This window comes from Streptomyces sp. L500, from assembly GCF_054551825.1.
The window spans coordinates 115343-170562 of the sequence record NZ_JBTOLC010000012.1; the positions used below are offsets into that span (position 1 = coordinate 115343).

Below are 55220 nucleotides of genomic sequence, written 5' to 3' on the forward strand. Positions count from 1 at the left end.
GGCGACGAGATCACGCTGCGCGTGCGGCTGTCCGGTGAGACGATCGAGGACGTCTCCTACGAGGGCCAGGGCTGCTCCATCAGCCAGGCGAGCGCCTCGGTGCTCAACGAGCTGCTGGTCGGCAAGGACCTCGATACGGCCCGCCGGATCCAGGAGACCTTCCTGGAGCTGATGCAGTCCAAGGGCCGGCTCGAGCCGGACGACGCCATGGAGGAGGTGCTGGAGGACGCGGTCGCGTTCGCCGGCGTCTCCAAGTACCCCGCACGCGTCAAGTGCGCTCTGCTGAGCTGGATGGCGTGGAAGGACGCGACCGCCCAGGCGCTGGGCGAAGGACCCGAGAACACGGCGAGGAAGACCGCATGAGCGACAACGCAGACGCGACGACCGAGGAAGCGACCGGCGAGGTGACCACCAAGCCGGCCACCGAGGAGGAGGTCCGCGAGGCCCTCTACGACGTGGTCGACCCCGAGCTGGGCATCGACGTCGTCAACCTCGGCCTGATCTACGGCATCCACATCGACGACGCCAACATCGCCACCCTCGACATGACGCTGACGTCCGCGGCCTGCCCGCTGACCGACGTCATCGAGGACCAGGCGAAGTCCGCGACCGACGGCATCGTCAACGAGCTCCGGATCAACTGGGTCTGGATGCCGCCGTGGGGCCCCGACAAGATCACCGATGAGGGCCGCGAGCAGCTCCGCGCGCTGGGCTTCAACGTCTGACGCCTGAGCGGCGCGCTTCAAAACAGCGGCAGCCCGCCTCCTGACCCCGTCAGGAGGCGGGCTGCTGCTGTGTCGCGCAGTGGATGCCGCCCCCGCCCTCCGCGAGCGTGGGGATCTCCACGGTGCGTACGTCGCGCCCCGGGTGGAGGGAGCCGATGATCGCGGCCGCCTCCTCGTCGGCGCGGCGGTCGCCGAAGCGCGGGACGATCACGGCGCCGTTCGCCACGTAATAATTGACGTAGGAGCCCAGGAAGTCCTCGCCCCGCTCGCCCAGGGCGGCGGGGTCGGGCTCCGGGAGCTCGATGATCTCCAGGGCGCGGCCCCGGGCGTCGGTGGCCGACTCCAGGGCCGCGCGGGCCTGTTCGTACACCCGGGCCCACACCGCGGGAGTGTCCACGGGCGGGCGGCTGAGGAGCACGGTGGCGGGCCCGGCGAAGCGGGCGAGGGCGTCGACGTGGCAGTCGGTGACGTCCTCGCCGCGCACGCCCGGAAGCCAGATCACCTTCCGGGCGCCGAGCAGCCCGGCGAGATCCCGCTCGACGGCGTCGCGGGTCCGGCCCGGGTTGCGGTTGTCGTTGACCAGCGAGCTCTCGGTGACGAGCAGCGTGCCGTCGCCGTCGGTCTCCAGGGAGCCGCCCTCGGCGACGAGAGGGGCCTCGATCCGTGGGACGCCGAGCAGCTCCAGCAGGCGCCGGGCCACCAGGCCGTCCCGCGCGTGCTCCTGCTTGCCGCCCCAGCCGTTGAAGCCGAAGTCGACGCCGTGGAGCGTCCCGTCCTCGCCGGTGACGAACACCGGCCCGGAGTCGCGCAGCCAGAGGTCGTCCACGGGCAGCTCCACGACCTCCACCGCGCCGCCGCACGCCCGCCGGGCGCTCGCCGCGTCCTTCGGCGAGGCGAGCAGCACGACCGGCTCGTGGTCGGCGATCGTCCGGGCGATCGCGGCGACGTCCTCGCGGACGGCGGCCGTCCACCTGCCCCAGACCGGGCCGGCCGGGGGCCAGCCCATGAACGTCACCGCGTGCGGCCGTGTCTCGGACGGCAAGTGATGCATCGTCGGGTTTCCCTGGCATCGGCGGCATGGATCCCTGACGATTGTCCGTCAGAGACCGCCCGTGTACAGCAGCCGGTTGGGCGTGCCCGGCTTGATGTCCGTCACCACGTCCTTCGTGGACTGCGCGATGAGCCAGTTGACGACCGTCGCCGAGCTCGCGGCGGGGTTCTGCGCCTTGTACAGGGCCGCGACGCCCGTGACGAACGGGGTGGCCTGCGAGGTGCCGCTCTTGGTGGTGGTGCCGCCGCCCACCCGCAGCGAGAGGATCTCGTCGCCCGGGGCGAGGATCCGCGCGCACGGCCCGTAGCTGGTGAAGTCCGTCATCTGGTCCATGCGGTTCGTCGCGCCCACGGCCAGGGCCTGGAGGGCGGCGGCAGGGGAGTGGTTGCAGGCGCTGTCGTTGGAGTTGCCGGCCGCGACCAGCGGCGGCGTCCCCTTGGCCGCCACGCTGTTGGCGGCGTTGTCCATGGCTTGCGACATCGGGCCGACGAGCGAGGCGTTGAGGACCGAGGCGGGCGGCGCGCTCGTGGACACGTACTCGAAGCCGGAGACGATGGCCGAGGTCGTGCCCCGCCCGGCGCAGTCCAGCACCCGCACGCTGACCAGCGACGCCCGGCGCGCCACCCCGTACGTCGCGCTGCCCACCACCCCCGCCACGTGGGTGCCGTGGCCGCTGCCGGTGGCGCAGTCCCGGGCGTCGCCGCCCGCGGTCACCTCGTCGACGCCCTTGCGGGCCCGGCCGCCGAAGTCGGGGTGGGAGTAGTCGATGCCGGTGTCCATGATGTAGGCCGTGACGCCCTCGCCGGTGCCGTTGACGGTGAACCGGCCGTCCAGGGGCAGGGTGCGCTGGTCCACGCGGTCCAGTCCCCAGGAGTCCGTCGCCGCCCGGGGGCGTATGGACGGGGGACCCTCGGCCGCCTGGGCGTAGACCGCGTCCTCCTCCACGGCCTCGACCTCCGGGGAGCTGCGCACGGCCTCCAACTGCTGCGGGGTGAGCCGGGCGGCGAAGCCGGTCAGGGTGTGGGTGTAGATGCGGTCCGGGACGACGCCCAGCACGCTCGTCAGCGTGCGCGGGCTGGCGCCCTTGCGCAGGGTGACGATGTAGTGCCCGGGCACCGGCTCGCCGGCCGTCCTGCGCAGCGGCGCCAGGCGGGCCGGGTGCGCCCGGTGCGCCGAGTGCGCCGAGCGGCCGGGGCCGGGGCGGTGGTCGGCCGCCGCGACCGGGGCGGCGGCGGTGAGCGGGAGGGCCAGGACCAGGGCCGTGGTCAGGCAGCGCCGGAGCTGTCTCATGCGGCATCCGTTCACGACGGGACAGTGGACAGTGGAGCGGGCGGGAGCGCCCACTCCACTGGATATGCCGGTTCATCCGGGCGGGCGACGCGAGCGCGGCCGACCGGCTGGCGGGGCTGCGCCATCCGCGTGACCGGTGTGTGGCGGGCCGGTAAGGGGTGCGGGTGGGGCGGCCGGTTCGCCTTGGGCGGGCCCGTCCGGTTAGGTTTCCGGACATGACCGATGCTGTTGTTTCCCGTACCACCGGCGCCGTCGCCGCCGGCCTCGCCACCGTCGCCGCGGACGGTACCGTCCTCGACACCTGGTTCCCGGCCCCCGAGCTCACCGACGCCCCCGGCCCGGCCGGCACCGAGCGGCTGACCACCGAGCGGGCCGCGGAGCTGCTCGGCGAGGGCGTCCTCAAGGCGGTGGGCCCGGACCCGCGCCGCGGGGTCGAGGTCGTCGCCGTCCGCACGGTCATCGCCTCGCTCGACGACAAGCCGGCCGACGCGCACGACGCCTACCTGCGGCTGCACCTGCTCTCCCACCGTCTGGTCAAGCCGCACGGGCAGAACCTCGACGGCGTCTTCGGCCTGCTCGCGAACGTCGCCTGGACCTCGCTGGGCCCGGTCCCCGTCGACCAGGTCGAGGCCGCGCGCCTTGCCGCCCGCGCCGAGGGCCTCCACCTCCAGGTGACGAGCGTCGACAAGTTCCCGCGCATGACCGACTACGTCGTCCCCTCCGGCGTCCGCATCGCCGACGCCGACCGGGTCCGCCTGGGCGCCCACCTGGGCTCCGGCACCACCGTCATGCACGAGGGCTTCGTCAACTTCAACGCCGGCACGCTCGGCACCTCCATGGTCGAGGGCCGGATCAGCGCGGGCGTCGTCGTCGGCGACGGCACCGACATCGGCGGCGGCGCCTCCACCATGGGCACCCTGTCCGGCGGCGGCAAGCAGATCATCTCCATCGGCGAGCGCTGCCTGCTGGGCGCCGAGTCGGGCATCGGCATCGCGCTGGGCGACGAGTGCGTCGTCGAGGCGGGCCTCTACGTCACCGCCGGCACCCGGGTCACCATGCCGGACGGCGAGATCGTCAAGGCCCTGACCCTGTCGGGCGCCGACAACATCCTCTTCCGCCGCAACTCCACCACGGGCGCCGTCGAGGCCCGCCCGTACAAGAGCACGTGGGGCGGGCTCAACGAGATCCTGCACAGCAACGACTGACGTGAGCGGGGGCGGGGTTCACCACCCCGCCCCTTGCTGGGCGTAGTTACCGCCCGTCCGCGCCGGTCGCCTCCTCGTACGCCTCCAGCAGCGCCTCGGTGCGTTCCTGCGTCGCCGCGCGCAGCGGCGCCCGCACCGGCCCGGCCGGGAGGCCCAGCGCTCCCAGCAGGGCCTTCGCCGTGACCGTGCCGGGCAGTCCCGCGCCCATCATCTGCTCCACCAAGGGCAGGACGCGCTGGTGGAGCCGGGTCGCCTCGGCGTTCTCGCCGCGGTCGAACGCGTCCAGCACGGCGGCCAGCGCCGGGCCCGCGACATTGGCCACGGTGCTGACATAGCCCGTTCCTCCCACCGCCCGCAGCGGAAGGCTGAGCTCCTCGCAGCCGGAGTAGTAGGCGAGGCCCGTCGCCGCGATCACCTTCGAGCTGCCGAGCAGGTCGTACGCGCAGTCCTTGACCCCGGCGATGCGCGGGTGCTCGGCCAGTCGCAGCATGGTGTCGGGCTCGATGCGGGTGCCCGTGCGGCCCGGGATGTCGTAGAGCATCACCGGGACGCCCACCGCGTCGGCCACCGTGCGGAAGTGCTCCGCGATGTCCTCCTGCGGCGGCCTGCTGTAGTACGGGGTGACCACCAGGACGCCGTGGGCGCCGGCCCGTTCGGCGGCCCGGGCCAGTTCGACGGTGTGCCGGGTGTCGGCCGACCCCACCCCGGCCGTGATCCGGGCGCGGTCGCCCACGGCCTCGGCGACGGCCGTGACGAGAGCGGTCTTCTCCGCGTCGGTGGTGGTCGGCGACTCGCCGGTGGTGCCGCTGAGGACGAGGCCGTCGCAGCCGCCCTCCGTGACGAGGTGGCCGGCGAGCCGCTGCGCGCCGTCGAGGTCGAGTGCGCCGTCGGCGGTGAACGGGGTCACCATCGCACAGACCGTACGGCCGAAGGGCTCGGTGGTGGTTGACATGGCGTAAACGCTCCGGGTTTCAGGTGCCTCCCCGGATTCTGGGCCCTTCGACCGTACAGGTCTATTTAAATGTTCTGAGCGAATCGCTCAAGCGATGCTACGGCTTCCAGCGCAGCACCTGCGGGTCGTGGTCGCTCGCCTGGTCGGCGAACTCGGCGTTGATGTGGACGATGTCGTAGTCCACGCGGCTCACATGGCGGCTGGTGAGGATGTGGTCCAGCACCTGGGAGTTGCCCTGGAAGACGTAGCCGTACCGTTCCTTCGCGGGGAGCTTGGTGACCTGGTCGGTCAGGGCGCCGCCGGCGGTGAGGGCCTTGAGGGCGGGGGAGAACTGGTAGTCGTTGAGGTCGCCCGCGACGATCACGTTGGCGTTCCGGTCGGCGGCGAGGAGCTGCTTGACGAAGCCGTTGACGAGCTTCGCCTGCGCCAGCCGCTGGGTCTCGGACGTCCGGGCCGGGGGCTGGAAGCGGCTGTCGAGGCCCTGGTCGCCGCCCTTGGAGTTGAAGTGGTTGGCGACGACGAAGACGTCCTTGCCCCGGAAGGAGAACTGGCCGGCCAGCGGCTTGCGGCTGTTGGTCCAGGCGGCGTCGTCCGGCTGGATCCGGCCGGGGGAGGCGGAGAGGCCGGCCTTGCCGCCTTCACGGACCACCCGCACGGCGGTGGTGGAGTCACCGCCGGGGACGTCCTTGAACGAGACCCGGGCGGGGTTGAAGAGGAAGGCGGTGCGGATGTTGCCGCCCGGCTGGCCGCCGTCCTTGCCGTCGACGGGGTCGATCTGCCGCCACAGGTACTTGGGGCCGCCCGCGGCGGCGATGGCGTCGGTGAGCTTCGTCAGCGTCTGCGTGGCGTCCACGACGCCGCCGTTGGTCGTGCCGTCGTTGTCCTGGACCTCCTCCAGGGCGACGATGTCGGGCGAGGCGAGGTTGGTCACCAGGGCGCCGGCGAGGCGGTCGAACTTCGCCTGCGGGGTCTTGGGGGAGAGGTTCTCCACGTTGTAGGTGGCGACGGCCAGCTCGTCGTTCCGCTGCTTGCGCGTGGTCTCGCGCTGGAGCTTGTGGTCGGCGAGCGCGCCGAGTTCGGTGGCCTGGATGGTGTAGCCGCCGTGGTTGTCGTAGTCGAGCGGGCCCGCCGTTTTCCCGGAGAGCTCGTCACCGACGTTCGCGACCGGGAAGGGGTGCTGGGCGTAGGGGAGGAGGGAGGCGATCTTCACCCGGCCGGCGTTGGGGTCGGCGTAGGAGCCGTAGAGGGTGCCGCCGCGCGCGGTGCGGTCGTGCCGGGGCACCGCGGTGACCCACAGGTCCTTGTACTCGCTGGTGGCGCCGACGACGGGGGCGTCGACGACCTCGACCCGCATGCCCTCCAGGGACTCCAGGCGGTCCAGCGCGTAGCGGCGGGGCTTCAGCGGCAGCGACTCGATGGAGCCGCCGTGTGTGTCGGGCGCGTAGCGGGACGGCAGCGAGGCCGCGTTCAGCCGGACGGCGGCGGGCAGGGCGTTGCCGGAGGACTTCACGGTCACGGTGGGCTTGGTCAGCTGGGTGACCGACTGGCCGCCCGCCGCCTCGCCGCCGGGGTAGTACTCGGTGACGGTGCCCGAGACGAGCACGGAGTCGCCGACGGCGACGGCCGGGGCGGTCGCCCCGGTGAAGACGAAGATCGCCTCGCTGGTGGCCTCGTCGCGGTCCGGGTTCGGGTCCTGGACCCAGAAGCCGCGGGCGGAGCCGAAGTTCTTCACGGCCGTGACGACACCCGGCACGTCCGTGACCTGCTTGCCGGCGAACGGCGAGATACGCGTGGTGCCCTGGATGTCATGGATGCGGACACCGGCGTCGGCGGCGCTCGCGGACTGGGCCGGGGCGATCAGCCCGGCCGCGAGCGCGCCGGCTATGAGGGAGCCGACGGTCGCGGCACGGCGGCGGTGGGACAGCACAAAGTCCTCCGGTGGGAGCGATGAGGGGGCGACCTGCTTGCCGATCGGATGAGATCACATACCGTCATCCGAGCAACGAGTGATCTACGCGCGTCAATGTCCGCTGATTTCCAGCCAGTTGTCAAGGGTTCGCGGGCAACCCGTGGACGAACCGCCGGTAACGCTCCACGCGACGCGCGAGCCGGCGCGGAAAACCCGTCTAAGGTGGGGCACTGCGCGCCCGGGACCGCGGCGCGGCCGTCACGACGAGGAGATGCCCCCCTGATGTCAGGAGACCGCCCGACCATGCCGCCGGTGCGGCTCCCCTCCGACGCGGAGCTCGCACGCGACGCGCTGTCCGCGCCGCTGTTCGCCCGCGCCGCGAAGCTCGCCCGCTGGGCCGGCGAGGGCACCCCGGTCGGCGCGGGCGGCGAGCTCCTCGCCGGGCAGCTGAAGACGGCGACCGGGCTGCTCGGCCTGGAGGACGACGAGGACGGCCCCGCCTACGCGGCCGAGGCCTGGCAGTTGGCCCTCGACACGGGCCTGGTCGAATTCACCGAGTCCCCCGACGAGTCCGCCGACGCCTCCCCGGACGAACCCCAGGGCACGGCCGTCGCCGGCGAGGAGCTGGCCACGCTCACCTCCGGCAGCCCCCAGGACATCCTCGACCTGTGGCTCGGCGGCCTGGAGACCGTCCTGGCCGACGCCGCCGCGCCCGACCTGGGCGACCTCGTCGAGCAGCTCTCCGAGGGCGGCGACGGCGACCTCGACCTCGACGCGATCGACTGGAACCCCGAGGAGGAGGCCGACTTCCTCGACGGCGTCCTCGGCAACCTCTACCTGCTGACCGCGCTCGACGAGGGCTCGCCCGACCGCCCCGTCCCGCTGCCCGCGCTCGCCGCCTCCATGATCGTCCCGGACGACATGGACGAGCCCACGGACGACGTCCTCGAAGAGGTCTCCGACGCGATGATGCGCCTGGACGACCAGTTCCGGATCCTCGCGCCGACCGGCCTGGTGCGCTACCAGCCGGTGGACGAGTCCCTGATCGAGGTCGTCGACGGCGAGGGCCACATCCGGGAGTCCGTCGACGGCGTGACCTCCGACCTGCCCGAGGAGGAGGACGTCAGCCGCTACGGCATGGTGGCCCTCACCCCCCTCGGCCTCTTCGCCGTACGGTCCCGCATGCTCGACGCCGGCATCGACGCCCCGGCCGTCGGCGACCTCGCCGACTCCCCCGCCGAGGACCTCCTCGCGGCGCTCCCCGGCCACCCCGGCTTCGCCGTCCGCGCCGAGGCCGAGCTGTGGCTCGCCCGCCGCACGCCGCTCGACGCGGCCCGCGAGCTGCTCGCCGCCGCGCGCGGCGCGGACGACGAGGCGCCGGCGCGCCGGCTCGTCTGCCAGCAGACGCTCTCGCTCGTCGGCGCCGACGCCGAGCCCGCGCTCCGCGAGGTCCTCGACGACCTGCAGCTCGGCGGCCTCGCCCGCGTCTGGCTCGCCGAGCACGGCGCGACGGACGTCCCGCCGCCCGGCGAGGACATGATCTTCTGGCTCACCGTCGATACGATCGCCGCCCGGCTCGACACGGAGGCCGACGACCCGGAGGAGCTCCGCGAGCTCGTCGAGAGCCTGGTGAGCGGGCACGGCGGCTTCTTCGACGCGGTCTGGCGGGTGGAGCACCCGGCGACGGCGGACGTTCTTGAGGCGATGGGGCGCCTGCACCCGGACAAGGCGACGGCGAAGGCCGCCCGCAAGGCGGCCTTCAAGGCCCGCTCGCGGGGCTGACCCTTCCCATGCCGGGGGCGCCTGTCGTTTCCGGGTAGCCCCCGGTGGGTTTTTCCGCGCCTTCGGCGCGGGTTCTACCCCACCCCGCCCCCGACCCACGGGAATCCCGCGCACCCCCCAGCGTTGACCTGTACGTGACGTACAAGCTCTCCGTACTCGACCGTTCCCGCACCCGCCAGGGCGACGAGCCAAGCGCGGCGCTGCGCGACACCGTGGCGTTCGCCCAGCAGGTCGAGAACCTCGGCTACCACCGCTTCTGGGTGTCGGAACACCACAGCGTCCCCGGCGTCGCCGGCTCCGCCCCCACCGTCCTCGCAGCCGTCGTCGCCGCCGCGACCTCCCGCATCCGCGTCGGCACCGGCGGCGTGATGCTGCCCAACCACCGCCCCCTCGTGGTCGCCGAGCAGTTCGGCGTCCTCGCTTCCCTCTTCCCCGGCCGGATCGACATGGGCCTCGGCCGCTCGGTCGGCTTCACGGACGGCATCCGGCGAGCCCTGGGCGTGGAGAAGGACGCGATGGGCGACTTCGAGGACCGGCTGGCGGAACTGGCGGGCTGGTTCACGGGGGAGCCCGCCCCGTACCCCGGGGTGCACGCCCTGCCCGCCGAGGGACTCCGGCCCCCGCTGTTCGTCCTCGCCAACGAAGCGGGAGCCGACGTGGCGGCCCGAGCCGGCGCGGCACTGGTCATCGGCGGCCTCAAGGGCGAAGGAGCGATGGCGGCCGCCATCGAGCGCTACCGGACGGGCTTCGTCCCCTCCGTATGGCGGGAGAAGCCCTACGTGATGGTTGCGGGGAACGTGGCCGTCGCGGAAACGAGGGACGCGGCCCGCCGGCTGCTCGTCCCCGAGGCGTGGGCCCTGGCCCACTCACGGACACACGGCGTGTTCCCGCCCCTCCGCTCCGCCGAGGAGATCGAGGGGAAACTGGTCCCCTCGATGTCACAGCGGGAGCGCGGCTTCTACGAAGCCGCGCTGCGCGGCCACATCCACGGCACCGAGGGCGACGTGACGGCCGCCCTCGGCTCCCTCGTGGCCCGCACCGGGGCCGACGAGGTGCTGGTCACGACCAGTACGTACGACAGGGCCGCGCTCCTGGACTCCTACCGGCGGCTGGCCGGGGCGGTGGGAGCCACGGCGCCGGCGGTCGCGGCGACTGGGGCTACAGCGCCTGCGCCGCCGGCTTCACCAGATCCCGCACCGTCTTGGCCTTGACGAAGTCGCCCAGGGCCGTCATCTCCCACTCGCCCGAGTACTGGCGGATGAACTTGCACATCAGGACGCCCGTCTGGGCCTCGGCGCCGGTCAGGTCGAAGCGGACCAGCTCCTCGCCGGTCTGGGCGTCCATCAGGCGGCAGTACGCCTTGGCCACCTCGGTGAACTTCTGGCCGTTGAAGGAGCTGACGGTGAAGACGAGGCCCGTCACCTCGGGCGGCAGGCCGCCCATGTGGACGGTGATGGTCTCGTCGTCGCCGGAGCCCTCGCCGGTGAGGTTGTCGCCGGAGTGCTGGATGACGCCGTTGAGGATCTGGAGCCGGCCGAAGTAGCAGGCGTCGATCATGTTGCGGTCGGGGCCGTAGGCGATGACCGAGGCGTCGAGGTCGATGGCCCGGCCGTTCCAGGCGGGCTCCCAGCCGAGGCCCATCTTGACCGAACGGGTCAGCGGCTGACCGCCCTTGACCAGGGAGACGGTCTCGTTCTTCCGGAGGCTCACCCGGCCCTTGTCCAGGTTGATCTTCCCGGGGACGACGGGCGGGGCGGCCGGAACCGGCGGCACGACGGGGGCCGCCGCGACGGGGGCGACCGGGGCCGGGGCGGCGGGCGCCGACGCCGCCGGCTCGTCCACGCTCACGCCGAAGTCCGTGGCGATGCCCGCCAGACCGTTGGCGTACCCCTGACCCACCGCACGGAGCTTCCACGCGCCGTTGCGCCGGTAGATCTCCACGACCACCAGTGCCGTCTCCGTGTCCAGCCGGGGCGGGGTGAACGTGGCGATCACCGCGCTGTCGTCGGCGCCGCGCACGGTCGCCGTCGGCTCGGTGCCGGCGAAGGTGGCGCCCTGGGCGTCCGGGCTCGCGGTGACCACGATCTTGTCGATGCCGGCGGGGACGGCCGCCGTGTCGACGATGATCGCGTCGGGCGTGGCGCCGGAGGCGGCACGGTGCGTCACACCGGGGGCGCTGGGCTGGTTGTAGAAGACGAAGTCGTCGTCGGAGCGCACCTTGCCGTCGGCGGTGAGCAGCAGGCCCGAAACGTCGAGCCGCACGGGGGCGGTGACGTCCACCGTCACACGGGTGACGGAGAGCGGGATGTTCGAGCCGGGTGTCATAGCGGTCATGTACGAGGTAACGAGCCATGACCCTTTGCGGTTCCATGACCCGGGGGTCGAATCGGGCCGGGAATATTCGAACGCGGTCGGAGGCTGTGCAACCCGTCAATCGACTTTGATCATGGGGGAGCACATGTCGGACAACGGCAACGCGCACATCGCACAGGGGACTGTCGCCGAGGGCTTCGAGCCCGTGCGCGAGGCGTTCGAGGCCACGCTGGCGCAGGAGCGCGCCGGGCACTCGGCGCAGCTGGCGGCGTATGTGGACGGCAGGCGGGTCGTGGACCTGTGGGGCGGGCCGGAGATCACGGGGGAGTCGCTCACCGGCGTGTTCTCGTCCAGCAAGGGCGCGGCGCACCTCGTCGTGGCCCTGCTCGTCCAGGACGGCACGCTGGACCTGGACGAGGAAGTGCGCCACTACTGGCCCGAGTTCGGCTCGGCGGGCAAGGAGCACGTCACGCTGCGCGACCTGCTGGCCCACCGCGCGGGTGTCGTGGGGGTCGAGGGCGGGTTCCCCCTCAAGGAGCTGGCCGACGACCGGCTCATCGCCGAGCGGCTGGCGGGCCTGCGCCCGTTCTGGCGTCCGGGCACGGCCTTCGGCTACCACGCGCTGGTGATCGGCGCCCTGACCGGCGAGGTCGTCCGCCGGGCCACGGGGCGGACGCTCCAGGAGGTGTACGAGGACCGGATCCGCGCCCCGTACGGCCTGGACTTCTACCTGGGCCTGCCCGAGGAGCAGGAGCACCGCTGGCTCTCCACCCAGCCGATGGATCCCACCCCCGAGCAGAAGCGGGAGTTGGCGCAGGGCGCCGTCGGACCCGACAGCCTCCAGGGCATAGCCTTCAACGCCGGTGACCCGCAGTTCGCGAACGGCATCCAGTCCCTGCCCAACTTCCGCGAGGTGCGGGCCGGGGGGCAGGCGTCCGCCGGTGGTGTGGCCTCCGCGCGGGGGCTGGCCGGGATGTACGCGGCGGCGATCAGCGGGGTGGACGGGAAGGCGCCGCTGCTGACGGCGGAGACGGCCGCCCGTTTCGCGGAGATCCACTCCTTCGGGCCCGACGTGGCCCTGGGCGGCATGACCCACGCGTTCGGTCTGGGCTTCGCGGCGACGAGCGTGGACTATCCCTTCCTGGGTGCGCGTTCCTTCGGGCACGGCGGTGCGGCGGGCTCGCAGGCCTTTGCCGACCCGAGTGTGGGTCTGGCCTTCGGCTACAACCGCCGTCGCTTCGCGTACCCGGGGGGTGCGGCGCCGGAGGCGGGGGTGCTGGCGAAGGTCGTTCGCGACTGCGTCGTCCGCGGCTGACGGGTTGCGGTGTAGGCCGGTCGTGGGTGGTGGGTCGGGGGCGGGGTGGGGTGGACGGGCCCTTACGGGGCTGAGCTCTTCGCGGCCCCTGGTATCAGTCGGGGCACCCGGCCCTTGCCTCCAGCGGCGAAGAGCTCCTTACGCCCCTACCAGGGCCCGTCCACCCCACCCCGCCCCCTCATGTCACCCCATGCCCGTGGCTGAGCGATCCGTGCCGGGTAATCGGGCGGGCGGGTGGGCGAAACCCGCGCCGCCAGGCGCGGGCACCACCCACCGGGGGCACCCGGAAAGTCGGCGGAACCCCGCGCGGGAGGCGCCCGTCAGCCGGGGCTGACGAAGCCGCATTCGTACGCGGCGATGACCGCCTGCGTACGGTCCCGCACCCCGAGCTTGGCGAGGATCCCCGCCACATGCGTCTTGACCGTGGCGGCCCCGAGCACCATCCGCGCGGCGATCTCCGCGTTCGACAGTCCGGTCGCCAGCAACCGCAGCACCTCCGCCTCGCGTTCGGACAACTGTTCCCGCAGCGCCGCCGCCCTGGCGTCGCTCCGGGGCGCCGCGTGGGCGGCGGCCAGGGCGCGTACGGCGGCGGGGAAGAGCAGCGAGTCGCTGTGGGCCACCAGCTTCACGGCCTGGACGAGTTCGTCGGCGCCCGCGCGCTTGAGGAGGAAGCCGGACGCCCCGGCGCGCAGCGCGTCGTACACGTAGGCGTCGTTCTCGAAGGTGGTGACGACGATGACGCGCGGCGGGTCGTCCGTCCCGGCCAGGATCCGCTCGGTGGCGCGGATGCCGTCGACCTCGGGCATCCGGACGTCCATCAGTACGACGTCGGGCCGGAGCGCGCGCACCACCGACACCGCTTCGGCCCCCGTGCCCGCCTCGCCGACGACCTCCACGCCCGGCTCGGCGCCCAGGATCGCCCGCAGGGCGGTGCGGACGAGGTGTTCGTCGTCCGCGAGGACCACGCGTATCGGCTCGGTCGTGGTCACCGCGCCTCACCCCGCAGCGGCAGCCGGGCCGAAAGGCGCCATACGCCGTCGTGTTCGCCGGCCTCGCTGGTGCCGCGCAGCAGCCGGGCGCGCTCGGCGATGCCGGTGAGGCCGCGGCCGCCGCCGGGGCGGGGGACGCCGGCCCGGGTGCCGGGTTTCACGGGGTTCTCCAACAGAATCTCCAAGGTGTCGTCGTGCACGGCGACGCTCAGCCGCACGGGCACGTCGCCCGCGTGCCGCAGGGCGTTGCCGAGACCTTCCTGCACGATCCGGTAGGCCTCGCGGGAGGGCACCGGGGGGATCTTCTCCAGGCCGCCGGGCGGCAGGGCGCACTCGACCCTGCCGCCCGCCGCGCGGGTACGTTCCAGCAGGCCGCCGACGTCGGCCAGGGTGGGCGCCGGGGCGGTGGGGGAGGAGCCGTCCTCGCGCAGCAGCCCCAGCACCGCGTCGAGTTCGCCGACCGCCTCGCGCGCGGCCTCCTCGATCGCGGCCAGGGCCTGCCAGGCGAACTCGGGGTCGTGGTCCAGGACCCGGCGCGCGGCGCTCGCCTGGAGGCTCACCGCGCTCAGCGCGTGCCCGACCGAGTCGTGGAGTTCGCGCGCCAGCCGGTTGCGCAGGGCCAGTCGGTGGGCGTGCTCCTCGGCCGCCGCGAGCCGGTCCGCCGCCGTGGCGCCCAGCAGGACGGGCGCCCAGCGCGCCAGCAGCGAGCCCGCCGCCCAGGACGTGCCGACGACCAGCGCCAGCAGCGCGCACCCGGCCACGGGCGCGAGCAGCACGCCGGGGCCGGTGAAGACGCGCAGCCAGGCGACCTCGGCGAGCTTGCCCGGCCCGTCCAGGAAGGGCAGGACGATCAGGTACAGCGCCGCCGGCGGCGTGGCCAGCGACATCCCGCTCACGACGGCTCCCGCCGCCAGGTGCAGCGCGCACCACGCGGCCGTCCGGCCCCGGGCGGCCCACGACCGGCCCGGCTCCAGGGCCAGCTCCTCCCGGGGCACCCCGCACAGCACCCGGGCCGCCTCGCCCTCGAAGGGCCTGACGAGCGGATGCAGAGCCGTGACGGCCACCGGGCCGAGCGCGAGGAAGAGCACGCCGAACTGCCGGACGAGGGAGGAGGAGAAGAGGATGTTGCCGTCCGGCCGGAACAGCGACACCAGCGTGTTCGTCAGCAGATAGAACGGCATCGACAGGGCGCCGCCCAGCAGCAGGTGCACCCACCGTAACCGGGCGCGTCGGCCCAGCACCGCGCTCATCGGGCGCCGGAGCGCGGCCCTCACCATCACGCGCACAGGGTAGATCACTTGGGGGACGGGGGGTTCGGTGCGCCCCTACCTCGTACAGTGCCTGCATGGACGACGGCGCGGTGCTGCACATCAAGGGACGGATACTCGTCGGACCGGACCCGCTGGACGGGGTGCGCGACGAGCTGTGGGTGGTGGGCGGGCGGATCACCTTCGACCGGCCGGCCGGGGCACGGGACGTCACCACCGTCGCGGGGTGGGTGCTCCCCGGCCTGGTGGACGCCCACTGCCACGTGGGGCTCGACGCGCACGGCGCGGTCGACGAGGCGACGACCGAGAAGCAGGCGCTGACCGAGCGTCACGCGGGCGCGCTGCTGCTGCGCGACGCCGGGTCGCCGTCCGACACCCGCTGGATCGACGAGCGCGAGGACCTGCCGCGCATCATCCGCGCGGGCCGGCACATCGCCCGCACCCGCCGTTACATCCGCAACTACGCGCATGAGATCGAGCCCGAGGACCTGGTGGCCTATGTGGCGCGGGAGGCGCGGCGCGGGGACGGCTGGGTGAAGCTGGTGGGCGACTGGATCGACCGGGAGACGGGCGACCTGGGCGCCTGCTGGCCGCGCGGCGCGGTCGAGGCCGCCATCGCCGAGGCCCACCGGCTGGGCGCCCGGGTCACGGCCCACTGCTTCGCCGAGGAGACCCTCGCCCCGCTCGTGGAGGCGGGGATCGACTGCATCGAGCACGCCACGGGGCTGACCGAGGAGACGATCCCGCTCTTCGCCGAGCGGGGCGTGGCCATCGTCCCGACGCTGGTCAACATCGCCACCTTCCCCCGGCTCGCGGACGGCGGCGAGGGCAAGTTCCCGCGCTGGGCGGACCACATGCGCCGGCTGCACGCGCGCCGCTACGCGACGGTGGGCGCCGCTTATGACGCGGGAATCCCCGTCTACGTCGGCACCGACGCGGGAGGTTCGCTGCCGCACGGCCTGGTCGGCCAGGAGGTCGAGGAACTGGTCAAGGCGGGCATCCCGACGGCGGCCGCGCTGTCGGCGGCCACGTGGGGAGCACGGGCGTGGCTGGGGCGGCCGGGCCTGGAGGAGGGCGCCCCGGCGGACCTCGTCGTCTACGACGCCGACCCGCGCGCGGATGTACGGGTGCTCGGCGCGCCGAGCAGGGTGGTGCTGCGGGGGCGCGTGGTGGCTTGAGCCGGTGGGCTCAGTGTGCCGTGCGGGTACTCCTGCGGCCGTTGGCTCGAATACGAGCACGAAACCCACCCTTTGGAGTGAACTGGCGGTAGAGCGCCGCCCGTTCACCCTCCCGGCCCCGAACATTGCGGAGTCAAGCCGTCAGCGCGCGATGTCCCCCATTGGCGCGCCGGCGGCTCCTTTCTCCCGTGGGGGTTCCACACACGTGTTCAGCACCACCAGCTCTTCCTTCGGCATGCCCGCGCACCGGTTCGCCGCCCTGGCCGCGACGGTCACCGCGACCGCGCTCGCCCTGGGCGCCGCGTCCGTGCCCGCGAGCGCCACCGACACCGGATCCGGCTCCGGGACCGGGACCGGCCGGGCCGACGCGACCGTCCTGCGGACCGGGCTCGACGTCTCCCTGCTCGGCAAGGCCGCGCACGTCCCCGTCGAGGCCGCCCTCAATGACGTCCACGCGCCCGCCGACGCCTCGAAGGCCGCGCTCACCGTCACCCTCGACGGCATCGAGGGCGGCAAGGCCGTCGACATCCTGCGCGCCGAGGCCGCCACCTCCCGCGCCACGGCCGACCGCCGGGCCGCCAAGGGCTACGCCAACCTCGTCCACGCCAAGGTGCACCTGCCCGGCCTGCCCCTGCGCTCGCTCATCGAGCTCCAGCAGGTCACCTCCGAGGCCGTCTGCGAGGCGGGCGCGAAGCCGAAGGCCACCGCCAACCTGTTGGGCTCGGTCTCCGTGCTCGGCAAGAAGGTCACCCTCACGCCGAACGGCCCGACCAAGGTGACCGTGCCGGGGGTGGGCGACGTGCGGCTGGACCTGTCGAAGACCGTCACCACCTCCCGCACCGCCGCCGCCACCGCGCTCGACCTGGACGTCTCCGTCGACCCGCTGGCGCTGGGCGTGGCCAAGGTGGTGGGCAAGGTGACGCTGGTACGGGCCTCCTGCGAGTCCCCGGCGGACCGGCCCTCGGACCCGGTGAAGCCCGGCACCGGCGTCGGCACGGAGGCGAAGCAGGCATCCGCCGAACGGACCGCCGAACCGGCCGGCCACGACCTCGCCGAGACCGGCGGCGGCTCCGCCACCCCCTACATCGCCGCCGCGGCCGGGCTGCTGGTCGTCGGAGGAGGGGGCGCCCTCATCGCCGCACGGCGCCGCAAGGAGAGCCGCCGGGAGGAGGGCCAGGGCTGAGCGGGCGGCCGCGGGACGGCTCCGGGACGGCCGGATGCCCCGGGGTGCTCAGCGCGTCGGCCGTGCCTCGGTCAGGTCGTTGGCGGTGGGCCCGCCACCGTCCGTGCCGGCCGCGGGGCCGGACGTGCCGTGGTCCGCGCGCGGGGCGGGCGGTCCGTCCGTCGTGGCGGCGGACCGGCCGCGCAGGTCGTCCAGGGCGGTCCGCAGGGCCGTGGCGAAGCGGTCCGACGTCGCGCGGTCCCGGACCGCGAGGCGGAGGTAGTCCGGGCCCAGCCCCGGGAACGTGTCGCCCCGGCGCACCGCGAAGCCGAGGCCGCGCAGCCGCGACCGCACCGCCGCCGCCCCCGGCAGCCGGACCAGGACGAACGGTCCCGCCGCCGGGCCCTGCACGGTCAGCTCCGGGAACTCCGCGAGCCGGGCCAGCAGATGGGCCCGGTCGGCGGCGGTCACGTGCGCCGCGAGCGCGGCCTCGGCCATCGCGCGCGGCGCGCTGCACGCCTCCGCCGCCACCAGCGCCGGTGACGAAACCGGCCACAGCGGCTGGGCCCGTTCCAGCGCGGCCACGGTGTCGGGCGCGGCGAGCACGTAGCCGACGCGCAGCCCCGCCAGGCCCCAGGTCTTGGTGAGGCTGCGCAGCACGACGAGCCCCGGCAGGTCGGTGCGGGAGGCCAGCGACTCCCGTTCGACCGGCACCGCGTCCATGAACGCCTCGTCCACCACCAGGATCCGGCCCGGTCGCGCCAGCCGGGCCAGGGTGCCGGCCGGGTGGAGCACGGAGGTGGGGTTGGTGGGGTTGCCGACGACCACCAGGTCCGCGTCCCCGGGCACCGCGCGCGGGTCGAGCCGGAACCCGTCCTCCGGGGTCAGCACGACGCGCTCCACCGCGTGCCCGGCGTCCCGCAGGGCCGCCTCCGGCTCGGTGAACTGCGGGTGCACCACCACGGCCCGGCGCACCGGCAGGGCCCGCGCCAGCAGGACGAACGCCTCCGCCGCCCCCGCCGTCAGCAGCACCCGCTCCTCCGGCAGCCCGTGCCGCGCCGCGACGGCCCGCCGGGCGGCACGCCCGTCCGGGTACGCCGCGAGCGTGCCCAGCGACTCCGCTATCCGCTCCCGCAGCCACTCCGGGGGCGTCCCGGTCCGCACGTTGACGGCGAGGTCGGTCAACTCGGCGCCCATGCCGCGTACTTCCACGTCCCCGTGGTGCCGGAGGTCGGGCTCGGGGGTCGGCGCGTGAGCGGTGCGCGCGGATTGGGATATGTGCATGAAATCAGACGGTACAGGCGATCGCGCACGTCGCTCGCGCGGACTTCCGCTTCCCCACGAGAAGGACGGCCCCCGGCCCGGCCGACAGGAGCGCGGCCGCCTCCGCGACGCTCGCCACGCCCACCGCCGCGCGGGCCGCGTCGGAGGGGTGGGGCACGGGCTGGGCGGCGAGGGCGCCGGGGCCGTACGCGGTCAGGGGCACCCCCAGGCGGCGGGCCGCCGCACGCAGCCCGGGCTCGTCCGCCTTGACGTCGATGGTCGCGAGGGCGGCGATCGCGGCGCCGACGGCGCCCGCCTCCTCGATGCTCCGTTCGACGAGTGACACCACTTCGTCGCGGGACACGCCCCGGCAGCCGCCGACGCCGATGTGGAGCGCGCCCCTCATCGCCGGGCGCGCGCGACGAGGCGGGACGCCGTGCCGGGGGCGCCCGCCCAATGGGTGTGGAGGTAGGAGGCGTGCACGCCGCCCTGGACGAAGCCCTCCACCTGACGGCGGGGGTGGGTGAACCCCCACGCGGGGGTGGCGCCCGCCGCCGGCTCGATCACCGTGCGGTGGAACTCGTGGCCCCGGACGCGGGTGCCCGCGGCGGCGAGCGGGTTGTCGGCGATCGCGACGGCGTCGCGGTAGCCGAGCGTGAGCCGCTCCGACATCCGGGCGTCGGCGTCGAGGACGCCGCACATGGGCTTGTCGTCGAGGGTGCGGGCCAGGTAGAGCAGGCCCGCGCACTCGGCGGCGATCGGGGCCCCCGAGCGGGCCAGCTCCGCCACGGCCGTGCGCAGGGGCTCGTTGGCGGAGAGCTCCGCGGCGTACATCTCGGGGAAGCCGCCGCCGATGACGATGCCGCTGGTGCCCTCGGGGAGGGCCTCGTCGTGAAGGGGGTCGAAGGTGACGACCTCCGCGCCGGCGGCGGTGAGCAGCTCCGCGTGCTCGGCGTACGAGAACGTGAAGGCCGGGCCGCCGGCCACGGCGATCACGGGGGCATATCCAGCCCCTCCGGCGTTTGAGGAGCGGGGGTCCGGGGGCGGAGCCCCCGGGGACGGGTCCCACGGCTCCTCCGCCAGCGGCGGGGCGCTGTGGGCCAGAGCGAGGAGGGCCTTCAGGTCGCAGCCCTGCCGGACGCGCGCGGCGAACTCCGCCACCGCCTCCACCGCGTCCGCGCGCCGCTCGGCCACGGGGACCAGGCCCAGGTGGCGGGACGGCGTGTGCACCTGCCCGGCGCGCCGCACGGCGCCCAGCACCGCCACCCCCGACTCCTCCAGCGCCTCCCGCAGCAGCGCCTCGTGGCGGTCCGAGCCGACCTTGTTGAGGATGACGCCCGCGACCCGGACCTCCGGGTCCCAGGAGGCGAAGCCGTGCACCAGCGCCGCCACCGACCGCGACTGCGACGACGCGTCGACGACGAGCACCACCGGCGCCCGCAGGAGCTTCGCCACATGGGCCGTGGAGGCCAGCTCGCCCTGCCCGGCCGCGCCGTCGTACAGGCCCATGACGCCCTCGACGACCGCCACGTCGCAGCCCGCCGCCCCGTGGAGGAACAGCGGGGCCACGCGCTCCGGGCCGCACATATAGGCGTCGAGGTTGCGGCCCGGGCGGCCGGTCGCGAGGGCGTGGTAGCCCGGGTCGATGTAGTCGGGACCCACCTTGTGGGGGGAGACCGCGAGCCCCGCGTCCGCGAAGGCCCGCATCAGGCCGGTGGCCACCGTGGTCTTGCCGCTGCCGGAGGCCGGCGCGGCGATGACCAGGCGGGGGACGTGCGTACTCACCACTCGATGCCCCGCTGGCCCTTCTGACCGGCGTCCATCGGGTGCTTGACCTTGGACATGTCCGTCACCAGATCCGCGAAGTCCAGCAGCTTCTCCGGGGCGTTGCGGCCGGTGATGACGACGTGCTGGGTGCCGGGGCGGTCCCGCAGCACCTCGATCACCTCGTCCGTGTCGATCCAGCCCCAGTGCATCGGGTACGCGAACTCGTCCAGCACGTAGAGCCGGTACGTCTCCGCCGCCAGGTCGCGCTTGACCTGCTCCCAGCCCTCCCGCGCCTTCTCCTCGTTGCTCAGTTCGGAATCGCGCTGGATCCAGGACCAGCCCTCGCCCATCTTGTGCCAGTCGACCGTGCCGCCCTCGCCGGAGGCGCCCAGCACCCGCAGCGCGTTCTCCTCGCCGACCTTCCACTTCGCGGACTTCACGAACTGGAACACCCCGATCGGCCAGCCCTGGTTCCAGGCGCGCAGCGCCAGCCCGAAGGCCGCCGTCGACTTGCCCTTGCCGATGCCGGTGTGGACGAGGACCAGCGGCCGGTTGCGGCGCTGACGTGTGGTGAGCCCGTCGTCGGGTACGACGGTCGGCTGTCCCTGGGGCATTACGCGGCCCTCCGTGAGTCGGTGTTCCGTACGGTGCGTACCAGCGCGGAGACATTCTCCGCGCGCAGGTCGTCGAGGGTCACGACCGGCCCGCCGAGCGCCCGGCCCAGCTCGCCCGCCAGGCCGAGCCGCACCGGACCGGCCTCGCAGTCCACGACCACCGACGCGATGCCGGAGCCCGCGAGCAGCCCGGCCGCGCGCGCGGCGCGCGCCAGCGGTTCCACGCCGCCCGTCGCCCGTCCGTCGGTCACGACGACCAGCAGCGGACGGCGCGACGGATCGCGCATGCGCTCCACGCGCAGTACCTCGTGGGCCTGGAGCAGGCCCGCCGCCAGCGGCGTCCGGCCGCCCGTCGGCAGCTTCTCCAGCCGGGCCGCGCCCGCCTCGACGGACGACGTCGGCGGCAGCGCCACCGTCGCGCCGGTGCCCCGGAACGTCACCATCCCGATCTTGTCGCGGCGCTGGTAGGCGTCCATCAGCAGGGAGAGCACCGCGCCCTTGACCGCGCTCATCCGCTTGCGGGCCGCCATGGAGCCGGAGGCGTCCACGACGAACAGCACCAGGTTTCCCTCGCGCCCCTCGCGCACGGCTTCGCGCAGGTCGTCGCGTCGGACGACCAGCCCGGGACCGCCCCGGCCCCGCGCCCGCTGGTGCGGGGCGGCGGCCTGGACGGTCGCGGCGAGGTGCAGCTTCGACAGCGCGCCCCCGCGCGGCCGGCGCGCCCCCGTCGTCCGGCCGTGCGCCGTGAGCGCGCGCGAGCGGCGCCCGTCGGCGCCCTCGCCGAGGCCGGGGACGGTGAACCGCCGGGTCCGGAACGGCTCAGCGGCTGCGACAGCGGGGGCCTCCCCGCCGTCGTCGCTCCCGGAGGCCGACGCCTCCTGCCGGGCGCGCTCGTGCCCCGGCTCCTGACGCTGCGGCGGTACGTCGTCCGTGGTGGCGGCCGGTCCGTCGCCCGCCCCCTGCGGAGGCTGACCACCGCCGTCCGGGCCGCCACCCGGTCCGTCGTCCGGGCCCTCCGGGCCCTCGGGGCCGTCACCGTCCGGCTCAGGACCGTCCGGCTCCGGTTCCGGCTCGGGCTCCTCGTCCTCGAACCCGGCGAGGATCTCGTCCAGCCTGTCCTCGTCCAGACCGGGCGCGTCGAAGGGGTTCCGGCGGCGCCGGTGGGGCAGCGACAGCAGTGCCGCCTGTCGTACGTCCGCCGTCGTGACATCCGTTCGCCCCGCCCACGCGGCCAGCGCGGCAGAGGTGCGCGCTGTCACGATGTCCGCGCGCATCCCGTCCACCTCGAACCCGGCGCACACCGCCGCGATCCGGCGCAGCGCGCCGTCCCCGAGCCGTACGCCCGGCAGCAGCGCCCGCGCGGCCGCGATGCGCTCGCGCAGCGCGTCCTCCTCCGGCGCCCACTTGGCGGCGAAGGCCGCCGGGTCCTCGTCGAAGGCGAGACGTCGGCGCACGACCTCGACGCGCTCCTCGGTCTCGCGCGAGGCCGCGACCTCGACGGTCAGCCCGAAGCGGTCGAGGAGCTGCGGGCGCAGCTCGCCCTCCTCGGGGTTCATGGTGCCCACGAGGAGGAAGCGGGAGGCGTGGCGCACGGAGACGCCCTCGCGCTCGACGGAGGAGACACCGGTCGCCGCCGCGTCCAGCAGGCTGTCCACGAGGTGGTCGCCCAGCAGGTTGACCTCGTCGACGTAGAGCACGCCCCGGTGCGCGGCGGCCAGCAGGCCGGGCTCGAACGCCTTGACGCCCTCGCCCAGCGCCCGCTCGATGTCGAGCGAGCCGACGAGGCGGTCCTCGGACGCGCCGACGGGCAGCTCGACCATCCGCGCCGGGCGGGCCGCACCGGCATCGTCCGCGTCGCCGCCCGCGTGGGGACCGTCCGGGCAGTGGGGGTCCGGGGCCGCCGGGTCGCAGGAGAACCGGCAGCCCGTGACGGTCACGACCTCGGGCAGCAGCGCCGCCAGGGCCCGGACGGTGGTGGTCTTCGCGGTGCCCTTCTCGCCGCGCACGAGGACGCCGCCGATCGACGGCGAGATCGCGTTGAGCAGGAGGCCCAGCCGCATGTCGTCCATGCCGACGATCGCGGTGAACGGATAGGTGGACGAGGACATCAGCGGTTGCCTCCCTGGAGGGAACGGGTCAGTGGCGGCGCCCCGGGCGGTATGAACGGCAGTCCGCCCGGCACCCCGTCCTCGATCAGGCGCAGCAGCGCGTCCGTGTCCGCGTGCTCCTCGACGAGGTCGCCCAGCCGGTCGAGCTGCTCCTCCCGCAGCGCCCCGAACGACGTGTCGGGCGCGGGGACGAACGCCCGTCCGGCCGCTTCCGCGACCCGGCGCAGGAACGCCCGGCGGAAGCCGTCGCTCTCCAGCGAGCCGTGCCAGTGCGTGCCCCACACCGCGCCCACCCGGCACCCGTCGAGGAACGGCTCGTCCCCGCCCAGCACCTCGGCCACGCCGTGGTGGATCTCGTAGCCCTCCACGTGCTCGCCCAGGGCCTCGCCGACCGGCCGGGCCAGGGTCTTCTCCACCGCGAACCGCACGCGCACCGGCAGCAGGCCCAGGCCCTCGACCGTGCCCGCCTTCGACTCGACGTCGTCGTCGATCCGCTCGCCCAGCAGCTGGAAGCCGCCGCAGACGCCCAGCACCGGGCGGCCCTCCGCCGCCCGCCGCGCGAGGGCGTCGGCGAGCCCGCGTTCGCGCAGCCACGCGAGCGCCCGTACCGTGCCGCGCGTGCCGGGTACGACGACCAGGTCGGCGTCGGCGAGCTCCTCGGGGCGGTCCACGAACCGCACGACGACGCCGGGTTCGGCGGCCAGCGCGTCGACGTCCGTGAAGTTCGACATCAGCGGCACCGCGCACACGGCGACCCGCAGGACGTCCGCGCCGTGCGGCGGGGCGACCACGGACTCGCGGACCGCGCCGCGCAGGGACACCCGCAGGCCGTCCTCCTCGTCGATGCCCAGGCCGTGGGCGAACGGCAGCACGCCGAACGTCCGCCGGCCCGTCAGGTCGCGCAGCATCTCCAGCCCAGGCTCCAGCAGGCTCACGTCGCCCCGGAACTTGTTGACCACGTAGCCCGCTATCAGCTCCTGGTCCTCGGGGGAGAGCAGCGCTGTCGTACCGAAGAAGGAGGCGAAGACGCCGCCCCGGTCGATATCGCCGACGACGACCACGGGCAGGCGCGCGGCGCGGGCGATGCCCATGTTGACGATGTCGGAGCGGCGCAGGTTGATCTCGGCGGGGCTGCCGGCGCCCTCGCAGATCACGGCGTCGTGGGTGCGCCGCAGCTCGGCCAGGCACTCCGTCACCGTGCCGAACAGCTGCTCCTGGCGTCCCGCGTGGTAGCCGCGGGCGCTGAGTTCGCCCACCGGCTTGCCCATGAGGACGACCTGGCTGCTGCGGTCGCTGCCGGGCTTGAGCAGCACCGGGTTCATGAGCGCGCTCGGCTCGACGCGGGCGGCGGCGGCCTGCATCGCCTGCGCGCGCCCTATCTCCGCGCCGTCGCGCGTCACGAAGGAGTTGAGGGACATGTTCTGCGCCTTGAACGGCGCGACCTTGACGCCCTTGCGGACCAGCCAGCGGCAGATGCCGGCCGTGACCACGCTCTTGCCCGCGTCCGAGGTGGTCCCGGCCACCAGCAGGCCCCCGCCCGGCGGGCCCGTGCGCCCGCTCCTGTCGGCTGTCACCGAGACTGTCACCGATTCCTCCCCGCGTTCCTGAACAGGCTGCCCACCGTACGGGCCGTGACCGCCGTCCCCAGGGCCAGCAGCGACACCCGGCGCGAGAGCCGGACCGCGCGCTCGATGTCCGCCGTCCGCACCGGACGGTTCTCCTCGCCCAGCACCGGGCGGTGCTCGACGCGCCCCGCGTAGGCGAGGGTGCCGCCGAGCCGTACGCCCAGGGCCCCGGCGAAGGCGGCCTCGACCGGCCCGGCGTTGGGGCTGGGGTGGCGGGAGGCGTCGCGCCGGGCCACGCGCAGCGCGCCGCGCGGGTCGGGCCCGGCGAGGACCGTGAGCGCGGCGGTCAGCCGGGCGCCCGGCCAGCCGACGACGTCGTCGAGCCGGGCCGACGCCCAGCCGAACCGCCGCAGCCGGGGCGACTTGTGACCCACCATGGCGTCCAGGGTGTTGACCGCCCGGAAGCCCACGAGCCCGGGCACGCCCCCCAGGGCGCCCCAGACGAGGGCGCCCACGACGGCGTCGGAGGTGTTCTCGGCGACGGACTCCACCACGGCCCGGGCGATCTGCTGCGCGTCCAGCGCCTGCGGGTCGCGGCCGCACAGGTGCGGCAGCCGCTCCCGGGCGACCTCCACGTCCCCGGCGGCCAGCGCGCCGCCGATGGCCCGGGCCTCCCGGCCCAGGGACGTGCCGCCCAGGACGGACCAGGTGGCGGCGGCGGTCAGCGCGATCTCGGCCGCGCGGTGGCCTCGCGCGGCGCGGGCCAGCAGCCCGGCCCCGGCGGCCGCGCCACCGGCGCAGACGAGGGCGTGGAGCGTGCCGTACCCCCGGTGGTCGCGCCACAGCCGGCGTTCGACGGCCTGCGCGGCCCGGCCGAACGCGGCGACGGGATGGCCGCGGCGGGGGTCGCCGAGGAGCAGGTCGCAGGCGAACCCGAGGGCGGCGCCGTACGCGAAGGAGAAGCGATCGCGGCCGGGCATGGCGAAGCGGTGTCCTCACTCAGGGTCCGCGCCCTGGCTCGACGTGACGGCGACCAGAGTCTCCTGGCTCCCGGATCCGCGCCGCCCCCGGCCTTCCGGCTCGCGCCGTGGCCATCGGTTGGGGGGACACTCCCCGGTGACAGTGGCGGGACCGCGCCGGATTCGCACCGGCTTCCTCTGCTGTCGCCGTTTGGCTCCGGAAGTCCACCACGCGGTGGGAAGGGGCGTCAACTCGCCCTGACCTGCGCCCCCGCCGTCGCCACGGGGGAGAAGCACCGACGGCGGCGAGCGGGGCGGAGCCCCGTCACCCCACCCGTTCCGCCCGGTGCCGCACGGCCCGCAACCGCACCTCCGTCGGGAGGCGCGTCAGCCCGGCCGACACCCGCGCGTGGCGCAGGACTTCCTCGCGCAGCCGCGCCAACGCCACCCCCGGTGCCCCGCGCGCCCCCAGTGTCAGGACGATCCGTGCCCGGGGCGCCGTCCGGCGTCCCGACAGTACGACGGCCGCCCGTTCCACCCCCGGCAGCTCCTCGGCCTCCGCCTCCATCACTTCCTCCAGCGCCCGCCCCCGCACCGACGCCACCTCTCCGCCGCCGCTGTGGACCACCACCTCGCGCAGCCGGCCCCGGCGGGCCTGGGCCGAGAGCCACCACGCGGACAGCAGGACGACGACGGCCAGGACGGCGACGACCGCCGGCCACCACCATCCCCTGCCGCGCCACCTCCGCAGGTCCGCGGTGGGCAGCAGCACGTCGTCCGGGCCGGTGAACGGCCAGGCCGACGGCAGTTCGAAGCCCCAGTGGCGCGGCAGGTCCAGCGCGCCGATCAGCACGGCGGCGCCGAGCGCCACCAGCAGCGCTCCGGCGAGCCCGGTCAGCAGCCGGTTGACGATCCTCAGCATCGCGAGAACCACCCCGGGCACTGCGAGAACCACCCCACCCCGGTCACCTCTTCGCAGGGCGTCGTACGTGCACGGACAGGGACGGCTCCCGGGCGAGCCCCAACTCCCGGACGCCCTCGGCCAGTACGGTGTTCACGTCCGTCCGTACCTCGTCCAGGTCCCGGAAGTGGGAGCGGGCCCGGGCGCGGACCACGCGCCGGCCCACGTCGACGCGGACGGCCTGGACGCCGGGGACCTCCATCACCCGGTCGCGCAGCACCAGGGCCGCCGCCCCGCGCTCCAGCCCGGCGTGGACCCCGTCGTCGCCCGCGCCCTCCGCGCGGCGCATCGGCAGCACTCCGCGCAGGCCCGGGGTGAGGGCGAGGACGAGCAGCCAGCAGCCGGCGAGGACGGCCACCACCGCGCCGGCGACCACCAGTCCGTCACCGAGGTGACGGGTCGCCAGCTCATGGGCCAGGTGCCGGCGCCAGGCCATGGCGGGGCGGCCGGCGCGGACGGCGGCGACGTCGTAGAGGAAGAGCCCGGCGACGGTCAGGGTCACCGCCGCGACCAGCGTGGCGGGCAGCCTGCGCGGGGAACGGAAGCGGGGGACGCGGCCGCCCCCGACGGCCCGGGGCGCCTCCTCCTCGGCCGTCTTCTCCAGTGACACGGGACCGCTCATCGCACCCGCACCCCCGACAGCCGGCCGGTGTGCGCGGAGTGCAGCCGCTCGACCGTGATCAGCACCTCGGGCACCTCCATGCCCGTCAGTTCCCCGACGCGCTCGGCGATCCGCTCGCGCACGGCGCGGCAGCGGGCGCCGATGTCGGCGGGGTAGTCCAGCTCCACGAGGACCCGCACCCGGGCGGAGCCGTCATGGACGACGACGCTGGCGCGCGGGGGCGCGTGGTCCTCGGCGGGGGCCGTGGCGCCCAGCGCCTCCAGGGCCGCCCGGGAGGCGATCTTCGCGACGACACGGTCGGCGATCCGGGTGGCGCCGCGCTCGGCGGGCACCACCGCGCGTCCTCCCCCCACGCCCTACCTCCCGTGCCGGTCGCGGTCGCGCGGGCGCAGCAGCCGGGAGAACTCGCCCGGCTCCACATCGCCGTCCAGGAGCCGCCCGCCCACGAAGCCCACGATGCCCAGCGCCGCGACCAGCAGAAAGGCGCCGAACCCTCCGAAGTAGCCGGCGAATCCGAGAGCCATGCCGGCGATCATGCCGGCCACGGCCATGCTCATCACGCGCTCCTCACTGGAGCCTGGGCTCCGGCTCTTCCTCTTCCTCGTCCGGCAGCTTGACGTCGGTCACGGCGATGTTGACCTCGACGACCTCCAGGCCCGCCATCCGTTCCACCGCCGAGATGACGTTTTCCCGCACCGCGTGGGCGACATCCGCGATGGCGACGCCGTACACCACGACGATCTCCAGATCGAGGGCCGTCTGGACCTCGCCGACCTCCGCCTTCACCCCCCGGGCGACGGACCGTCCGCCGGGCACCCGGTCGCGGACGGCCCCGAAGGTGCGGGACAGTCCGCTGCCCAGGGCGTGGACGCCGACCACGTCGCGGGCCGCGAGCCCGGCGATCTTCTCCACGACGCCGTCGGCGATGGTGGTGCGGCCCCGCTCGGCGGGAGCGGGCAGCTCCCTGCCCGGGCCGGGGTGCCGGCTCGGGGCGGGTCCGGACTTCTGACCGGTCTGGTGGGGCTGACTCGATGTGTCGGTCATCGGCGCTCGCCTCTCTTCCCGTCACTAGCCACCATAGGCGGGGTCGCCGCGTCCCGCTCGGGTGACGGTGGGCGAGTCCGGGTCGCCGCCGGTCAGCGGGACGGGGTGCGCGAGGCGCGCGTCGTCACTCCCCGAGGCCCGCGAGGTCGCGCAGCCGGCGCGCCTGCGCCGCGCGCTCCGCGACGCGCTGCTCCTCGTACGTACGGCCGAGCGCGCCGCGCAGCAGGGCCTTGGTCTCGACGACCGCGTCGCGCGGGGCCGCCAGCAGGGCGGCGGTGAGGTCGGCGGTGGCGGCGGGGAGCTCCGCGAGGGGGACGACCACATTGGCCAGGCCGATGCGCTCGGCCTCGGCGGCGTGGACGAAGCGGCCCGTGGCGCAGATCTCCAGCGCCCGGGCGTAGCCCACCAGCGACACCAGCGGGTGAGTGCCCGTCAGATCGGGCACCAGGCCCAGGCTGGTCTCGCGCATGGCGAACTGCGCGTCCTCGGCACAGACGCGCAGGTCGCAGGCGAGGGCGAGCTGGAAGCCCGCGCCGATGGCATGGCCCTGCACGGCGGCTATGGAGACGACGTCGGCGCGCCGCCACCAGGTGAACGCCTCCTGGTACGCGGCGATCTCGGCGTCCAGCGCCTCGTCGCCGCCGCGTGCCAGATCCAGGAAGGACGGCTCGCCGTCGAAGCCCTCGGGCGTGAACGCCTGCCGGTCGAGGCCGGCGGAGAAGGACTTGCCCTCGCCCTGGAGCACCACGACCCGCACGGTGCCCGGCAGCCGCCGTCCCGCCTCGGTCAGCGCCCGCCAGAGCGCGGGCGACTGAGCGTTGCGCTTGGCGGGGTTGGTGAGGGTGACGGTGGCCACCGCGTCATCGACGGTGAGCCGTACGCCGTCCTGGTCGAGCAAGGTGTCGCTGGCAGTCATGGGGGCCTCCGTATTGCCCGCAGTCATCTTGGTTGACTGCACAGTAACCACCCGGACGGCCGGTCGGCCGACCGGGTGGGACTGTCCTGACCGCTGTTCTCACAAGGTGCGCGGCGTCAGGCCGAGGCGGCCTTCTTGCCGCGCGTCGCTCCACCGCGGCCCCGCAGGACCACGCCGGATTCGCTGAGCATCCGGTGGACGAAGCCATAGGAGCGACCGGTCTCTTCGGCCAGCGCCCTGATGCTCGCACCGGAGTCGTACTTCTTCTTCAGGTCTGCCGCGAGCTTTTCGCGCGCGGCGCCGGTCACCCGGCTGCCCTTCTTCAGAGTCTCGGCCACCCGTGCCTCCTCATGGGAGATGCGCCTCTTGTCTCTCATGATCACCCCTAGGCGGCCTCCTGGCCACCCATTCGGCAAGGTCCATAAGAAGTCCAAGGGAACGGACGTCCGTGTTTTCCGGCCGCGACAGGCCCTGGAGCAGGCAATTCCACATGATCCGGCTCGTACGGCCGTACGGGTGGCGGGACGAATCGGCAGGTCAGGGAGGGCCCCGCCACGCGCGGCGCGAACGGCGCCCGGCATCCCGCACAGCGCGTGCGCCGGAGCGACGGACCGTGACGGGGTACGAGCCGCCCTCACACAGATGGTGGATCACGCCTCGGCCGAATGATCGGGACCGCACTGATCAAGAGCGGCCCCGGCGCCGGTCAGGCGAGCGCCACCAGATCCGCGTAGTCCGGGCCCCACAGGTCCTCGACGCCGTCCGGGAGCAGGATGATCCGCTCCGGCTCCAGCGCGTCCACGGCGCCCTCGTCGTGCGTCACCAGCACCACGGCGCCCTTGTAGGTGCGCAGCGCGCCGAGGATCTCCTCGCGGCTGGCCGGGTCGAGGTTGTTGGTGGGCTCGTCGAGGAGGAGGACGTTCGCGGAGGAGACGACGAGCGTGGCCAGCGCCAGTCGCGTCTTCTCACCGCCGGAGAGCACGCCCGCCGGCTTGTCGACGTCGTCGCCGGAGAACAGGAAGGAGCCCAGCACCTTGCGGACCTCGACCAGGTCGAGGTCGGGCGCGGAGGAGCGCATGTTCTCCAGGACCGTGCGGTCCGGGTCCAGCGTCTCGTGCTCCTGGGCGTAGTAGCCCAGCTTGAGGCCGTGACCGGGGGTGACCGCGCCCGTGTCCGGCTTCTCGGCGCCCGCGAGCAGCCGCAGCAGCGTGGTCTTGCCGGCGCCGTTGAGGCCGAGGATGACGACGCGGGAGCCCTTGTCGATGGCCAGGTCGACGTCGGTGAAGATCTCCAGCGAGCCGTAGGACTTGGACAGGCCCTCGGCGGTGAGCGGGGTCTTCCCGCAGGACGCCGGCTCGGGGAAGCGGAGCTTGGCGACCTTGTCGGAGACGCGCACCGCGTCCAGGCCCGACAGCAGCCTCTCGGCGCGCTTGGCCATGTTCTGCGCGGCCACGGTCTTGGTGGCCTTCGCGCGCATCTTGTCGGCCTGCGAATTGAGCGCGGCGGCCTTCTTCTCGGCGTTCTGCCGCTCGCGCTTGCGGCGCTTCTCGTCGGCCTCGCGCTGCTGCTGGTAGAGCTTCCAGCCCATGTTGTAGACGTCGATGACCGAGCGGTTGGCGTCCAGGTAGAAGACCTTGTTGACGACCGTCTCGACGAGGTCGACGTCGTGGGAGATCACGATGAAGCCGCCGCGGTAGGACTTCAGGTAGTCCCGCAGCCAGGCGATCGAGTCGGCGTCGAGGTGGTTGGTGGGCTCGTCGAGCAGCAGGGTGTCGGCGTCCGAGAAGAGGATCCGGGCCAGCTCGACGCGGCGGCGCTGACCACCGGAGAGGGTGTGCAGCGGCTGGGTGAGGATGCGGTCCGGCAGACCGAGGCTGGCGGCGATCGTCGCGGCCTCCGCCTCGGCGGCGTAACCGCCCTTGGTCAGGAACTCCGTCTCCAGGCGCTCGTACTTCTTCATGGCCTTCTCGCGGGTGGCGCCCTTGCCGTTCGCCATCCGGTCCTCGTTCTCCCGCATCTTGCGCAGGACGAGGTCGAGGCCGCGCGCGGAGAGGATGCGGTCGCGGGCGAGCACGTCCAGATCGCCGGTGCGGGGGTCCTGCGGGAGGTAGCCGACCTCGCCGGAGCGGGCGATGGTGCCCGCGGCGGGGATGCCCTCGCCGGCGAGGCACTTGGTGAGGGTCGTCTTGCCCGCGCCGTTGCGGCCGACCAGGCCGACGCGGTCGCCCTTGGCGATGCGGAAAGAGGCGGACTCGATGAGGACGCGTGCGCCGGCGCGCAGCTCGATGCCGGAAGCGGTGATCACGGGGGTTCTACTCCTGGGCAGTGATGGACGGCGGAAGGACGGACTCGGTCGCTACGACGCCGTCTAGTGCGCGAGGAGGAATGCCATGCGGACCAGTCTAACGGGGGCGCGCAAGCCGATTCGCGGGGTCGCCCGCCACGCCGGACGAGCCGGAGAGCGCGGCGTGGGGGCGATTCGCCGATACTCGGGGTGGACAGCCCTTACCGGTGAGCGGTGGAGCCGAGAGGCGGTGGGCACGTGCAGTTCGACGACGACGCGGACCTCGACACCTCGCAGGTGCAGGACCAGCGGGGCGGTGGGATCCCGGGCGGTGGGCTGACCATCGGCGGAGGCATCGTGGGGCTGATCGCGCTGGCCCTGGGCCTCTTCTTCGGCATCGGCCCGAACGAGCTGGGGCTGAGCTCCCAGGGGCCGGGCGCCACGCCCTCGCCCAGCACCGACCAGCAGGTCTCCCGGACCTGCCGCACCGGCAAGGACGCCAACACCCGCCAGGACTGCCGCGTCGTCGCGATCGTCAACAGCGCCCAGTCCTTCTGGAGCCAGGAGCTCCCCCGCCACTCCCTGACCTACACGCCCGCCTCCACGGTCCTCTTCACCGGCCGGGTGAACACCGCCTGCGGGGCCGCCACCTCGGCGGTCGGCCCGTTCTACTGCCCCGGCGACCGCAAGGTCTACCTGGACCTGGGCTTCTTCGACGAGCTGAAGACGAAGTTCGGCGCGAGCGGCGGCCCCTTCGCCCAGGCGTACGTCGTCGCCCACGAGTACGGGCACCACATCCAGAACCTCCAGGGCACCCTCTCCCGCGCCCAGGACCGGCTCACCGGCGCGGGCAGCAACTCGGTCAAGGTCGAGCTCCAGGCCGACTGCTACGCCGGGGTCTGGGCCAAGCACGCGACGAGCACCCCGGAGAAGTCCACCGGCCGGCCGCTGATCAAGCAGCTGACCACCGCCGACATCGACGACGGGCTCTCCGCGGCGGCCGCGGTGGGGGACGACCGCATCCAGGAGAAGTTCCAGGGGCGGGTCACCCCGGAGAGCTGGACCCACGGCTCGGCCGCCCAGCGCCGGCAGTGGTTCACCACCGGCTACACCACGGGCGACATGGCCCGCTGCGACACCTTCCGCTGACCCCCCTGGAGGAGGGAACGCCATGGCACAACCGCGCACCGTGGCGCCGGCCATCAGCCCGGCGCTGCTCTACCACGACGCGAAGGCGGCGATCCGGCTGCTCACGGAGGCCTTCGGCTTCGAGCAGAGCGCGCTCTACGAGAGCGAGGACGGCACCGTCCTCCACGCCGAGCTCGTCTACGGCAACGGCATCGTGATGATCGGCTCCAAGGGCCGGGGCGGTGTCTTCGACGAGGCCATGGCGGGCGGCGGCCCCTCCGGCGTCTACGTCGTCGTCGAGGACACCGACGCCCACCACCGCCGGGCCGTCGAACACGGCGCGGAGATCGTCATGCCCCCGACGGACCAGGAGTACGGCTCCCGGGACTACATGGCCCGGGACGCCGAGGGCAACGTCTGGAGCTTCGGCACATACGCCCCGAAGGGGGCTCAAATCAGCCCGTCCGGCGTTTAGCCAACCCAGCCCCTCCGGCGTTTGAGGAGCGGGGTCCGGGGCGGAGCCCCGGGAAACGGTGAAAGGGCGGGACAGGGGCCCCTCCCTACGCACCCCCCGTGTGCACCTGGAACGCGGCCCGCCGCACGGCTTTGGCCAAGGCCGGATCCGGATGCGCGGCGGCCAGCGCGACAAGCACCTGCACCGTCCGTGGGTGCCCCACGGCCCGGACCTCCTCCAGCAACCCCGGCACCGTCCCCTGCACCGCCGAATCCAGATGCCGCACCAGCAGCCGCCCCTCCCCGTGGTCCGCGACCGCGGCCGCCGTGTCCACCCACAGCCAGGTCGCCTCCTCCCGGCTGAGCACCTCGGCGGCCTCCTCCGGGTCGTGCCCCTCGTGCTCGGCGAGCCACAGCAGGGCGTACGGGCGCAGCACCGGTTCCTCGGCCGCCGTGCGAACCGCCGGCTCGGCGGGGGCGCCCACCGCGCGCAGGGCCTCGAAGGCCTGGCCGCGCACCATCGCGTCGTCGCCCCGGGCGGCGTCCAGCAGCTCCGTGACGGCGCTGCGCACGGGCCGGGCGGCGAGCCAGGCGCGGTACTCGGCGCGGGCGGGGCCGGGGGTGAGGTCGGCGCAGCCGCGCAGCATGGCCTCGGCGGACAGCTCGATGTTCCCGGCGGGGCTCTGGGCGGCCACGCAGATCTGCTCGAGCTTGACCCACACCGCCCAGTTCCCGAGCGGCGTGAGCAGCGCCTCGGCGCGGGGGCCGGTGTCGCCGCGCATGACGAGCGCGCCGACGGAGGCGAGCCCTTCGAGGGCCCAGTCCAGCAGCCCCGGCAGGGGGTCGCCCGCGGTGGGGGCGGGCGGGACGGCGGGGCAGGCGCCCGCCGGGACGGGCGCGTCGTAGGGGATCTCGCAGCGCTCGGCGCGGATCTCGGCCACCCGCTGCTGGAGGAGGTCGAGGAGCATCGCCACGGAGACGGGCCCGGCCGACAGGTGCATGACGGACAGCAGCTGGGGCGCGGCCTCGACGACCTCGGCCGCGACGGTGGAGTCGGTGCCGGGAGGCTCGGGATGGGCCAAAGACCAGGCGTCGAAGAGCGCGACCCAGCCACGCAGCACGGCGCTGTCGTCCCGCTCCCAGGCGGTCAGCCGCCAGCCGGGGCGGGCGGTGCCGCCGTGCAGCTCCAGCAGCCCGGCGAGCCGGGCCCGGTCCCATTCGGTGCGCACCGAGGCGGGGGGCAGGTCCAGGGCGGCCGCGGCGCGCTCGGCCGCGCCGTCGGCGAGGCCGCCGCCGGCGCCCGGCCGCAGGGTCGTGCCCCGGGAGCACTCGTCGGCCGCCCAGCGGGCCAGGCGGACCGCGCCGGCCAGCCAGGCTCTCGCCTGACGGGCGAGTTCCGGCCGGGCCGGGGTGCCGGCGGGCGGGCGGGGCGCCGGACGGGCGCCCCGGTTCGCCACGGCCCGGCGGGCGGCGGTGATCGGCTGTCGGGGGACGAGTCTGAGCCGGGAGTCGCGCGGAGTACGGGACGTCACAGGAGCAGTCTTGCCGTTCACGCTCCGAAAACCCAATCGGAATCAACTATCCAGCCGTCGGCGACCCGTGGTGGGACGTCATGCGGGGGGTGCGTGAACAGGGCGAGCGCCCTGTTCACGCCCTACATCAGGGGGATCAGGAAGCGCCGCAGGGCCTCCTCGTAGCCCGTGGGATCGACGTTCCAGGAGGCCGCGTGACCCGCCCCGCGAACGGTGCGCAGCGTTATCAGTTCCGGCCGCCGGGCGGCGAGTTCACGGGAATGGAGGAGGGGCGCGACGGGGTCGTCGGTGCCGTGGACGACGAGGGCGGGGACGTCCAGCAGGGTGGGGTCGGCCGCGGTGAGCAGGCCCTCGGGGGCCAGACCGGTGCGTCCCTCGGTCGCCCGGACCGCAAGCGGAATGAGCGCGGCCGGGAGCCGGTGGGCGGCCAGGGCGCCCAGGGCGGCGGGCCAGTCGAGGAGCGGCGCGTCCAGGACGACGCCCGCGACCCGGTCGCTCAGCGCGGAGCCCGTGTCCCGCAGGGCGGCGAGCAGCGCCATCGTCGCGCCCGTGGACCAGCCGTACAGGACGACGCGGCGGGCGCCGTTGCGGAGGGCGTAGCGGATGGCGGCATCGAGATCCCGCCACTCCCGGGCGCCGAAGTGGCTGATTCCGTGCGATGGGCGGGGTGCGCCGGGGTCGCCCCGGTAGGCGAGGGCGAGGACGGGGAGGCGCTGCCGGTGGAGGAAGGGCAGCACGGTCAGGGTGTGCTCCCGGGTGGTGCCCAGGCCGTGGACGGCGAGCACCCAGGTGTCGCGGGCGCCGGGCACGAACCAGGCGGGCAGCGGGCCCAGCTCGCCGGGCACGTCCACGTCGGCGTGGTCGAGGCCGAGGGCGTCGCGCGGGTTGCCGCGGTGCGTCTGCGGGGTGAGCCAGACCCGGTCGCCGGGGGCGGGGGCGCCGTGGGTGACGCGCGCGAGGCGCCGGACCACGCAGTCGTGGGGGTGCGAGACGTCGGCGGCGACGTCCCCGACGACGGCGTGCAGCCCCCGGCCGGCCAGGCCGTAGGTGCCGGGGCGCAGCGTGGCGGGGGCGCGGGTGAGGGTGATCGTGCCGGGGGCGGCGCCGGTGCCGGGGGTGACGTCGTGGACGGTGAGCCGGTGCTCGCCCGGCGGCGGGTGGCCGGGCACGGTCCGCAGGACGGCGTCGCCGGCGTACCGCCCGGCCGCCACGGCGGCGGCCCCGGCTCCGATCAGCGTGGTGGCGGCGACGGCCGCCGCTCTCCTCAGACCCATCCCCTCCAGTCTGGTCCCGTGCGGGCCGCCGGGCGACTCGGCTCAGCCGGGCTGTCCGTAGCCCCGGTACTTGGCGGTGACTTCGTCCAGCTGGGCGGGTGTGAGGAGGGTGGGGGCGCGCCCGGGGACGGCGGAGGCGGTGAGCCAGACCCGGCACATCCACTCCAGCTGGGCGGTGCGGTCGTAGGCCGCCTCCAGGGTGGCGCCGTGGGTGAGGGTGCCGTGGTTGCGCAGCAGGCAGCCGGTGCGGCCGTCGAGGGCCCGGAGGGTGTGGGCGGCGAGCTCGTCGGTGCCGTAGAGGGCGTAGGGGGCGACGCGGACGGGCCCGCCGAGGGCGGCGGCCATGTAGTGGATCAGGGGCACCTCGTCGACGAGCGTGGAGACGGCGGTGGCGTGCGGGGCGTGGGTGTGGACGATCGCGGCGGCGTCGGTGGCGCGGTAGACGGCGAGGTGCATGGGCAGTTCGCTGGTGGGGGCGAGCTCGCCGAGCACCTGGCGGCCGTCGAGGTCGACGCCGACGGCGTCGCCGGGGCCGAGCCGGTCGTAGGGGACCCCGCTGGGCGTGACAAGCACCACGTCGCCGACCCTTGCGGAGACGTTGCCGGAGGTGCCGACGACCAGGTGGTCGGCGGTGCTCCTGCGGGCCGTGGCCACGACATCGGCCCAGGTCCGGCCGATGTCGTCGGGTGCGGCGGGGGTCCGTTCGCCGGTCTTCATGATCTTCGCCTCCGGGTGGTGTCGTCCGTGTGCCCGAGCCCGTTCACCTTCCGTTCACCCGGAGTCCCTACGGTCGCCGCGTACTGACCTTCGAATCTGATTGCCTGGGTGAATGGAAAACATCACGCTTCTCATCGGGATCGTGATCGTCACGGCCTTGGTGTTCGACTTTACGAACGGCTTCCACGACACGGCCAACGCCATGGCCACCACCATCTCGACCGGAGCGCTCAAGCCCAAGACCGCCGTGGCCATGTCGGCCGTCCTCAACCTGGTCGGGGCGTTCCTGTCCGTCGAGGTCGCGAAGACGATCTCCGGAGGCATCATCGACGAGAGCGCCGGCATCAGACCAGAGGTGATTTTCGCCGGACTGGTCGGCGCGATCGTCTGGAACCTTCTGACGTGGCTGGCGGGCCTGCCCTCCAGCTCCTCGCACGCCCTCTTCGGCGGTCTGATCGGCGCCACCGTCGCGTCGGTGGGCTTCGACGCGGTCAACGCCGACAAGGTCGTCATGAAGGTCCTCATCCCCGCGGTCGCCGCCCCGATCGTGGCGGGCATCGCCGCCTGGGCCGCCACCCGCCTGACGTTCCGCCTGGCCAAGGGCCGCGACGAGGCGGACACCGCGAAGGGCTACCGCGCGGGCCAGATCGCCTCGGCCGCCCTGGTCTCCCTCGCCCACGGCACCAACGACGCCCAGAAGACCATGGGTGTCATCACCCTGGCCCTGGTCACCGGCGGCGTCGTCGCCCCGCACTCCGACCCGCCGCTGTGGGTCGTCGTCTCCGCGGGCCTGGCCATCGCGCTCGGTACGTACCTGGGCGGCTGGCGCATCATCCAGACGCTCGGCAAGGGCCTCGCCGACATCAAGCCGGCACAGGGCTTCGCCGCCCAGACCGGTGCGGCGACCGTCATCCTCGCCTCCTCGCACATCGGCTTCGCGCTCTCCACCACCCAGGTCTGCTCCGGCTCGATCATGGGCTCCGGCCTGGGCCGCAAGGGCGGCGTGGTGCGCTGGTCGACGGCCGGCCGCATGGTCGCCGCGTGGGGCCTGACCCTCCCGGCCGCGGGCCTCGTCGCCGCCGGCGCCGCGCTCCTGGCCGACCAGGGCGACTGGGGCATCGCCGCGGTCGCCGTCCTCGGCCTCGGGGTCTCCGGCGCCATCTGGGCGGCCTCGCGCCGCAAGCCGGTCACCCACGACAACGTCAACGAGCTCAACACGCCGCAGGGCCTCCCCGAGGAGCCCGTCGGCGTGGTCACGGCCGCCCTGCAGGCCGTCGCCCCGCCGCCGGCCGGCCCCTCGGCCCCGGTCACCACCGCGGCCGCTCCGGCCGCTCCCGCCGCCGCGACGACCGGCTGACGCCGGGCAACGGAGGAAGAACCACCATGCACATCGACTGGGCAGCTCTCGGCCAGGTCTTCGGCGTCAGCCTCGTGGTCACCGTCGGCCTCGTGGGCGTCTTCACGCTCGGCATCCTCGGCACGTCCCGCAAGCCGGCGACCACCACGTCGGCCCCGACCGACACGGCCGGCACCACCGCCCTGGCCCGCACGGGCGCGTACGCGTGCTTCGCGCTGTGCGCGGCGGCGGTGGGCTACGGGATCTATCTGATCGTCGCCTGACGCCACATCGCGTGACGAGCGCACGAGCACACGAAGCGCCGATCCGGCCCCGCCGGACCGGCGCTTCGTCGTTTCCGAGCGCTAGCCGAGGGGGCAGCTCGGCTCCGGCCGCGCGCGGTTGCGGGAGCAGGTCACGAGCGCCGTGGACAGGAAGAGGGCTCCGCGCAGGTAGAACCCGAGCGATACGTCACCGCCTCGCGCCAGCCGGTCGGCGGTGGAGAGGACGAGGACGGTGAGCCGGGTGGCGTCCTGGTCATGACGGGAGGCGAACCGTGGCGCGTGCTCGGCCAACCGCTCGCCGAGCCACTCCGCGGCCTCCTTCGGCTCGTCCCATGTGCCCTGGACCAGCTTGGCCGGCTTGAGCAGCCACAGGGCCGTCTCGATGGGCGGCACATCGGTGGTCCTCCACGCGGTGACGGCTTCGCGGTACCGCTGCTGGACTTCGTCGGGGCTGGTGGGGGCCGGTGCGATGGACGGCGGCGGGCGGCGGACGCTCTCCTTGTCGAAGACGGCCTTCTCGCCGGTCCACAGGTAACCGTGAACGTGCAACTGGGTCTTCCTGTCCAGGAGCGTTGACGGGCGGCCCCCGCCTCCTCCGGAAGGCGGAGGCCGCCGGCCACGGGCCGGTCAGGCCGTGAGGCCGAAGCGGGCCGGATCGATGCCCGCCGCGTTCAGCTCGGCGGTGGTGAACCTCAGCGGCCGCGCGTCGGGCCGCTTGCTGTCACCGAGGGCGTAGGCGTCCTCGGCGATCCGGGCGAGGATCACGCACGCCTCGCCGTCGGGGTGGGTGTTGCCCCCGCACGCCTTGGCGAATTGGGCGCCGTCGATGTCGAGCCCGTACAGGTCAGTCATGACGAACCTTCCTGAGTGATGGGAGGACACAGAATCGGATCGGGTGTGTCCGTGGTCCTCGCCACATCGTGGAGCTCGTGACGCATCGAAACCAGCTTTATTCATGTCCTCGGGTAAAGATCACCGACGACAGGCCGCTGACCATCCCGCCAGTTTCTCCCTGGCTTCTTCTCCGAAGAGCGCGTATTTCTCGTAGCGGTCGAAGTCCGCCCGGTATGCGGTTACGTCACGGTGGTCCCGGAGAATCAGGGCTCCGGTGCCGGTCTCCACCGTGGCCAGCCGTCGATCGTAGATGGTGAACGTGCTCAGGGGGCCTTCCGGAATACAGCCGCTCAGCGGAATGATGCCGAGACGCACGTTCGGGATGCGGGAGACCGACGCAAGCCGGTCGAGCTGCATCGCCATCGCCATGGGCTGGAGGAGCGGCCAACGTGCGGCCTGTTCCGTGAGCAGGAACGTGAAGGACTTCGACGCGTCGTAGAGCACGTTCTGTCGTTCCAGCTTCTTGGCGACGGTCTTGGCCTGGTCGCCTGGCACGTCCGCGATGCTGGCCCTTACGTATTCCGGCGTGGCGAGCAGGCCGGTGATCATCGACAGGAGGAAGAACCGGAACTCTGTCGTAATGGATTCGAGTCGCGCCAACTCGTTCTGTTTTTTGTCCAGCCCCCTACGGCGGGACGACCAATTGTCCTGCCACTCCGTGTTGGCAGTTCGAGCCAAGGTGAGGACCCGAGTGGCGAGAGGGCCGGCGACTCCGAGAGTTTCCAGGATCAGCTCTACGTCGACAATGGTGGGCGTGAGCTTCCCGCTCTCGATGTTGCTGATCTTTGTTTGAGACATGGCGCAGCGGCGGGCGAGCCAGGTCTGCGTCCTTCCGGCTCGCCGCCGCTGGTCCCTCAGTGCTTCCGCTAGGTCCGACCTGGACTGACCCAGCCTTTCCGGCTCAAAGGTCAAGGCCCTTCACGTACTCCTCGAAGGGCACCGACTCCTCCATGGCGATCCGCTGGTATTCGATGAACGGGGCCACATCACCTTCGTGGACTTCGCGGCTGATCTGCCTGCCGTCCGGGTGGTAGTGCATGAGTACCACCTCGGAGTGGTCGAACATCCAGAAGTCCTGGACTCCTTCCAGGGGGTTCCGGCGGCCGGTTACGTCGAGGATGCGGATTTCCTCACCTGCGAGGGCGTGAGGTGCGTAGTACCGCGAGAACTCGAAGCACAGGTACTCGGAGAGCGGTCGGGTGACGATGTGGACGCGTCCTTGAGCGCGTCCCTCGCCGACTTGCCTGCGCAGCCGGTCGGTGTACTGGTTCGACACCCTGGCGGGGTCGACGCGGGCCCCACTGCGGAACGTCTGCAACTCCTGGGCCTCCTGCGGCATGAGGTACTGCGGCAGGGTTTCAAGGCGCCAGGCTTCCCGTTCGAAGTCCAGGAAACGAGCCCGCCACGCGTCACCATCCAAGAACACGGAACGCCTCCCTCAGCACGCTCTCGGGTACCTCCACGAGCCCTTCGCCGGCCGGGGGTTCGAACGCGTCGGAAGCCTCGCCCTGAACCAGGAACGATCCGGTGGCCGTCCGGTAGACATTCGGGCAGTCGTCCTCGCCGCATTCACCGTTCCCGCTGCCGGTGAGCCGCGTGAGTTCCTCACGTGCCATGGCGAACCCCCTTGTCAGCGACCCTTGTCGGGTCAGGCGACCACGACCGTAAGGGAGTCCCAGGGAGCCGTCCATGCGATCACGCGGATATTCGCGTGATCGCATAAACCCGTGTCGCGGCCACCCCCGAAGGTGTGGCCGGCCCCCTCAGAACCCGTGCCGGGCGCCGCCGTCCACCGGGAGCATCACGCCCGTCACGTACGACGCCGCCGGCGACAGCAGGAACGCGGCCGTGCGGCCGAATTCGTCCGGCTCGCCGTACCGGCCCAGCGGGATCGTCGCCGAGCGGCGGGCGCGGGCGGTTTCGGGGTCGCCGGAGAGGGCGTCGAGTTCGCGCATGCGGTCCGTGGCGATGCGGCCCGGCAGGAGACCGACGACGCGGATGCCGCGCGGGGCGACCTCGGCCGAGAGGGACTTGGCGAAGCCCGCGAGGCCCGGGCGGAGGCCGTTGGAGATCGTCAGGCCGGGGATCGGCTCGTGGACCGACGCCGAGAGGACGAAGCCGATCACGCCGCCCTCGCCGAGCGCGGCGGCCGCCGCGCGGGCCAGCCGGACCGCGCCGAGGAAGACGGATTCGAAGGCGGCCCGCCACTGGGCGTCGTCGTTGTCGGCGGCCGAGCCGGGCGGTGGGCCGCCGACGCTGATGAGCACGCCGTCCAGGCGGCCGAAGCGCTCCCGGGCGGTCGCCAGGAGCCGCTCGGCCGAGGCGGGGTCGGCGTTGTCGGCGGCCACGCCGACGGCGCCGGGGCCGAGTTCCCCGGCCGCCGCCTCGGCCGTCCTCGCGTCCCGCCCGGAGATCACCACGCGGGCCCCGTCGGCGACCAGCGCGCGGGCGGTGGCGAAGCCCAGGCCGCGGCTCGCGCCGGTCAGTACGTACACCCGGTCCTCAAGTCCAAGATCCATGGCGTCAGTCTGCCGTGCCGTGCCCCGTCAGCAGAAGGGCCGTGCCCACCAGGCCGATGTGGCTGAAGGCCTGGGGGAAGTTGCCGAGCTGCCGGCCGGCCTCGGGGTCGTACTCCTCGGCGAGCAGGCCGACGTCGTTGCGCACGGTGAGGAGCCGCTCGAAGAGCTCGCGGGCCTCCTTCGTCCGGCCGGTCAGGAACTGCGCGTCGGCCAGCCAGAACGAGCAGGCCAGGAAGGCGCCCTCGCCGCCGGGCAGGCCGTCCACGGACTCGCGCTCGACGCTGTGGCGGCGGACGAGGCCGTGGTGCAGCAGCTCGCGCCGGACCGTGTCGACCGTCGAGACGACGCGGGGGTCGTCGGGCGGCAGGAAGCCGACGCGGGGGATGAGGAGCGTGGCCGCGTCGAGCTCCCGCGAGCCGTAGTACTGCGTGAACGTGCCGCGCTCGGCGTCGTAGCCCCGCTCGCAGACCTCCCGGTGGATCTCCTCGCGCAGGACCCGCCAGCCGTCGAGGTCGCCGCGGAGCGACGGGTCCTCCTCCAGGGTGCGCACCGCGCGGTCGGCGGCGACCCAGGCCATCACCTTGGAGTGGGTGAAGTGCCGGCGCGGGCCGCGGACCTCCCACAGCCCCGAGTCGGGCTCGCGCCAGTGATCACGGAGGAACTCCAGGAAGCAGCGCTGGATGTTCCACTCGTGCGGTCGGTCGCCCAGGCCGCCGCGCCGCGCGGCGTGGAGGGAGTCGAGGACCTCGCCGTAGACGTCGAGCTGGAGCTGGCCCGCCGCCAGATTGCCGACCCGGACGGGGTAGGACCGCTCGTAGCCGGGCAGCCAGTCCAGCTCCGACTCGGGCAGCCGGCGCTCGCCCGCCAGGCCGTACATGGTCTGCAGGTCGGCGGGGTCGCCGGCGACCGCGCGCAGCAGCCAGTCGCGCCACGCCCGGGCCTCGTCCTCGTAGCCGAGCGCGAGCAGCGTCTCCAGGGTGAGGGTGGAGTCGCGCAGCCAGCAGTAGCGGTAGTCCCAGTTGCGCACGCCGCCGATCTCCTCGGGCAGCGAGGTGGTGGGGGCGGCGACGATCCCGCCGGTGGGCCCGTAGGTGAGGGCCTTGAGGGTGAGCAGGGAGCGCAGCACGGCCTCGCGGTAGGGGCCCCGCAGCGGACAGCGGTCGGCCCACGCGCGCCAGTCGGCGACGCTGCGGCGCAGGGCGTCGTGGGGGTCGACGAGCGCGGGGCGCGGCTCATGGGAGGGGTGCCAGGTCAGGACGAAGGCGACCTTCTGCCCGGCCTCGACCGTGAACTCGGAGCGGGTGCTGAAGTCCCGGCCGAAGGTGGGCACGGGGGGCTCGCTGCGCAGCCAGACGGAGTCGGGGCCGGCGACGGCGACGTGGTGGTCGTCGTCGCGGCGCATCCAGGGGACGACCGCGCCGTGGCCGAACCGCAGCCGCAGCACGCCCAGCATCTCGACGGACCCGCTGACGCCCTCGACGATCCGGACGAGGTCGGGGGCGCGGTCGCGCTGCGGCATGAAGTCGGTGACCTTGACGGTGCCGGCGTCGGTCTCCCAGACGGATTCCAGGACGAGGGAGTCGCCGGCGTAGGAGCGGTGGGCGCACTCGCCGGCGCCCACGGGCGCCAGCCGCCAGTGGCCGTGGTCCTCGCCGCCGAGCAGCGCGGCGAAGCAGGCGGCCGAGTCGAAGCGGGGCAGGCAGAGCCAGTCGACGGAGCCGTTCCGGCCGACGAGGGCGGCGGTCTGGAGATCGCCGATGAGCGCGTAGTCCTCGATGAGTGCTGACACGCGGGGCGTCCTTCCCCGACCCCGCGCGGGCTACTCCGCAGACGCGGCTGTCCGGGCGACCTCGTCGTCCTCGGCGGGGGCGGCTCCGGCGGTGGCCGCGGCGGCCGCCGCGGCGTCGGCGGCGCGGTCGCGGCGCTCGCGCCGGACCAGGATGAACCAGCCGACGGGCACGCACGCGCTGAACAGCCACCACTGGACGGCATACGCCATGTGGTTGCCGATGCTGCTGTGGTCCGGGGCGGGCACGGGCTGGGGCTGCCCGCTGTCTCCGGCGGGGGAGACGAGCTCGACGTAGCCGCCGATGACCGGGCGGTGCAGCTCCTTGGCCTGGCGCTCGCTGTTGATGAGCATGATCATGCGGGGCGGCAGGCCCTTGGTGTCCTTGATGCCGCTGCCCGGTGTCTCGTCGGCGCGCAGCCGGCCCATGACGGTGACCTTGCCGGAGGGCGCGGCGGGGACGGCCGGGAACGTCAGCTGGCCGCCGTCGGCGGGGATCCAGCCACGGTTGACGAGGAGCGCCGTGCCGTTGTCCAGCACCAGCGGAGTGATCACCATGAAGCCGGACTTGCCCGACTCGTCCGTGCGGTAACGGACGACGACCTCGCCCTTGGTGTCATAGGTGCCGGTCGCGGTGACCCTGCGCCAGACGTTCTCCTGCGGGACCTCACGGCCGGGGGCGCTCAGCGTGCCGACGGGCACGGGGGCGTACGCCAGGCTGTGGGCGACCAGGTCGTTGCGCGCGACCCGCTGCTCATGGCGGTGGAGCTGCCAGAAGCCCAGTTTGATCATCGCCGGAATGAGGGCGAGCCCCACGAGCGTGAGGATCACCCACTGCCGGGTCAGCAGGAAGCGGTACACGCGTTTGACGGTACCTGGTGGGGTTCGCCCCCCTTGCGACGGGGGCCCGGCCCCCGGCTCAGGCGCCGCCCTCCGCCGGGGTGACGTGCGACAGGAGCTGGACGAACGCCGCCTCGTCGATCACGGGCGTGCCGAACGAGCGGGCCTTGACGACCTTGGAAGTGGGGGAGCCCGGGTCGTTGGTCACCAGCACGCTCGTGAGCCGCGAGATGCTCGTGGCCACATGGAGACCCGCCTCGACGGCCCGGTCCTCCAGCAGCTCCCGGTCGATGGAGGTGTCCCCGGAGAACGCCACCCGCATCCCCTGCTTGAGCTGCCCGCCCGGCGCGTACCGGCCGGGGTTGGGATAGGGGCACGCCGGGCGCTTCCGGCTCGCCCGCCAGGTGCCGGCGCCGTTCCGGTAGGACGGCTGATAACCGACCCTCGCCGAGTACGCGGGCGCGGCCGCCGGGCCGTCGGACCACTCGGTCAGCGGCTGGCAGGCCAGCAGCGGCAGCCGCAGCCCCGCCCCCGCCGCCAGGTGGAGGCTCGGCCGGAACGCCTCGGCCAGCACCCGGGCGTCGTCCAGCGCGTGGTGGGCGCGCTGCTGTACGACGCCGTAGTGGGCGGCGAGCGACTCCAGCTTGTGGTTCGGCAGGGGGAGCTTCAGCTCCTTCGACAGCGCGATGGTGCACAGCCGCTGCCGCACCGGGGCGGTGGTGCCCGCCCGGGCGTACTCCCGGGCGATCATCGACCAGTCGAAGGCCGCGTTGTGCGCGACGAGGACCCGGCCGTCGAGCCGCTTCGCGAACTCGCCCGCGATGTCCTGGAACAGCGGCGCGTCCGCGAGCACTTCGGACGTCAGCCCGTGGATCCACACCGGACCGGGGTCGCGCAGCGGGTTGACCAGCGTGTACCACTGGTCCTCCACCTGCCCTCGGGCGTCCAGCTGGTAGACCGCGGCCGACACTATCCGGTCGTCCCGGGCGAGCCCGGTGGTCTCCACGTCGACGACCGCGTACCCGTCGGGATACGCGGCAGGCCACGGGGTGGGCGATGCGGCGGCGGTGCGGTCTTCGAGCATGGTCCAAGAGCTTACGGGCCACCGCTGACAACGCGGGATCCGGCCGGTCCCGGCGCCGGGATCAGGCCAGCTCCGCCAGCAGCCCGGCGGCCGTCACCCGCTCCGTCCCCGCGCACGCGTCGACGGCACCGGGGAAGAGCCGGTAGACCGTGCCGGTCGCGCCGACCGGGGACATCCCGTCCCCCTCGACGAACGCGAGGAAGACGCGCCGGCCGTCCGCGTCCGCCCCGCCGGCCGGCTCCCGCGACTCCGGCGCCCCCAGCGCGCGCAGCCGCGCGGCGAAGGCGGCGACGCCCTCGCCGTCCCGGCGGCGATAGCGCCACAGCTCGGCACGGGCGTCACCGCCCGCGCCCACCCCGTCCGTGTGGCGGACGACGAGCGTCTCGTCGCATCGTGCCGCCGCGTGCCAGCAGGCGACGTCCCACAGCGTCACCCGGGCCCCGCCCGTGAAGTGGGTCCACAGGTCCCGCGCGAGAGCGCCCGTCGCGTTCCCGTGGCGGCCCAGGTCGTGGACGCCGCTGTCACCCGGAAGGTGGACGTCGGTCCACAGCGCGCGCCCGTCCGCCAGGTCCACGATCATCGGCGCGCAGATCCGCGACTCCCCGGTCAGGTCGAAGCGCTGCCGCACCGCCCGGGGGTCGTACGCCGCGTCCCGCGCCCCCGCGCCGGAGACGGTCATGAATCCCGCGAAGGCGTCCGGCAGCTCGTCGAAGGGCACGTCGTTGTAGCTGAAGACCACCGGCACGGCATAGCGCGCCCCGGCCTCGGCGAGCGCCGGCAGGTCCAGGTCGACGTACTCGGTCGCGCCGTCCGGCGGCGGCGCCGACGTCAGGTCGCCGGAGTGCACGGCGGCGTCGCCCCGGTACCGCAGCCGCGTGTAGTCGCACAGCCCGACCGCCCGCCACCGCTCGTCGAAGAACGCCACCGACAGGTCGAGATCCACCCGGGTGCCCTCGGGCTCCGTCCAGTGCAGGAACAGCCGCAGCACCCCGCCCCCGGGCAGCCGCAGCTCGCTGCCGCGCGGCACCGCGACGAGCGACGCCGCCGAGGACCGCTCGGCGAACGGCGCCGCCAGGGCCGCCAGCCCCGGGTCCAGCACGGCGAGCTCGTAGCGGGACGCGGCACCGAGCCGCCGCACCACCTCGGCCTCCAGCAGCCCGGCGACCCGGGCCGCCAGCGGCGCGGGCAGCGGCGGCCGCACGTCGTCCACGCCCTGGGCGCGGCCCACCCGGCCCCGGGGGAAGAACACCCGCCGCGACGACGGCAGATGCCGCCCCCGCAGCGCGCCCAGCGCCCCGAGCAGCGGACCGGGACCCACCGAAGGCAGCCCGCGCTCCAGCGCCGCGCCCAGCTCGGGCGCGAGCTCCTCGCCCCCGTACAGACGCAGCAACTGATCCAGCCGCCGCACCAGCTCACCCGGCCGCCGCGCCAGCAGCGCCACCGCTCCGGCGGCGTCCCCGCGACGCAGCGCCTCCTCGACCCGTCCGGCCCAGGTGCGCGCGACGATCCGGACACCCCGGACGGCCACCGCCTCCGGGTGCTCCGCCGCCGTCCGCAGCAGCGCCTCGCCCAGTGCCCCCGCGCCCGACACGTCCGTGCCCCGCAGCGCCGCGAAGGCCAGGGCCGCTCGCGGGTGCCGCGCGTGGCCCTCGAACGGGTGGAGGAGCTCCGCCGCGCGCTTCCACGCCCGCGGGTGCCGGAGCAGATCCTCGACGAGCGAGGGCGTCGCGAACCCGTCGAGGACGGCGAGCAGTTCGCGCCGCAGCCCGCGCGGCACCCCGCGCAGCCGGGGAGCCGACAGCAGGTCCGCCTCGCCGCCGGACCACACCCACAGCAGGCGCAGCACGTCCGTGGCGGTCGTCAGCAGCTCCGGAAGCCGTTCCCGGACGGCCGTCACCGTCGCGGGGCCGCCGTCGCGCAGCAGCGTGCCGAACACCAGCGCCCTGGTCTCGCGCACGGGGATGTCGTCGGGCAGCCAGCCCAGGCCGCCCGGCTCGGCGTGCGCCAGGAGGACCTTGACGTCGTCGCGCTCCCGCGGGGAGAGCGGCGTGGCGCGGGCCAGCAGCCCGGCCAGCTCGGCGGCCGCGTCCGCCGTCCGCGAGGTGCCCAGCACGAGCAGCCGCAGCGGCCCCTCGGGGAACGACCGTCCGGCGCCGGTCCCGGCGGTCTCGGCGAGCCGCAGAAAAGGATCCGTACGGTCCACGCGCCGGTGGCACAGCGGGCAGCCCGTGTAGTCCGCGCCGTCCCAGCAGGAGCGGCACACCAGGTGCGCGCACGGCGAGACGGGCAGCACGGCCCCGACCGTCCCGCACAGCACGCACGGCTGCTCCGGCCGCTGGAGCAGCAGGCTGAAGACGCGGTCGACGAAGAGGGCGTCCGTGTCCTTCGGCACCGACGCCGGGAAGCCGCGGAAGAGCGGCATGTGGGTGCGGTCGGCGCCGAGCTGCGCGTCGATCGCGTGCAGCAGGCTCCGCCCGGTGTCGGCGAGGGCCCGCGCCCCGGCCCCCGCCAGCGCCGTGCGCAGCGGCTCGGTCAGCGCGTGCCCGCGGTCCAGCAACTCGCCCTCCAGCGCGGTCAGCCCGGCCGCGACGGCGGGGTCGCTCACCGCGGCGGGCGGCGACGGCTCATGGTCGACGTAGACGGTCCGGGCACGGCGGAGCAGCACGGCGTGGAGTGTGGACACGAAGAGGTTCCCCCTGGAAAAGCGCGAGCGGGGGCGGAGAGTGGGCGCGCTCGGAATCCGTTTTCAGAACGAGTGAGAAGGAAGCACACCGCGGAGCCGCCCCCGCGCCACGATTCTAGGCAGGGGCCGATCAACGCGGCCAACCCTTTTCCGACGCTTTCCCCAACGGCGGTACCCGGGGGTAACAACCCCTAGCGGCACGCCCTCCGGCGCGCTTATGGTGCGGCCATGCCGCACCTACCCGACGTGGTCCTGTGGTCCATACCCGCCTTCGTCCTGCTCACCGCACTGGAGTTGGTGAGCTACCGGCTGCATCCCGACGACCGCTCCGAGGGCTACGAGGCCAAGGACGCGGCGACCAGCATCGGCATGGGACTGGGCAGCCTCCTCTTCGACGCGCTGTGGAAGATCCCGATCGTCGCGATCTACACGGCCCTCTACGAACTCACCCCCCTGCGCGTGCCCGTGCTGTGGTGGACGCTGCCGCTGATGCTGCTCGCGCAGGACTTCTGCTACTACTGGTCCCACCGGGGCCACCACGTCGTACGGATCCTGTGGGCCTGCCACGTGGTGCACCACTCCAGCCGCAAGTTCAACCTCACCACCGCGCTGCGCCAGCCGTGGACGACGCTGACGGTGTGGCCGTTCTACGTGCCGATGGTGCTCGCCGGGGTGCACCCGGCGGCGGTGGCGTTCTGCTCGTCGGCCAACCTCGTCTACCAGTTCTGGGTGCACACCGAGCGGGTCGGCAGGCTGCCCCGGCCGTTCGAGTACGTGCTGAACACGCCCTCGCACCACCGGGTCCACCACGCCTCGCAAGGCGGCTACCTGGACCGCAACTTCGGCGGCATCCTCATCGTCTGGGACCGGATGTTCGGGTCCTTCGTGCCGGAGGGCGAGCGCCCGGTCTACGGCCTGACCAAGAACATCCACACGTACAACCCGCTGCGCGTGGCCACCCACGAGTACGTAGCCATCGGGCGCGACGTGAAGGCGGCGCGGAGCTGGCGGGAGCGGTTCGGGCGCGTCTTCCGGGGGCCCGGCTGGCAGCCGGACCGACCGGCCGAGGGGCGGACGACACCAGCGGCGGTCCCCGAGCGGGTCGCGTGAGCGGGAACCGGGACCGCGCCGCCACGGCGGCGCTGGCCGCCTTCGGCGCCACCGCGGTGATCCACCTGAGCGCCCTGCTCGCGGGCGCCACGCTCCTCGCCCACGTCACCAAACCCGCGCTGATGCCGCTGCTGGCCGCCCACGCGCTGCTGCGCGGCGGGCCGCCCCTGCTCGCGGGCGCGCTGCTCCTCGGCTGCGGGGGCGACACCCTGCTCCAGGTGGGCGGGGACACCGTCTTCCTGCTGGGCATGGGGTCCTTCGCCGCCGGGCACGTCTGCTACCTGCTGCTCTTCGCCCGGCACGGCAGCCCCGGCGGCGCCCGGACGTACCGGCTGGCGGCCCTCTACGCCGCCGCGTGGCTCACCGTGGTCGTCCTGCTGTGGCCCGGTCTGGACGGGGAACTGCGGGTCCCGGTCGCGCTCTACAGCCTGCTGCTGACGGCGATGGCGCTCGGCGCCACCCGCGCCCGGCTGCTGTCCGGGGCGGGCGGGGCGCTGTTCCTGCTGTCGGACACGCTCCTCGCGAGCGGGCTGGCGAAGTGGCCGCAGGCGCCCGCGCCCCAGTTCTGGGTCATGCTCACGTATATCGCCGCGCAGTGGCTGCTGACCCGGGGAGTGCTGCTGTGCCACGGCGGACACCGCGTGGGTACGGAAGAAGAGGCCGGCCGGTCGTCGGCCGGCCCCTCCACCCGGCGCGGGTCAGATCAGTCCCGGACCGCCGCCAGGGCGTCGACGATGCCGAAGCCGTAGAAGCCGTTCACGTGCTCGGTACCGGCGCAGGTGGCCTTCCACTTGCCGGTGCCGTCGGGGTCGTACGCGGCCGTGGGGCAGCCCGGGTTGTTCGCCTGGGCCTTCATCAGCCACTGGATCTCCTGCGGGCTGGACTTGGGGTGGGCGCTCTTCAGCAGCGCCGCCACACCGGCCACGTGGGGGCTGGCCATCGAGGTGCCCTGGAGGTACGCCCAGTCGCCGCCCGGCATCGTGGAGAGGATGCGGCCGTCCTTGGCCGGCAGCTCGGGCACCTGGAGGATGTCACCGCCGGGGGCGGCGACGTCGACGGAGTTCAGTCCGTAGCTGGAGTAGAACGACTTCTCCCCGCGCACACCGGTCGCGGAGACGGTGATGACGCCCGGCAGCTGCGAGGGGACGTCGAGGCAGACCTTGGGGTCTATCTTCCGGGGCAGCGGCTTGGAGTCGTTCGGGCTGGAGGCGTCGGCTATCTCCTTGGACGCCAGGTCGAAGTTGGAGTTGCCCGCCGCGGCGACGTTGACCACGCCCTTGTCCTGGGCGTACCGCGCGGCCCGGCCGACCGCGTCGGCTATCGCCTTCTGGTCCGCGTGGTCCGGGCAGTTGAACATCCACGGGTCCACGTAGTAGCTGTTGTTCGTCACCCCGGCGCCGTGGTCGGCGGCGAAGACGAAGGCGCAGACGACGCTCTCGGCGTAGAAGAAGGCGTTGTCGTCCGGGGTGCTCACCTTGATGGCGGAGACCTTCGCGCCGGGAGCGACGCCCGCGACGCCCACGCCGTTGCGGGCCGCGGCGATCGTGCCGGCGACGTGGGTGCCGTGGTAGTCCTTGGCCGGGTCGTGGGGGCGCCACGCGCCGGGGCTGGTGTCGGCCTTGCCGGTGACGCAGCTGGCCGACTTGTCGGCGGCGAAGTTCGGGGCGAGGTCGGGGTGGGTGTCGTCCACGCCGGTGTCGATGACCGCGACGGTCACCTTCCGGCTGCCCGGGTTGATCTTCGCGGCCTTGTCCGCGCCGATCGCGCCGAGGTCCCACTGGAGGCCCTCCAGCGGCTCCTTGCCGGCCGCCGCGTCGCGGGCCGCCGCCAGCGCGCCCTCCTTGGTGAGCTTGAGCTTCTCCGGCTTGCCGTAGTCGGTCGTGGCGGCCGACCGCAGCGGCGCGGTGCGCGTGGCGCCCGTCGAGGCCACCCCCGGCACCAGACGCAGCGTCTCCGCGAAGTGCGGGTTCTTCGAGTGGGCGACGATCACGCCAATCTTGTCGTACGAGACGACGATCGTGCCCCCGGCTCGTTCGATCGACCGCTTCACCAGCCCCGTCGTGGGCGCGCCGGGCTTGATGTTGACGACGTACGAGAGCAGCGGGCCGTCCGTGGTGACGGCGGCCTTCGCGGGAACGCCGGCCGAGGGGGCGGCCGATGCCGCGCCCGGCAGGAAGCCGAGGGAGGCGGTGAGTGCCAGACCGAGCGGGGCCGCCAGCAGGGCGCGGCGTCGTCTGAGTCGCAGATGAGCCATGGAGTTCTCCACATCATCCGGAAAACCGCCCGTGCGCACGGGTGTGCGGGGGCGGGGTGTGACGAGTGAAGCTAGCGCCGATCAGCGGGCCCGGGCAATGAATTCCTCAAGAATGCCGGTGGAGCCGAGGACTCCGGGAGTGTCAACGCGGCGCCTTTCCATGGCAGTCGGCCGTATGAAGGGCAGGGACTGTCGCATACTGCGGTGTCGCTCTACGATGCGTGATCCCAGTCACAGGCTCGGCTCGCGCCCCCGCACCCACTCGTTCAGGAGAGGCCGTGGACTCAGAAGAGGCCGTGGGTATCCCCCCGACCGCACCCGACGGGCCGGTCGAGCCGGCTCGTCCCACCATCCCCGCCCAGCCGGACAACTTCCTCGACGTGCAGTCGAGCGCCGAGTTCGGCGAACTGCGCAGTGCGCACCGCTCGTTCGCCTTTCCGCTCACAGTCGCCTTCGTCAGCTGGTACCTGCTCTACGTCCTGCTGTCCAACTACGCCGGCGGGTTCATGGACACCATCGTCGTCGGCAACATCAACATCGCCCTCGTGTTCGGGCTGGCGCAGTTCCTCACCACCTTCCTGATCGCCTGGTGGTACGCCCGCCACGCGGAAGCGAAGATCGATCCCAAGGTCGAGGCCCTCAAGGCCCGTCTGGAGGCGGGCGAATGACGCCACGCACCACCGTCCTGACCGCCGCCGCCCACCCGCTGGCGGCCGGCGGCGCGAGCGAGCACCGCACCCTGATCATCACGCTCTTCTCCGTCTTCGTCGCCGCCACCCTCGGCATCACCGTGTGGGCGGGCCGGCAGACCAGGGACGCCACCGACTTCTACGCCGGCGGCCGCTCCTTCACCGGCTTCCAGAACGGCCTGGCCATCTCCGGCGACTACATGTCCGCCGCCTCCTTCCTGGGCATCGCCGGGGCCATCTCGCTCTACGGCTACGACGGGTTCCTCTACTCCATCGGCTTCCTCGTCGCCTGGCTGGTCGCCCTGCTGCTCGTCGCCGAGCCGCTGCGCAACTCCGGCCGCTTCACCATGGCCGACGTCCTCGCCCACCGGCTCAAGCAGCGGCCCGTGCGCACCGCCGCCGGGACGTCCACCATCGTCGTGTCGATCTTCTACCTGCTCGCCCAGATGGTCGGCGCGGGCGCGCTGGTGGCCCTCCTCCTGGGCGCCACCGGCGAGGGGGCCCGGCGCTGGATCATCGTCCTGGTCGGCCTGGTGATGGTCCTCTACGTGACCATCGGCGGGATGAAGGGCACCACCTGGGTGCAGATCGTCAAGGCGGTCATGCTGATCGCGGGCACCCTGCTGATCACTTTCCTGGTGCTCAACAAGTTCCACTGGAACCTCTCCACGCTCCTCGGCCGCGCCGCCGACGCCAGCGGCAAGGGCCGGGCCTTCCTCGAACCCGGCCTCCAATACGGCAAGGACGGCACCTCCAAGCTCAACTTCGTCTCGCTCGGCCTCGCGCTCGTCCTCGGCACCGCCGGACTGCCGCACATCCTCATCCGCTTCTACACCGTGCCCACCGCCCGGGCCGCCCGTAAGTCGGTGAACTGGGCCATCGGCATCATCGGCGCGTTCTACCTGATGACCATCGCCCTGGGCTTCGGGGCCGCGGCCCTGGTCGGCCCCAAGGCGATCACCACCTCGAACGAGTCCGGCAACACCGCGGCGCCGCTGCTCGCCCAGGAGGTCGGCGGAGGAGCGGGCTCCACCGGCGGGGCGATCCTGCTGGCCGTGATCTCCGCGGTCGCCTTCGCGACCATCCTCGCCGTCGTCGCCGGGCTGACCCTGGCCTCCTCGGCCTCCTTCGCCCACGACCTGTGGGCCAACGTCATCCGCAAGGGACGCACGAGCGAGAAGGAGGAGATCCTCACCGCCAAGCTCGCCGCGGTCGTCATCGGCGCCGTCTCCATCGCCCTGGGCATCTTCGCCCACCGGCTCAACGCGGCCGCCCTGGTCGCCCTGGCCTTCGCCGTCGCCGCCTCCGCGAACCTGCCGACGATCCTCTACAGCCTGTTCTGGAAGCGCTTCACCACCCAGGGGGCCCTCTGGTCGATCTACGGCGGACTGATCTCCTCCGTCACCCTGGTGATCCTCTCCCCGGTCGTCTCCGGCAACCCCAAGGCGCTCTTCCCGGGCATGAGCTTCGACTACTTCCCGCTGGGCAACCCCGGCCTGGTCTCCATCCCCCTGGGCTTCGCCCTCGGCTGGCTGGGCTCCCTGCTCTCCAAGCCGGCTCCCGACCAGGAGAAGAAGTACGCCGAACTCGAGGTCCGCTCCCTGACGGGCTACGGGGCGCACTGACCCCGGCCCCTCCGGAAGGCGACAGCCCCTTCGGGCGGCGACGGCCCGGCCCCTCCCGCGCGCGATCGCGTACCCTGCGACCAGCGAACGAACGTTCAAATCCGGCGGGAGGGGCCGCACCGTGCTCATAGACACCTACGGCCGTACCGCCACCGACCTGCGGGTCTCCCTGACCGACCGGTGCAACCTCCGCTGCGTCTACTGCATGCCCGAAGAGGGACTGCAGTGGCTCGCCAAGCCCGGCCTGCTCACCGACGACGAGATCGTCCGCCTGGTCTCCGTGGCCGTCACCGCCCTCGGCGTCACCGAGGTCCGCTTCACCGGCGGCGAGCCCCTGCTGCGCCCCGGCCTCGTCTCCATCGTCGAACGCTGCGCCGCCCTCGCGCCCCGCCCCCGGCTGTCGCTGACCACCAACGGCATCGGCCTGGCCCGTGTCGCGCCGGCCCTGGCGGCCGCCGGGCTGGACCGGGTCAACGTCTCCCTCGACACCCTGCGCCCCGAGGTCTTCACCGCCCTGACCCGCCGCAAGCGCCACCAGGACGTCCTCGACGGCCTGGCTGCCGCGCACGCCGCCGGCCTGGCCCCCGTCAAGGTCAACGCCGTGCTGATGCCCGGCCACAACGACGACGAGGCCCCCGACCTGCTGGCCTGGGCCATCGAGCACGGCTACGAACTGCGCTTCATCGAGCAGATGCCGCTCGACGCCCAGCACGGCTGGAAGCGCGACGGCATGATCACCGCCGGGGAGATCCTGGCGAGCCTGCGCACCCGCTTCACCCTCACCCCCGAGGGGGAGGGCGTCCGGGGCTCCGCCCCCGCCGAGCGCTGGACCGTCGACGGCGGCCCCGCCCGCGTCGGCGTCATCGCCTCGGTGACCCGGCCCTTCTGCGCCGCCTGCGACCGCACCCGGCTGACCGCCGACGGACAGGTGCGCACCTGCCTGTTCGCCACCGAGGAGTCGGACCTGCGCGGGGCGCTGCGCTCGGGCGCCACGGACGAGGAGATCGCCGGGCTGTGGCGGACGGCCATGTGGGGCAAGAAGGCGGGCTCGGGCATCGACGACCCGTCGTTCCTCCAGCCCGTGCGCCCGATGTCGGCGATCGGCGGCTGAGGCCGGCGGCTTTGGTCGGCGGCCGAGGTGAGCGGCTTTGGTCGGCGGCCGAGGTCAGCGGTCGGCGGCCGACGCCTCCCACTCCGCCAGCGTCACCACGTCCTTCAGGAACCCGCGCAGGGAGAGGAAGTTGGACAGGTGCTCGCGGTGTTCGTCACAGGCCAGCCAGGTCTTGCGGCGCTCGGGGGTGTGGAGCTTGGGGTTGTTCCACGCCAGTACCCAGACGGCGTCGGCGCGACAGCCCTTGGCGGAGCAGATCACGGCGCTGTCGGGGGAGTTCGGGGAGGAATTCGGGGAGTTCACCCCTCGACTCTACGTGGCCGGACACGGCGACGCCGGGCAGCCACGGGGGGAGCCGCCCGGCGTCGGTCTGTCGCTCCGACGGGGGATGCGGAGCGCCTACGAAGTATGTCACGGGGGGCCCGGAACGGGGCACCGATCCACATGATTGATCTGAGGTTTTCTTGAGCTTGTCGCACCGCCCGGCCGGCCGTCGCCCGGAACCGGAGGGTCAGCCGTTGTCGCGCCCCTGATCGGGCCGGCCCGGCCGTCCCGCTTCCGCGACGGGTTCCGCGGGCGCGCCCGCGGACCGCTCCGGGGCCCCGCCCAGCATCGGGCGCGTCGGCGCCGGTATGAACGTACCGGGCAGCGAAGGGGCG

General features: G+C 73.7%; 55 protein-coding genes and 1 riboswitch (2 of these 56 running past the window's edge). Of the genes, 17 read left to right on the top strand and 38 right to left on the bottom strand.

Annotated features, from left to right (window positions below):
• Positions 1 to 363, top strand: partial view of a Fe-S cluster assembly sulfur transfer protein SufU gene (gene sufU / locus ACX9I7_RS14455; protein ID WP_459387549.1) — the 3' portion only. 111 nt of this gene lie to the left of the window's left edge; 363 of the gene's 474 nt are visible here — the last part of the coding sequence; the start codon falls outside the window, past its left edge; its stop codon occupies positions 361 to 363.
• Complete coding sequence (locus ACX9I7_RS14460) at positions 360 to 725, top strand: metal-sulfur cluster assembly factor (protein ID WP_358630140.1); 366 nt, start codon at positions 360 to 362, stop codon at positions 723 to 725. The genes sufU and ACX9I7_RS14460 overlap by 4 nt, the downstream gene beginning before the upstream one ends.
• A gap of 49 nt (positions 726 to 774) precedes the next feature.
• On the opposite strand, the gene ACX9I7_RS14465 is transcribed toward ACX9I7_RS14460, so the two are convergent.
• Both ACX9I7_RS14465 and ACX9I7_RS14470 read right to left on the bottom strand, forming a co-directional pair.
• Positions 775 to 1767: an agmatine deiminase family protein gene (locus ACX9I7_RS14465; protein WP_459387550.1), complete on the bottom strand. Its 993-nt coding sequence runs from the start codon at positions 1765 to 1767 to the stop codon at positions 775 to 777.
• A gap of 57 nt (positions 1768 to 1824) precedes the next feature.
• Positions 1825 to 3066, bottom strand: a complete 1242-nt coding sequence (locus ACX9I7_RS14470; protein ID WP_459387551.1) for a S8 family peptidase — start codon at positions 3064 to 3066, stop codon at positions 1825 to 1827.
• 215 nt (positions 3067 to 3281) lie between these two features.
• Between ACX9I7_RS14470 and dapD the strand changes: the two genes are divergently transcribed.
• A complete protein-coding gene (dapD, locus tag ACX9I7_RS14475; RefSeq protein ID WP_387577631.1) occupies positions 3282 to 4271 on the top strand; it encodes a 2,3,4,5-tetrahydropyridine-2,6-dicarboxylate N-succinyltransferase in 990 nt (329 codons plus the stop codon).
• Between the two features lie 46 nt (positions 4272 to 4317).
• Here the strand turns inward: dapD and dapA are convergent, their stop codons facing one another.
• Both dapA and ACX9I7_RS14485 read right to left on the bottom strand, forming a co-directional pair.
• Positions 4318 to 5223 carry a 4-hydroxy-tetrahydrodipicolinate synthase gene (gene dapA / locus ACX9I7_RS14480; protein ID WP_126913603.1) on the bottom strand — a complete coding sequence of 302 codons (906 nt, stop codon included), beginning with the start codon at positions 5221 to 5223 and terminating at the stop codon, positions 4318 to 4320.
• A gap of 97 nt (positions 5224 to 5320) precedes the next feature.
• A complete protein-coding gene (locus tag ACX9I7_RS14485; protein ID WP_459387552.1) occupies positions 5321 to 7150 on the bottom strand; it encodes an endonuclease/exonuclease/phosphatase family protein in 1830 nt (609 codons plus the stop codon).
• A gap of 264 nt (positions 7151 to 7414) precedes the next feature.
• On the opposite strand from ACX9I7_RS14485, the gene ACX9I7_RS14490 reads away from it, so the two are divergent.
• On the top strand, positions 7415 to 8914 hold the full coding sequence (locus ACX9I7_RS14490) for a hypothetical protein (protein ID WP_358630123.1): 1500 nt from the start codon (positions 7415 to 7417) through the stop codon (positions 8912 to 8914).
• A gap of 134 nt (positions 8915 to 9048) precedes the next feature.
• Complete coding sequence (locus ACX9I7_RS14495; RefSeq protein WP_459387553.1) at positions 9049 to 10125, top strand: LLM class flavin-dependent oxidoreductase; 1077 nt, start codon at positions 9049 to 9051, stop codon at positions 10123 to 10125.
• Here the strand turns inward: ACX9I7_RS14495 and ACX9I7_RS14500 are convergent.
• Positions 10073 to 11239 (bottom strand): TerD family protein, encoded by a 1167-nt coding sequence (locus ACX9I7_RS14500; RefSeq protein WP_459387582.1) that lies wholly within the window; start codon positions 11237 to 11239, stop codon positions 10073 to 10075. The genes ACX9I7_RS14495 and ACX9I7_RS14500 overlap by 53 nt on opposite strands.
• 121 nt (positions 11240 to 11360) lie before the next feature.
• Here ACX9I7_RS14500 and ACX9I7_RS14505 point away from each other — a divergent pair, with 121 nt between their 5' ends.
• Complete coding sequence (locus ACX9I7_RS14505; RefSeq protein ID WP_459387554.1) at positions 11361 to 12542, top strand: serine hydrolase domain-containing protein; 1182 nt, start codon at positions 11361 to 11363, stop codon at positions 12540 to 12542.
• A 320-nt stretch (positions 12543 to 12862) separates the two neighbouring features.
• Here ACX9I7_RS14505 and ACX9I7_RS14510 read toward each other — a convergent pair whose 3' ends face one another.
• Both ACX9I7_RS14510 and ACX9I7_RS14515 read right to left on the bottom strand, forming a co-directional pair.
• A complete protein-coding gene (locus tag ACX9I7_RS14510; RefSeq protein WP_459387555.1) occupies positions 12863 to 13531 on the bottom strand; it encodes a response regulator transcription factor in 669 nt (222 codons plus the stop codon).
• On the bottom strand, positions 13528 to 14808 hold the full coding sequence (locus ACX9I7_RS14515; RefSeq protein ID WP_459387583.1) for a sensor histidine kinase: 1281 nt from the start codon (positions 14806 to 14808) through the stop codon (positions 13528 to 13530). The genes ACX9I7_RS14510 and ACX9I7_RS14515 overlap by 4 nt, the downstream gene beginning before the upstream one ends.
• Positions 14809 to 14876: 68 nt before the next feature.
• On the opposite strand from ACX9I7_RS14515, the gene ACX9I7_RS14520 reads away from it, so the two are divergent.
• Positions 14877 to 15977, top strand: coding sequence for an amidohydrolase family protein (locus ACX9I7_RS14520; protein ID WP_459387556.1), 1101 nt, complete (start codon positions 14877 to 14879; stop codon positions 15975 to 15977).
• Between the two features lie 205 nt (positions 15978 to 16182).
• Positions 16183 to 17160, top strand: coding sequence for an SCO1860 family LAETG-anchored protein (locus tag ACX9I7_RS14525; protein WP_459387557.1), 978 nt, complete (start codon positions 16183 to 16185; stop codon positions 17158 to 17160).
• 48 nt (positions 17161 to 17208) lie between these two features.
• Here the strand turns inward: ACX9I7_RS14525 and cobC are convergent, their stop codons facing one another.
• The 15 genes from cobC to ACX9I7_RS14600 form a co-directional block, all read right to left on the bottom strand.
• On the bottom strand, positions 17209 to 18423 hold the full coding sequence (gene cobC, locus ACX9I7_RS14530; protein WP_459387558.1) for an Rv2231c family pyridoxal phosphate-dependent protein CobC: 1215 nt from the start codon (positions 18421 to 18423) through the stop codon (positions 17209 to 17211).
• Positions 18424 to 18427: 4 nt separating this feature from the next.
• Entirely contained in the window at positions 18428 to 18808 is a 381-nt protein-coding gene (locus ACX9I7_RS14535; RefSeq protein WP_387577845.1) for a cobalamin biosynthesis protein, read from the bottom strand.
• Positions 18805 to 20190: a cobyrinate a,c-diamide synthase gene (locus tag ACX9I7_RS14540; RefSeq protein ID WP_459387559.1), complete on the bottom strand. Its 1386-nt coding sequence runs from the start codon at positions 20188 to 20190 to the stop codon at positions 18805 to 18807. The genes ACX9I7_RS14535 and ACX9I7_RS14540 overlap by 4 nt, the downstream gene beginning before the upstream one ends.
• Positions 20184 to 20783 carry a cob(I)yrinic acid a,c-diamide adenosyltransferase gene (cobO, locus tag ACX9I7_RS14545; RefSeq protein ID WP_189454944.1) on the bottom strand — a complete coding sequence of 200 codons (600 nt, stop codon included), beginning with the start codon at positions 20781 to 20783 and terminating at the stop codon, positions 20184 to 20186. The genes ACX9I7_RS14540 and cobO overlap by 7 nt, the downstream gene beginning before the upstream one ends.
• Positions 20783 to 22891, bottom strand: coding sequence for a putative cobaltochelatase (locus tag ACX9I7_RS14550; protein WP_459387560.1), 2109 nt, complete (start codon positions 22889 to 22891; stop codon positions 20783 to 20785). Before ACX9I7_RS14550 ends, cobO begins: the two co-directional genes overlap by 1 nt.
• On the bottom strand, positions 22891 to 24465 hold the full coding sequence (locus tag ACX9I7_RS14555) for a cobyric acid synthase (protein WP_459387561.1): 1575 nt from the start codon (positions 24463 to 24465) through the stop codon (positions 22891 to 22893). Before ACX9I7_RS14555 ends, ACX9I7_RS14550 begins: the two co-directional genes overlap by 1 nt.
• Before the next feature lie 8 nt (positions 24466 to 24473).
• Complete coding sequence (locus ACX9I7_RS14560) at positions 24474 to 25436, bottom strand: cobalamin biosynthesis protein (RefSeq protein WP_459387562.1); 963 nt, start codon at positions 25434 to 25436, stop codon at positions 24474 to 24476.
• Between the two features lie 57 nt (positions 25437 to 25493).
• Positions 25494 to 25613, bottom strand: a riboswitch (cobalamin riboswitch).
• 127 nt (positions 25614 to 25740) lie between these two features.
• Positions 25741 to 26337, bottom strand: coding sequence for an alkaline shock response membrane anchor protein AmaP (gene amaP, locus ACX9I7_RS14565; protein ID WP_459387584.1), 597 nt, complete (start codon positions 26335 to 26337; stop codon positions 25741 to 25743).
• A gap of 43 nt (positions 26338 to 26380) precedes the next feature.
• Positions 26381 to 26998: a DUF6286 domain-containing protein gene (locus ACX9I7_RS14570; protein WP_387577856.1), complete on the bottom strand. Its 618-nt coding sequence runs from the start codon at positions 26996 to 26998 to the stop codon at positions 26381 to 26383.
• Positions 26995 to 27351 (bottom strand): Asp23/Gls24 family envelope stress response protein, encoded by a 357-nt coding sequence (locus ACX9I7_RS14575; protein WP_358216961.1) that lies wholly within the window; start codon positions 27349 to 27351, stop codon positions 26995 to 26997. Before ACX9I7_RS14575 ends, ACX9I7_RS14570 begins: the two co-directional genes overlap by 4 nt.
• A gap of 3 nt (positions 27352 to 27354) precedes the next feature.
• Entirely contained in the window at positions 27355 to 27555 is a 201-nt protein-coding gene (locus ACX9I7_RS14580) for a hypothetical protein (RefSeq protein ID WP_189454933.1), read from the bottom strand.
• A 10-nt stretch (positions 27556 to 27565) separates the two neighbouring features.
• Entirely contained in the window at positions 27566 to 28042 is a 477-nt protein-coding gene (locus tag ACX9I7_RS14585) for an Asp23/Gls24 family envelope stress response protein (RefSeq protein WP_358216960.1), read from the bottom strand.
• A gap of 124 nt (positions 28043 to 28166) precedes the next feature.
• The gene (locus ACX9I7_RS14590) at positions 28167 to 28958 is read right to left on the bottom strand and encodes an enoyl-CoA hydratase/isomerase family protein (RefSeq protein ID WP_459387563.1); all 792 of its coding nucleotides are present in this window, start codon (positions 28956 to 28958) and stop codon (positions 28167 to 28169) included.
• Positions 28959 to 29074: 116 nt separating this feature from the next.
• On the bottom strand, positions 29075 to 29296 hold the full coding sequence (locus tag ACX9I7_RS14595) for a helix-turn-helix domain-containing protein (protein ID WP_006606369.1): 222 nt from the start codon (positions 29294 to 29296) through the stop codon (positions 29075 to 29077).
• Between the two features lie 368 nt (positions 29297 to 29664).
• Positions 29665 to 31263: an ABC-F family ATP-binding cassette domain-containing protein gene (locus tag ACX9I7_RS14600; RefSeq protein WP_459387564.1), complete on the bottom strand. Its 1599-nt coding sequence runs from the start codon at positions 31261 to 31263 to the stop codon at positions 29665 to 29667.
• A 237-nt stretch (positions 31264 to 31500) separates the two neighbouring features.
• Between ACX9I7_RS14600 and ypfJ the strand changes: the two genes are divergently transcribed.
• Positions 31501 to 32391: a KPN_02809 family neutral zinc metallopeptidase gene (gene ypfJ, locus ACX9I7_RS14605; RefSeq protein WP_387577863.1), complete on the top strand. Its 891-nt coding sequence runs from the start codon at positions 31501 to 31503 to the stop codon at positions 32389 to 32391.
• A 22-nt stretch (positions 32392 to 32413) separates the two neighbouring features.
• Positions 32414 to 32845 carry a VOC family protein gene (locus ACX9I7_RS14610; RefSeq protein WP_387577865.1) on the top strand — a complete coding sequence of 144 codons (432 nt, stop codon included), beginning with the start codon at positions 32414 to 32416 and terminating at the stop codon, positions 32843 to 32845.
• Between the two features lie 85 nt (positions 32846 to 32930).
• Here ACX9I7_RS14610 and ACX9I7_RS14615 read toward each other — a convergent pair whose 3' ends face one another.
• The 3 genes from ACX9I7_RS14615 to ACX9I7_RS14625 form a co-directional block, all read right to left on the bottom strand.
• The gene (locus ACX9I7_RS14615; RefSeq protein ID WP_387577867.1) at positions 32931 to 34355 is read right to left on the bottom strand and encodes a hypothetical protein; all 1425 of its coding nucleotides are present in this window, start codon (positions 34353 to 34355) and stop codon (positions 32931 to 32933) included.
• A 122-nt stretch (positions 34356 to 34477) separates the two neighbouring features.
• On the bottom strand, positions 34478 to 35629 hold the full coding sequence (locus tag ACX9I7_RS14620; RefSeq protein ID WP_459387565.1) for an alpha/beta hydrolase: 1152 nt from the start codon (positions 35627 to 35629) through the stop codon (positions 34478 to 34480).
• A gap of 42 nt (positions 35630 to 35671) precedes the next feature.
• Entirely contained in the window at positions 35672 to 36346 is a 675-nt protein-coding gene (locus ACX9I7_RS14625) for a class II aldolase/adducin family protein (RefSeq protein WP_387577871.1), read from the bottom strand.
• Positions 36347 to 36458: 112 nt separating this feature from the next.
• Between ACX9I7_RS14625 and ACX9I7_RS14630 the strand changes: the two genes are divergently transcribed.
• Positions 36459 to 37703 carry an inorganic phosphate transporter gene (locus ACX9I7_RS14630; RefSeq protein ID WP_358632817.1) on the top strand — a complete coding sequence of 415 codons (1245 nt, stop codon included), beginning with the start codon at positions 36459 to 36461 and terminating at the stop codon, positions 37701 to 37703.
• A gap of 26 nt (positions 37704 to 37729) precedes the next feature.
• Complete coding sequence (locus ACX9I7_RS14635; protein ID WP_358632820.1) at positions 37730 to 37966, top strand: hypothetical protein; 237 nt, start codon at positions 37730 to 37732, stop codon at positions 37964 to 37966.
• Between the two features lie 81 nt (positions 37967 to 38047).
• On the opposite strand, the gene ACX9I7_RS14640 is transcribed toward ACX9I7_RS14635, so the two are convergent.
• The 10 genes from ACX9I7_RS14640 to ACX9I7_RS14685 form a co-directional block, all read right to left on the bottom strand.
• Complete coding sequence (locus ACX9I7_RS14640) at positions 38048 to 38515, bottom strand: hypothetical protein (RefSeq protein ID WP_387577874.1); 468 nt, start codon at positions 38513 to 38515, stop codon at positions 38048 to 38050.
• A 78-nt stretch (positions 38516 to 38593) separates the two neighbouring features.
• The gene (locus ACX9I7_RS14645) at positions 38594 to 38818 is read right to left on the bottom strand and encodes a DUF397 domain-containing protein (RefSeq protein ID WP_387577876.1); all 225 of its coding nucleotides are present in this window, start codon (positions 38816 to 38818) and stop codon (positions 38594 to 38596) included.
• 120 nt (positions 38819 to 38938) lie between these two features.
• Positions 38939 to 39772 (bottom strand): helix-turn-helix domain-containing protein, encoded by an 834-nt coding sequence (locus ACX9I7_RS14650; protein WP_459387566.1) that lies wholly within the window; start codon positions 39770 to 39772, stop codon positions 38939 to 38941.
• On the bottom strand, positions 39762 to 40286 hold the full coding sequence (locus ACX9I7_RS14655; RefSeq protein WP_387577880.1) for a DUF6879 family protein: 525 nt from the start codon (positions 40284 to 40286) through the stop codon (positions 39762 to 39764). The genes ACX9I7_RS14650 and ACX9I7_RS14655 overlap by 11 nt, the downstream gene beginning before the upstream one ends.
• On the bottom strand, positions 40270 to 40476 hold the full coding sequence (locus ACX9I7_RS14660; protein WP_387577882.1) for a hypothetical protein: 207 nt from the start codon (positions 40474 to 40476) through the stop codon (positions 40270 to 40272). Before ACX9I7_RS14660 ends, ACX9I7_RS14655 begins: the two co-directional genes overlap by 17 nt.
• Positions 40477 to 40623: 147 nt before the next feature.
• Complete coding sequence (locus ACX9I7_RS14665; protein WP_459387567.1) at positions 40624 to 41379, bottom strand: SDR family oxidoreductase; 756 nt, start codon at positions 41377 to 41379, stop codon at positions 40624 to 40626.
• A 4-nt stretch (positions 41380 to 41383) separates the two neighbouring features.
• Positions 41384 to 43168: a glycoside hydrolase family 15 protein gene (locus ACX9I7_RS14670; protein ID WP_459387568.1), complete on the bottom strand. Its 1785-nt coding sequence runs from the start codon at positions 43166 to 43168 to the stop codon at positions 41384 to 41386.
• A 30-nt stretch (positions 43169 to 43198) separates the two neighbouring features.
• A complete protein-coding gene (locus ACX9I7_RS14675) occupies positions 43199 to 44026 on the bottom strand; it encodes an SURF1 family cytochrome oxidase biogenesis protein (protein ID WP_387577886.1) in 828 nt (275 codons plus the stop codon).
• Between the two features lie 58 nt (positions 44027 to 44084).
• A complete protein-coding gene (locus tag ACX9I7_RS14680; protein ID WP_387577888.1) occupies positions 44085 to 45089 on the bottom strand; it encodes a DEDDh family exonuclease in 1005 nt (334 codons plus the stop codon).
• A 61-nt stretch (positions 45090 to 45150) separates the two neighbouring features.
• Positions 45151 to 47772: an MXAN_6230/SCO0854 family RING domain-containing protein gene (locus tag ACX9I7_RS14685; RefSeq protein ID WP_459387569.1), complete on the bottom strand. Its 2622-nt coding sequence runs from the start codon at positions 47770 to 47772 to the stop codon at positions 45151 to 45153.
• Between the two features lie 228 nt (positions 47773 to 48000).
• Here ACX9I7_RS14685 and ACX9I7_RS14690 point away from each other — a divergent pair, with 228 nt between their 5' ends.
• Together ACX9I7_RS14690 and ACX9I7_RS14695 are read left to right on the top strand one after the other, a co-directional pair.
• Positions 48001 to 48882, top strand: a complete 882-nt coding sequence (locus ACX9I7_RS14690; protein ID WP_459387570.1) for a sterol desaturase family protein — start codon at positions 48001 to 48003, stop codon at positions 48880 to 48882.
• Positions 48879 to 49631, top strand: a complete 753-nt coding sequence (locus ACX9I7_RS14695; RefSeq protein ID WP_459387571.1) for a lysoplasmalogenase — start codon at positions 48879 to 48881, stop codon at positions 49629 to 49631. The genes ACX9I7_RS14690 and ACX9I7_RS14695 overlap by 4 nt, the downstream gene beginning before the upstream one ends.
• On the opposite strand, the gene ACX9I7_RS14700 is transcribed toward ACX9I7_RS14695, so the two are convergent.
• Complete coding sequence (locus ACX9I7_RS14700; protein WP_459387572.1) at positions 49586 to 51136, bottom strand: S8 family serine peptidase; 1551 nt, start codon at positions 51134 to 51136, stop codon at positions 49586 to 49588. The genes ACX9I7_RS14695 and ACX9I7_RS14700 overlap by 46 nt on opposite strands.
• A 350-nt stretch (positions 51137 to 51486) precedes the next feature.
• On the opposite strand from ACX9I7_RS14700, the gene ACX9I7_RS14705 reads away from it, so the two are divergent.
• The 3 genes from ACX9I7_RS14705 (at position 51487) to moaA (ending at position 54561) form a co-directional block, all read left to right on the top strand.
• Positions 51487 to 51804, top strand: a complete 318-nt coding sequence (locus ACX9I7_RS14705; protein WP_358217473.1) for a DUF485 domain-containing protein — start codon at positions 51487 to 51489, stop codon at positions 51802 to 51804.
• Positions 51801 to 53450 (top strand): solute symporter family protein, encoded by a 1650-nt coding sequence (locus ACX9I7_RS14710; protein WP_459387573.1) that lies wholly within the window; start codon positions 51801 to 51803, stop codon positions 53448 to 53450. Before ACX9I7_RS14705 ends, ACX9I7_RS14710 begins: the two co-directional genes overlap by 4 nt.
• A 121-nt stretch (positions 53451 to 53571) precedes the next feature.
• Positions 53572 to 54561 (top strand): GTP 3',8-cyclase MoaA, encoded by a 990-nt coding sequence (gene moaA, locus ACX9I7_RS14715; RefSeq protein WP_459387574.1) that lies wholly within the window; start codon positions 53572 to 53574, stop codon positions 54559 to 54561.
• 54 nt (positions 54562 to 54615) lie between these two features.
• On the opposite strand, the gene ACX9I7_RS14720 is transcribed toward moaA, so the two are convergent.
• Together ACX9I7_RS14720 and ACX9I7_RS14725 are read right to left on the bottom strand one after the other, a co-directional pair.
• Positions 54616 to 54864, bottom strand: coding sequence for a hypothetical protein (locus tag ACX9I7_RS14720; RefSeq protein WP_387577902.1), 249 nt, complete (start codon positions 54862 to 54864; stop codon positions 54616 to 54618).
• 208 nt (positions 54865 to 55072) lie between these two features.
• Positions 55073 to 55220: the final stretch of a DUF3099 domain-containing protein gene (locus ACX9I7_RS14725; RefSeq protein WP_459387575.1), read on the bottom strand. It continues 236 nt past the right edge of the window; only the last 148 of its 384 coding nucleotides appear in the window; its start codon lies beyond the right edge, outside the window; the stop codon is at positions 55073 to 55075.

Excerpts from the sequence above, each read along its gene's own strand:
- ACX9I7_RS14460 (WP_358630140.1), top strand. The coding sequence starts at position 360 with ATGAGCGACAACGCAGACGCGACGACCGAGGAAGCGACCGGCGAGGTG.
- ACX9I7_RS14470 (WP_459387551.1), bottom strand. The coding sequence starts at position 3,066 with ATGAGACAGCTCCGGCGCTGCCTGACCACGGCCCTGGTCCTGGCCCTC.
- dapD (WP_387577631.1), top strand. The coding sequence starts at position 3,282 with ATGACCGATGCTGTTGTTTCCCGTACCACCGGCGCCGTCGCCGCCGGC.
- dapA (WP_126913603.1), bottom strand. The coding sequence starts at position 5,223 with ATGTCAACCACCACCGAGCCCTTCGGCCGTACGGTCTGTGCGATGGTG.
- ACX9I7_RS14490 (WP_358630123.1), top strand. The coding sequence starts at position 7,415 with ATGTCAGGAGACCGCCCGACCATGCCGCCGGTGCGGCTCCCCTCCGAC.
- ACX9I7_RS14500 (WP_459387582.1), bottom strand. The coding sequence starts at position 11,239 with ATGACACCCGGCTCGAACATCCCGCTCTCCGTCACCCGTGTGACGGTG.
- ACX9I7_RS14505 (WP_459387554.1), top strand. The coding sequence starts at position 11,361 with ATGGGGGAGCACATGTCGGACAACGGCAACGCGCACATCGCACAGGGG.
- ACX9I7_RS14515 (WP_459387583.1), bottom strand. The coding sequence starts at position 14,808 with ATGGTGAGGGCCGCGCTCCGGCGCCCGATGAGCGCGGTGCTGGGCCGA.
- ACX9I7_RS14520 (WP_459387556.1), top strand. The coding sequence starts at position 14,877 with ATGGACGACGGCGCGGTGCTGCACATCAAGGGACGGATACTCGTCGGA.
- cobC (WP_459387558.1), bottom strand. The coding sequence starts at position 18,423 with ATGCACATATCCCAATCCGCGCGCACCGCTCACGCGCCGACCCCCGAG.
- ACX9I7_RS14535 (WP_387577845.1), bottom strand. The coding sequence starts at position 18,808 with ATGAGGGGCGCGCTCCACATCGGCGTCGGCGGCTGCCGGGGCGTGTCC.
- cobO (WP_189454944.1), bottom strand. The coding sequence starts at position 20,783 with ATGCCCCAGGGACAGCCGACCGTCGTACCCGACGACGGGCTCACCACA.
- ACX9I7_RS14550 (WP_459387560.1), bottom strand. The coding sequence starts at position 22,891 with ATGTCCTCGTCCACCTATCCGTTCACCGCGATCGTCGGCATGGACGAC.
- ACX9I7_RS14560 (WP_459387562.1), bottom strand. The coding sequence starts at position 25,436 with ATGCCCGGCCGCGATCGCTTCTCCTTCGCGTACGGCGCCGCCCTCGGG.
- amaP (WP_459387584.1), bottom strand. The coding sequence starts at position 26,337 with ATGCTGAGGATCGTCAACCGGCTGCTGACCGGGCTCGCCGGAGCGCTG.
- ACX9I7_RS14570 (WP_387577856.1), bottom strand. The coding sequence starts at position 26,998 with ATGAGCGGTCCCGTGTCACTGGAGAAGACGGCCGAGGAGGAGGCGCCC.
- ACX9I7_RS14580 (WP_189454933.1), bottom strand. The coding sequence starts at position 27,555 with ATGAGCATGGCCGTGGCCGGCATGATCGCCGGCATGGCTCTCGGATTC.
- ACX9I7_RS14585 (WP_358216960.1), bottom strand. The coding sequence starts at position 28,042 with ATGACCGACACATCGAGTCAGCCCCACCAGACCGGTCAGAAGTCCGGA.
- ACX9I7_RS14590 (WP_459387563.1), bottom strand. The coding sequence starts at position 28,958 with ATGACTGCCAGCGACACCTTGCTCGACCAGGACGGCGTACGGCTCACC.
- ACX9I7_RS14610 (WP_387577865.1), top strand. The coding sequence starts at position 32,414 with ATGGCACAACCGCGCACCGTGGCGCCGGCCATCAGCCCGGCGCTGCTC.
- ACX9I7_RS14620 (WP_459387565.1), bottom strand. The coding sequence starts at position 35,629 with ATGGGTCTGAGGAGAGCGGCGGCCGTCGCCGCCACCACGCTGATCGGA.
- ACX9I7_RS14625 (WP_387577871.1), bottom strand. The coding sequence starts at position 36,346 with ATGAAGACCGGCGAACGGACCCCCGCCGCACCCGACGACATCGGCCGG.
- ACX9I7_RS14630 (WP_358632817.1), top strand. The coding sequence starts at position 36,459 with ATGGAAAACATCACGCTTCTCATCGGGATCGTGATCGTCACGGCCTTG.
- ACX9I7_RS14635 (WP_358632820.1), top strand. The coding sequence starts at position 37,730 with ATGCACATCGACTGGGCAGCTCTCGGCCAGGTCTTCGGCGTCAGCCTC.
- ACX9I7_RS14645 (WP_387577876.1), bottom strand. The coding sequence starts at position 38,818 with ATGACTGACCTGTACGGGCTCGACATCGACGGCGCCCAATTCGCCAAG.
- ACX9I7_RS14660 (WP_387577882.1), bottom strand. The coding sequence starts at position 40,476 with ATGGCACGTGAGGAACTCACGCGGCTCACCGGCAGCGGGAACGGTGAA.
- ACX9I7_RS14665 (WP_459387567.1), bottom strand. The coding sequence starts at position 41,379 with ATGGATCTTGGACTTGAGGACCGGGTGTACGTACTGACCGGCGCGAGC.
- ACX9I7_RS14680 (WP_387577888.1), bottom strand. The coding sequence starts at position 45,089 with ATGCTCGAAGACCGCACCGCCGCCGCATCGCCCACCCCGTGGCCTGCC.
- ACX9I7_RS14690 (WP_459387570.1), top strand. The coding sequence starts at position 48,001 with ATGCCGCACCTACCCGACGTGGTCCTGTGGTCCATACCCGCCTTCGTC.
- ACX9I7_RS14700 (WP_459387572.1), bottom strand. The coding sequence starts at position 51,136 with ATGGCTCATCTGCGACTCAGACGACGCCGCGCCCTGCTGGCGGCCCCG.
- ACX9I7_RS14710 (WP_459387573.1), top strand. The coding sequence starts at position 51,801 with ATGACGCCACGCACCACCGTCCTGACCGCCGCCGCCCACCCGCTGGCG.